The organism is Prauserella endophytica (assembly GCF_005146945.1).
GTDB classification, from domain to species: Bacteria; Actinomycetota; Actinomycetes; order Mycobacteriales; family Pseudonocardiaceae; genus Prauserella_A; species Prauserella_A endophytica.
Window position 1 is genome coordinate 111,620 of the sequence record NZ_SWMS01000001.1, and the last position, 55,356, is coordinate 166,975.

The 55,356-nt window shown below is 70.4% G+C and carries 56 protein-coding genes and 1 pseudogene (2 of these 57 only partly in view); 29 read left to right on the forward strand and 28 right to left on the reverse strand.

From position 1 onward, the window contains the following. Positions 1–168 carry the 3' end of a homogentisate 1,2-dioxygenase gene (locus FCN18_RS00585; protein ID WP_137092758.1) on the forward strand. It extends 1,050 nt beyond the left edge of the window, so 168 of the gene's 1,218 nt are visible here — the last part of the coding sequence; its start codon lies beyond the left edge, outside the window; its stop codon occupies positions 166–168. Positions 169–173: 5 nt separating this feature from the next. Next, positions 174–1,346: a serine aminopeptidase domain-containing protein gene (locus FCN18_RS00590; RefSeq protein ID WP_137092759.1), complete on the forward strand. Its 1,173-nt coding sequence runs from the start codon at positions 174–176 to the stop codon at positions 1,344–1,346. Between the two features lie 239 nt (positions 1,347–1,585). Here FCN18_RS00590 and FCN18_RS00595 read toward each other — a convergent pair. Next, positions 1,586–1,669: pseudogene (locus FCN18_RS00595) on the reverse strand ((2Fe-2S)-binding protein); the annotation flags it as partial. 98 nt (positions 1,670–1,767) lie between these two features. Then, positions 1,768–3,054: an adenylosuccinate synthase gene (locus FCN18_RS00600; protein WP_112265484.1), complete on the reverse strand. Its 1,287-nt coding sequence runs from the start codon at positions 3,052–3,054 to the stop codon at positions 1,768–1,770. A 78-nt stretch (positions 3,055–3,132) separates the two neighbouring features. Between FCN18_RS00600 and FCN18_RS00605 the strand changes: the two genes are divergently transcribed. Then, positions 3,133–3,783, forward strand: a complete 651-nt coding sequence (locus FCN18_RS00605; protein ID WP_407675762.1) for a hypothetical protein — start codon at positions 3,133–3,135, stop codon at positions 3,781–3,783. A 137-nt stretch (positions 3,784–3,920) separates the two neighbouring features. After that, the gene (locus FCN18_RS00610; protein WP_137093299.1) at positions 3,921–4,496 is read left to right on the forward strand and encodes an HNH endonuclease family protein; all 576 of its coding nucleotides are present in this window, start codon (positions 3,921–3,923) and stop codon (positions 4,494–4,496) included. Between the two features lie 87 nt (positions 4,497–4,583). On the opposite strand, the gene FCN18_RS00615 is transcribed toward FCN18_RS00610, so the two are convergent. Beyond that, positions 4,584–5,000 carry a DUF3151 domain-containing protein gene (locus FCN18_RS00615; protein WP_112265486.1) on the reverse strand — a complete coding sequence of 139 codons (417 nt, stop codon included), beginning with the start codon at positions 4,998–5,000 and terminating at the stop codon, positions 4,584–4,586. A 226-nt stretch (positions 5,001–5,226) separates the two neighbouring features. On the opposite strand from FCN18_RS00615, the gene FCN18_RS00620 reads away from it, so the two are divergent. Continuing rightward, the gene (locus FCN18_RS00620) at positions 5,227–6,393 is read left to right on the forward strand and encodes a hypothetical protein (RefSeq protein WP_228713540.1); all 1,167 of its coding nucleotides are present in this window, start codon (positions 5,227–5,229) and stop codon (positions 6,391–6,393) included. On the opposite strand, the gene fbaA is transcribed toward FCN18_RS00620, so the two are convergent. After that, positions 6,373–7,401 (reverse strand): class II fructose-bisphosphate aldolase, encoded by a 1,029-nt coding sequence (gene fbaA / locus FCN18_RS00625; RefSeq protein WP_112265488.1) that lies wholly within the window; start codon positions 7,399–7,401, stop codon positions 6,373–6,375. The two genes, FCN18_RS00620 and fbaA, sit on opposite strands and share 21 nt — an antisense overlap. Before the next feature lie 125 nt (positions 7,402–7,526). Next, the gene (locus FCN18_RS00630) at positions 7,527–8,357 is read right to left on the reverse strand and encodes an LLM class F420-dependent oxidoreductase (RefSeq protein ID WP_137092760.1); all 831 of its coding nucleotides are present in this window, start codon (positions 8,355–8,357) and stop codon (positions 7,527–7,529) included. Positions 8,358–8,472: 115 nt separating this feature from the next. Here FCN18_RS00630 and FCN18_RS00635 point away from each other — a divergent pair, with 115 nt between their 5' ends. The 4 genes from FCN18_RS00635 (at position 8,473) to FCN18_RS00650 (ending at position 12,739) form a co-directional block, all read left to right on the forward strand. Then, positions 8,473–9,363 (forward strand): SDR family oxidoreductase, encoded by an 891-nt coding sequence (locus FCN18_RS00635; protein ID WP_137092761.1) that lies wholly within the window; start codon positions 8,473–8,475, stop codon positions 9,361–9,363. 13 nt (positions 9,364–9,376) lie between these two features. Further along, complete coding sequence (locus FCN18_RS00640) at positions 9,377–9,841, forward strand: pyridoxamine 5'-phosphate oxidase family protein (RefSeq protein ID WP_137092762.1); 465 nt, start codon at positions 9,377–9,379, stop codon at positions 9,839–9,841. A 70-nt stretch (positions 9,842–9,911) separates the two neighbouring features. After that, complete coding sequence (locus tag FCN18_RS00645; RefSeq protein ID WP_137092763.1) at positions 9,912–11,540, forward strand: sigma-54-dependent Fis family transcriptional regulator; 1,629 nt, start codon at positions 9,912–9,914, stop codon at positions 11,538–11,540. An 86-nt stretch (positions 11,541–11,626) separates the two neighbouring features. Then, the gene (locus FCN18_RS00650; RefSeq protein WP_112265498.1) at positions 11,627–12,739 is read left to right on the forward strand and encodes an NDMA-dependent alcohol dehydrogenase; all 1,113 of its coding nucleotides are present in this window, start codon (positions 11,627–11,629) and stop codon (positions 12,737–12,739) included. 67 nt (positions 12,740–12,806) lie between these two features. Here FCN18_RS00650 and FCN18_RS00655 read toward each other — a convergent pair whose 3' ends face one another. Then, entirely contained in the window at positions 12,807–13,088 is a 282-nt protein-coding gene (locus FCN18_RS00655; RefSeq protein ID WP_112265500.1) for a YciI family protein, read from the reverse strand. 167 nt (positions 13,089–13,255) lie between these two features. Between FCN18_RS00655 and FCN18_RS00660 the strand changes: the two genes are divergently transcribed. The 5 genes from FCN18_RS00660 to FCN18_RS00680 all read left to right on the forward strand — a co-directional run bounded on the left by FCN18_RS00660 (position 13,256) and on the right by FCN18_RS00680 (position 16,901). After that, complete coding sequence (locus tag FCN18_RS00660) at positions 13,256–13,876, forward strand: RNA polymerase sigma factor (RefSeq protein ID WP_112265502.1); 621 nt, start codon at positions 13,256–13,258, stop codon at positions 13,874–13,876. A gap of 87 nt (positions 13,877–13,963) precedes the next feature. Continuing rightward, entirely contained in the window at positions 13,964–15,100 is a 1,137-nt protein-coding gene (gene nagA / locus FCN18_RS00665; RefSeq protein ID WP_137093303.1) for an N-acetylglucosamine-6-phosphate deacetylase, read from the forward strand. Between the two features lie 10 nt (positions 15,101–15,110). Further along, a complete protein-coding gene (locus FCN18_RS00670; RefSeq protein ID WP_137092764.1) occupies positions 15,111–15,866 on the forward strand; it encodes a MerR family transcriptional regulator in 756 nt (251 codons plus the stop codon). Further along, complete coding sequence (locus FCN18_RS00675; protein WP_112265506.1) at positions 15,863–16,186, forward strand: hypothetical protein; 324 nt, start codon at positions 15,863–15,865, stop codon at positions 16,184–16,186. Before FCN18_RS00670 ends, FCN18_RS00675 begins: the two co-directional genes overlap by 4 nt. 55 nt (positions 16,187–16,241) lie before the next feature. Beyond that, entirely contained in the window at positions 16,242–16,901 is a 660-nt protein-coding gene (locus FCN18_RS00680; RefSeq protein ID WP_137092765.1) for a DedA family protein, read from the forward strand. Positions 16,902–16,904: 3 nt separating this feature from the next. Here the strand turns inward: FCN18_RS00680 and FCN18_RS00685 are convergent, their stop codons facing one another. Then, positions 16,905–18,287 carry an FAD-binding oxidoreductase gene (locus FCN18_RS00685; RefSeq protein WP_137092766.1) on the reverse strand — a complete coding sequence of 461 codons (1,383 nt, stop codon included), beginning with the start codon at positions 18,285–18,287 and terminating at the stop codon, positions 16,905–16,907. Between the two features lie 10 nt (positions 18,288–18,297). Then, positions 18,298–18,723 (reverse strand): PPOX class F420-dependent oxidoreductase, encoded by a 426-nt coding sequence (locus tag FCN18_RS00690; RefSeq protein WP_112265512.1) that lies wholly within the window; start codon positions 18,721–18,723, stop codon positions 18,298–18,300. A gap of 178 nt (positions 18,724–18,901) precedes the next feature. Here FCN18_RS00690 and FCN18_RS00695 point away from each other — a divergent pair, with 178 nt between their 5' ends. The 4 genes from FCN18_RS00695 to FCN18_RS00710 all read left to right on the forward strand — a co-directional run bounded on the left by FCN18_RS00695 (position 18,902) and on the right by FCN18_RS00710 (position 23,591). Then, positions 18,902–19,417, forward strand: a complete 516-nt coding sequence (locus FCN18_RS00695) for a MarR family winged helix-turn-helix transcriptional regulator (protein WP_112265514.1) — start codon at positions 18,902–18,904, stop codon at positions 19,415–19,417. Beyond that, positions 19,414–22,014 carry an MFS transporter gene (locus FCN18_RS00700; protein WP_137092767.1) on the forward strand — a complete coding sequence of 867 codons (2,601 nt, stop codon included), beginning with the start codon at positions 19,414–19,416 and terminating at the stop codon, positions 22,012–22,014. Before FCN18_RS00695 ends, FCN18_RS00700 begins: the two co-directional genes overlap by 4 nt. Beyond that, the gene (locus tag FCN18_RS00705) at positions 22,014–22,835 is read left to right on the forward strand and encodes a YceI family protein (RefSeq protein ID WP_112265518.1); all 822 of its coding nucleotides are present in this window, start codon (positions 22,014–22,016) and stop codon (positions 22,833–22,835) included. The genes FCN18_RS00700 and FCN18_RS00705 overlap by 1 nt, the downstream gene beginning before the upstream one ends. Before the next feature lie 84 nt (positions 22,836–22,919). Next, positions 22,920–23,591, forward strand: a complete 672-nt coding sequence (locus tag FCN18_RS00710; RefSeq protein WP_206077778.1) for a DedA family protein — start codon at positions 22,920–22,922, stop codon at positions 23,589–23,591. 4 nt (positions 23,592–23,595) lie between these two features. Here the strand turns inward: FCN18_RS00710 and FCN18_RS00715 are convergent, their stop codons facing one another. The 3 genes from FCN18_RS00715 to FCN18_RS00725 form a co-directional block, all read right to left on the reverse strand. Beyond that, positions 23,596–24,006: a VOC family protein gene (locus FCN18_RS00715; protein ID WP_112265520.1), complete on the reverse strand. Its 411-nt coding sequence runs from the start codon at positions 24,004–24,006 to the stop codon at positions 23,596–23,598. Between the two features lie 343 nt (positions 24,007–24,349). Continuing rightward, positions 24,350–24,985: a nucleoside/nucleotide kinase family protein gene (locus tag FCN18_RS00720; RefSeq protein ID WP_112265522.1), complete on the reverse strand. Its 636-nt coding sequence runs from the start codon at positions 24,983–24,985 to the stop codon at positions 24,350–24,352. Next, the gene (locus tag FCN18_RS00725; protein ID WP_137092768.1) at positions 24,982–25,827 is read right to left on the reverse strand and encodes a PfkB family carbohydrate kinase; all 846 of its coding nucleotides are present in this window, start codon (positions 25,825–25,827) and stop codon (positions 24,982–24,984) included. Before FCN18_RS00725 ends, FCN18_RS00720 begins: the two co-directional genes overlap by 4 nt. A 117-nt stretch (positions 25,828–25,944) precedes the next feature. Here FCN18_RS00725 and FCN18_RS00730 point away from each other — a divergent pair, with 117 nt between their 5' ends. Next, positions 25,945–26,982, forward strand: a complete 1,038-nt coding sequence (locus FCN18_RS00730; RefSeq protein ID WP_112265526.1) for a LacI family DNA-binding transcriptional regulator — start codon at positions 25,945–25,947, stop codon at positions 26,980–26,982. Between the two features lie 89 nt (positions 26,983–27,071). Beyond that, complete coding sequence (locus tag FCN18_RS00735; protein WP_137092769.1) at positions 27,072–27,968, forward strand: LacI family DNA-binding transcriptional regulator; 897 nt, start codon at positions 27,072–27,074, stop codon at positions 27,966–27,968. Here FCN18_RS00735 and FCN18_RS00740 read toward each other — a convergent pair. Continuing rightward, positions 27,917–28,912: a glycoside hydrolase family 76 protein gene (locus tag FCN18_RS00740; RefSeq protein ID WP_137092772.1), complete on the reverse strand. Its 996-nt coding sequence runs from the start codon at positions 28,910–28,912 to the stop codon at positions 27,917–27,919. The genes FCN18_RS00735 and FCN18_RS00740 overlap by 52 nt on opposite strands. A gap of 56 nt (positions 28,913–28,968) precedes the next feature. Here FCN18_RS00740 and FCN18_RS00745 point away from each other — a divergent pair, with 56 nt between their 5' ends. The 4 genes from FCN18_RS00745 (at position 28,969) to FCN18_RS00760 (ending at position 34,582) form a co-directional block, all read left to right on the forward strand. Next, entirely contained in the window at positions 28,969–31,119 is a 2,151-nt protein-coding gene (locus tag FCN18_RS00745) for a molybdopterin-dependent oxidoreductase (protein ID WP_137092774.1), read from the forward strand. 42 nt (positions 31,120–31,161) lie between these two features. Continuing rightward, positions 31,162–32,106, forward strand: coding sequence for an AraC-like ligand-binding domain-containing protein (locus tag FCN18_RS00750; RefSeq protein WP_137092776.1), 945 nt, complete (start codon positions 31,162–31,164; stop codon positions 32,104–32,106). A gap of 84 nt (positions 32,107–32,190) precedes the next feature. After that, positions 32,191–33,204, forward strand: a complete 1,014-nt coding sequence (locus FCN18_RS00755; RefSeq protein ID WP_112265536.1) for a carbon-nitrogen hydrolase family protein — start codon at positions 32,191–32,193, stop codon at positions 33,202–33,204. A 136-nt stretch (positions 33,205–33,340) separates the two neighbouring features. Beyond that, the gene (locus tag FCN18_RS00760) at positions 33,341–34,582 is read left to right on the forward strand and encodes an MFS transporter (RefSeq protein ID WP_113644508.1); all 1,242 of its coding nucleotides are present in this window, start codon (positions 33,341–33,343) and stop codon (positions 34,580–34,582) included. On the opposite strand, the gene FCN18_RS00765 is transcribed toward FCN18_RS00760, so the two are convergent. From FCN18_RS00765 to FCN18_RS00790, 6 genes are all read right to left on the reverse strand, one after another. Continuing rightward, entirely contained in the window at positions 34,533–35,183 is a 651-nt protein-coding gene (locus FCN18_RS00765; RefSeq protein ID WP_112265540.1) for a TrmH family RNA methyltransferase, read from the reverse strand. The genes FCN18_RS00760 and FCN18_RS00765 overlap by 50 nt on opposite strands. 19 nt (positions 35,184–35,202) lie before the next feature. Further along, positions 35,203–35,598, reverse strand: a complete 396-nt coding sequence (locus tag FCN18_RS00770; RefSeq protein WP_112265541.1) for a DUF2784 domain-containing protein — start codon at positions 35,596–35,598, stop codon at positions 35,203–35,205. A gap of 142 nt (positions 35,599–35,740) precedes the next feature. Continuing rightward, the gene (locus FCN18_RS00775; RefSeq protein ID WP_137092778.1) at positions 35,741–36,403 is read right to left on the reverse strand and encodes a Rid family hydrolase; all 663 of its coding nucleotides are present in this window, start codon (positions 36,401–36,403) and stop codon (positions 35,741–35,743) included. Between the two features lie 4 nt (positions 36,404–36,407). After that, a complete protein-coding gene (locus FCN18_RS00780; RefSeq protein ID WP_112265545.1) occupies positions 36,408–38,009 on the reverse strand; it encodes a flavin monoamine oxidase family protein in 1,602 nt (533 codons plus the stop codon). Between the two features lie 127 nt (positions 38,010–38,136). Beyond that, entirely contained in the window at positions 38,137–38,700 is a 564-nt protein-coding gene (gene pyrE / locus FCN18_RS00785) for an orotate phosphoribosyltransferase (protein ID WP_206077779.1), read from the reverse strand. A gap of 28 nt (positions 38,701–38,728) precedes the next feature. Then, positions 38,729–39,496, reverse strand: a complete 768-nt coding sequence (locus FCN18_RS00790; protein ID WP_112265549.1) for an SDR family NAD(P)-dependent oxidoreductase — start codon at positions 39,494–39,496, stop codon at positions 38,729–38,731. Between the two features lie 156 nt (positions 39,497–39,652). Here FCN18_RS00790 and FCN18_RS00795 point away from each other — a divergent pair, with 156 nt between their 5' ends. Further along, positions 39,653–39,946 carry a hypothetical protein gene (locus FCN18_RS00795; protein WP_137092781.1) on the forward strand — a complete coding sequence of 98 codons (294 nt, stop codon included), beginning with the start codon at positions 39,653–39,655 and terminating at the stop codon, positions 39,944–39,946. On the opposite strand, the gene FCN18_RS00800 is transcribed toward FCN18_RS00795, so the two are convergent. Next, on the reverse strand, positions 39,943–40,677 hold the full coding sequence (locus tag FCN18_RS00800; protein ID WP_228713542.1) for a type III secretion system chaperone family protein: 735 nt from the start codon (positions 40,675–40,677) through the stop codon (positions 39,943–39,945). The two genes, FCN18_RS00795 and FCN18_RS00800, sit on opposite strands and share 4 nt — an antisense overlap. A gap of 68 nt (positions 40,678–40,745) precedes the next feature. Next, a complete protein-coding gene (gene clpB, locus FCN18_RS00805; RefSeq protein WP_112265553.1) occupies positions 40,746–43,364 on the reverse strand; it encodes an ATP-dependent chaperone ClpB in 2,619 nt (872 codons plus the stop codon). A 169-nt stretch (positions 43,365–43,533) separates the two neighbouring features. Between clpB and FCN18_RS00810 the strand changes: the two genes are divergently transcribed. Next, on the forward strand, positions 43,534–45,120 hold the full coding sequence (locus tag FCN18_RS00810; RefSeq protein ID WP_112266693.1) for an alanine/glycine:cation symporter family protein: 1,587 nt from the start codon (positions 43,534–43,536) through the stop codon (positions 45,118–45,120). A 29-nt stretch (positions 45,121–45,149) separates the two neighbouring features. On the opposite strand, the gene FCN18_RS00815 is transcribed toward FCN18_RS00810, so the two are convergent. After that, positions 45,150–45,644, reverse strand: a complete 495-nt coding sequence (locus FCN18_RS00815) for a MarR family winged helix-turn-helix transcriptional regulator (protein WP_137092783.1) — start codon at positions 45,642–45,644, stop codon at positions 45,150–45,152. Between the two features lie 364 nt (positions 45,645–46,008). Here FCN18_RS00815 and FCN18_RS00820 point away from each other — a divergent pair, with 364 nt between their 5' ends. Then, positions 46,009–47,184, forward strand: coding sequence for a globin domain-containing protein (locus FCN18_RS00820; protein ID WP_199543375.1), 1,176 nt, complete (start codon positions 46,009–46,011; stop codon positions 47,182–47,184). Next, complete coding sequence (locus FCN18_RS00825; RefSeq protein WP_112265559.1) at positions 47,184–47,906, forward strand: dienelactone hydrolase family protein; 723 nt, start codon at positions 47,184–47,186, stop codon at positions 47,904–47,906. Before FCN18_RS00820 ends, FCN18_RS00825 begins: the two co-directional genes overlap by 1 nt. On the opposite strand, the gene FCN18_RS00830 is transcribed toward FCN18_RS00825, so the two are convergent. The 7 genes from FCN18_RS00830 to FCN18_RS00860 form a co-directional block, all read right to left on the reverse strand. Further along, complete coding sequence (locus FCN18_RS00830) at positions 47,890–49,029, reverse strand: RNA polymerase sigma factor (RefSeq protein WP_112265561.1); 1,140 nt, start codon at positions 49,027–49,029, stop codon at positions 47,890–47,892. The genes FCN18_RS00825 and FCN18_RS00830 overlap by 17 nt on opposite strands. Before the next feature lie 8 nt (positions 49,030–49,037). Continuing rightward, entirely contained in the window at positions 49,038–49,445 is a 408-nt protein-coding gene (locus FCN18_RS00835) for a YciI family protein (RefSeq protein WP_112265563.1), read from the reverse strand. A 162-nt stretch (positions 49,446–49,607) separates the two neighbouring features. Continuing rightward, on the reverse strand, positions 49,608–50,051 hold the full coding sequence (locus FCN18_RS00840; protein WP_112265565.1) for a heat shock protein transcriptional repressor HspR: 444 nt from the start codon (positions 50,049–50,051) through the stop codon (positions 49,608–49,610). Then, positions 50,051–51,229: a molecular chaperone DnaJ gene (gene dnaJ, locus FCN18_RS00845; protein ID WP_137092785.1), complete on the reverse strand. Its 1,179-nt coding sequence runs from the start codon at positions 51,227–51,229 to the stop codon at positions 50,051–50,053. Before dnaJ ends, FCN18_RS00840 begins: the two co-directional genes overlap by 1 nt. A gap of 30 nt (positions 51,230–51,259) precedes the next feature. Then, a complete protein-coding gene (grpE, locus tag FCN18_RS00850) occupies positions 51,260–51,961 on the reverse strand; it encodes a nucleotide exchange factor GrpE (RefSeq protein WP_137092787.1) in 702 nt (233 codons plus the stop codon). Then, the gene (dnaK, locus tag FCN18_RS00855) at positions 51,958–53,826 is read right to left on the reverse strand and encodes a molecular chaperone DnaK (RefSeq protein WP_137092789.1); all 1,869 of its coding nucleotides are present in this window, start codon (positions 53,824–53,826) and stop codon (positions 51,958–51,960) included. Before dnaK ends, grpE begins: the two co-directional genes overlap by 4 nt. A gap of 188 nt (positions 53,827–54,014) precedes the next feature. Beyond that, positions 54,015–54,680, reverse strand: a complete 666-nt coding sequence (locus FCN18_RS00860) for a DUF4097 family beta strand repeat-containing protein (RefSeq protein WP_137092791.1) — start codon at positions 54,678–54,680, stop codon at positions 54,015–54,017. Positions 54,681–54,864: 184 nt separating this feature from the next. On the opposite strand from FCN18_RS00860, the gene FCN18_RS00865 reads away from it, so the two are divergent. Next, positions 54,865–55,356, forward strand: partial view of a YbhB/YbcL family Raf kinase inhibitor-like protein gene (locus FCN18_RS00865; RefSeq protein ID WP_112265574.1) — the 5' portion only. The gene runs 48 nt beyond the window's last position; the window shows 492 of its 540 coding nt (coding positions 1–492); the start codon lies at positions 54,865–54,867; its stop codon lies off the right edge, out of view.

Here is a 55,356-nt window from a genome sequence, read left to right on the forward strand (position 1 = left end):
GAGTATCCGGCGGAGCTGTTGCTCGATTCGGTGGCGGTGGCCATCGACTGCCGGGCGCGTTTCGTGCTCGACGAGGCGTTCGTCCGGGCGTTCGAGGAGCTGACTTCCGGGGACTTGGCGTCGGGGGACAACCCGGTCGCGACGCTGCTGAACGGGGAATCGAGGTGACGGCGATGTCCTATCAGCGGCGGGCCGTGCTCATCCACTATTCCGAGGACGCCGGCCACAGCCATGACAGTTATGTGCAACAGGCGGCGGGCGAGTCCGACACCCGGCAGCGGATCATGCTCGCCGCCGTGCACTACCGGCCGTCGGCGCCGTCGGACACGGTGATCGTGTTCATGCATCCGATGCACGGTCTGGCGCACCATCCGCTGGTCGAACACCTCGCCGCCGCCGGCCACCATGTGCTGTGCTGCCCGAGCCGGTACAGCAGCGACAGTTCGTTGATCATGGAGAAGGTCGTCAGCGACCTCGGCGGGTGCGTCCGCCACCTCAAGGATGAGCTGGGCTATCGCAGGGTGGTGCTGGCCGGCTGGTCCGGCGGTGGCGCGCTGATGGCGTTCTACCAGTCACAGGCGGAAAATCCGACTGTTGTGGACACTCCCGCCGGCGATCCCTACAACCTGGTCAGAGCGGGGTTGATTCCGGCGGACGGGATCATGTTCATCGCCGCGCACGCGAGCCGGCACCAGCTGCTGACCGAATCGCTGGACCCCGCCGTCGTCGACGAGCGCGATCCGTCCGTCCGCGATCCGCGTTGGGATCTCTATGCGACGGACGCGCTGACCCGGCCCCCGTACTCGGCCAGTTTTATCGCCAGCTACCGCGCGGCCCAGATCGACCGCAATCGCCGGATCACGACCTGGGTGCGCGCCACCTTGCGGCACCTGCGCGAGAGCGGGCGGCAGGATGAGGAGTACGCGTTCACCGTGCACGGCACCATGGCCGATCCGAGGTGGCTGGATCCGTCGGTGGACCCAAACGAGCGGCGCGCCAATTGGTGCTACCAGGGCGATCCGCGTGTGGTGAACAACGGCCCGACCGGCCTGGCCCGGTTCAGCACCTTGCGCAGCTGGCTGTCCCAGTGGAGTTACGACGAGTCGATGGCCGACGGCCCGGCGCGCGCCGCCGAGATCAGCGTCCCGGTGCTCGTCATCGCGATGGGCGCCGACGACGCCTGCCCACCCAGCCACCCGCGAGCACTCTTCGACGCGATACCCCACGACGACAAGGAATTCCACGTCATCCCAGGCGTCAACCACTACATCCAGGGCACCCCCGACGGCCTACCGAGGACCCGCGCCCTCTGCCAGAACTGGCTGAAGGCCCACGATTTCGGGTGACCCACCGACACCGCCGTCCTCGGCCCGCCGTGAGCGTCGCCGGGCCGTCCGGCCTCGTATGACGCGCGCTCGCGCACCTTCAGGTAGTACGAGCGGTGATCAACCCCCCAGCCGGCCGTTCGTTGCGCCGCACCGGTTCCTTCCCCGCGCAGGCGGACGAACTCGGTTGGGGGCACCAGCACCCGCCGTTCCTGCGTGCGTCTCCTCCGCCCCGCTCACCCGCGTGTAGTCGAACGTCCTCATCGGACCGCCGCCTTCGACACCGCGGCCACGATCCGCGGGTACGCCGCACAGCGGCAGAGCTTGCCGCTCATCCAATTCCGGGTCTCGGCACAGCCCTTCTTCGTCCCCCGTCAGCGCGAGGCGGTCGCGCAGCGCGTCGACCAGCTCGCTCCAGGTCAACAAGGCCTTCCGGACGAACCTAGACGAACTCGTGGCGCACGATCGTCTGCTCCCGCCCTGGACCGACGCCGATCGCGGAGATGCGGGCGCCGACGAGCTCCTCGATGCGCTCGACGTACGCGCGCGCGTTCGGGGGCAGCTCCTCGAACGAGCGGCACTGGCTGATGTCCTCCCACCAGCCCGGCAGCTCCTCGTAGATCGGCACCGCGTGGTGCACGTCGGTCTGGGTCATCGGCATGTCCTCGGTGCGGAAGCCGTCGACCTCGTAGGCCACGCACACCGGCACCCTCTCCAGGCCGGAGAGCACGTCGAGCTTGGTGAGGAAGTAGTCGGTGATGCCGTTGACGCGCACGGCGTAGCGGCCGATCACGGCGTCGAACCAGCCGGTGCGCCGCGAGCGGCCCGTGGTGACACCGAACTCGCCGCCCGCCTTTCGCAGGTTCTCGCCGGCCTCGTCGTGCAGCTCGGTGGGGAACGGGCCGGAGCCCACACGCGTGGTGTATGCCTTCAGGATGCCGAGCACGGTGGTGATGCGACCGGGCCCGATGCCGGAGCCCGCGCTCGCGCCACCCGAGGTCGGGTTGGACGACGTCACGAACGGGTACGTGCCGTGGTCGACGTCGAGCAGCGTGCCCTGCGAGCCCTCAAGCAGCACCGTCTCGCCGCGCTCGAGCGCCTTGTTGAGCTGGAGGCGGGCGTCGGCGATGCGGTGGGCGAACTTCTCGCCCTGGGACAGCACCAGGTCGGTGACCTCGCCCGCGTCGAGCGCCTTGCGGTTGTAGACCTTGACCAGCACCTGGTTCTTGAACTCCAGCGCGGCCTCGACCTTCTGCCGCAGGATCTTCTCGTCGAGCAGGTCCTGCACGCGCACGCCGACGCGCGCGACCTTGTCCTGGTAGCAGGGCCCGATGCCGCGGCCGGTGGTGCCGATCTTCTTGGCGCCGAGGTAGCGCTCGGTGACCTTATCGATCGCCACGTGGTACGGCATGATCAAGTGCGCGTCGGCGGAGATCAGCAGGCGCTCGGTGTCGACGCCGCGCTCCTCAAGACCGGCGAGCTCGTCGAGCAGCACGCCGGGGTCCACGACCACGCCGTTGCCGATCACGTTGGTGACGCCCGGCGTGAGGATGCCGGACGGGATCAGGTGGAGCGCGAAGTCCTGCCCGTCGGGCAGCACGACGGTGTGGCCCGCGTTGTTGCCGCCCTGGTAGCGGACCACCCACTGAACCCGGTCACCGAGTAGGTCGGTGGCCTTGCCCTTGCCTTCGTCGCCCCATTGGGCACCGATGAGCACGATGGCCGGCATGTGACACTCCTGGTATTCGAGGGCAGGACAAGATGGCGCTGGAAATGCCGGTGCATGAGCCTAACCGAGGAGTTTCACGTGCGGGGACTGGTGCTGGTTTGCGGGCGAGCCGGGGAGTGGTTCACCGCGCCGGAGGGGGTCAGGACCGAGGCGCTTCCGGCGCGGCCCGGCAAGGCGGAGGTGGACCCGCTGCTGACGTCCGAGCTGGTGGTCGTCGGCTCGGACGCCGACCTCGCGGCGGTGGTCCTTCGCTTGCTGCGCAAGGAAAAGCTCGACACCACCACGGTCGGCTACGTGCCCGCCGACGCCGACTCCGCGGTGGCCGCGCAGTGGGGGCTGCCCACCGATCGAAGGCGTGCGCTCGACGTAGCGCTGACCGGATTCGACCGGCCGGTGCCGCTGATCCGCGACGACGCGGGCGGCGTGTTGCTCGGCAAAGGTGTCGTACGTAACCCTCGCGGGGTCGCGTACTGCGACGACACGGTCGCCCTTCGCGGCGAGGCCGGCTCGATCGTCGTGCGCCCGGACCTCGATGGGCCCGGTCTGGTGGCCACCGTCACGCGCGGCAGGCTGATCAAGCGCCGGCAGCGGTTCCCCGCGCGCGCGTTCCAGCTCGGCGGCGCGCCCTCGGTGCCGGTGTCGGACGGCGTGCCCTACCCGAGGCCGATGGAGCGGTGGACCTGGTACCGGCATACCCACGACTTACGTCTGGTCATTGTCGCGCGTTAACGCCAAAGTGTTGATCCCGTCACCTCACTGGGTCACAGTCGGAAAGTCTCCAACTACTCAGTGAGGTGGCGAAGGTGTCCGTTCCCCGCACTTTCCGTCGTGGCCTGATCGCAGTGGGTTCCGCCCTCGCGCTGACGATGCCCCTGAGCGGTGCCGCAGTCGCCGAGCCGCCCGGCATCCCCGACGAGGCGACCGCCCGAGCACAGCTCGGCGAGCTGACCGTCGCGGCCGACGGCCCGATGGACGGCTACGACCGCGACCTGTTCCCGCACTGGAGCGACCAGGGCGACTCCTGCAACACGCGTGAGGCCGTGCTCGAGCGCGACGGCACCGGCGTCGAAAGCGGCTCCGACTGCTACCCGACGTCAGGCACCTGGGAAAGCCCCTACGACGGGGCGACCTGGAGCGAGCCGTCGGACGTCGACATCGACCACGTGGTGCCCCTCGCCGCGGCGTGGCGCAGCGGCGCCGCCGACTGGACGACGGACCAGCGCGAGCAGTTCGCCAACGACCTCTCGGCGCCGCAGCTGATCGCAGTCACCGACAACGTCAACCAGGAGAAGGGTGACCAGTCCCCGGACGAGTGGAAGCCGCCGTCGCAGGACTACTGGTGCACCTACGCGAGCATGTGGATCACCGTGAAGCACAAGTGGGAGCTGACGGTGGACGATGCGGAGAAGGCGGCCCTCACGGAAATGCTCGACGCCTGCTGACCCTTGCCCCGTCTGCAGTGAAGGCCACCATGCCTGCGTTCAACGCAGTGAAGGTGGCCTTCACTGCAGGTGGGTGCACCAGAGGGGTCACTCCGCGAGGCCGGTGGCTTTCGCGGCGGCCGGGTCGGAATCGGCGAGGAACTTCTTGCAGCGGTCGTGCTCGTCGGTCTCGCCGATGCGGCCCGCGGCCTTGGCGAGCACCGCCAGCGCGCGCAGGAAGCCCTGGTTCGGGCGATGGTCCCACGGCACCGGGCCGAAGCCCTTCCAGCCGGCGCGGCGGAGCTGGTCGAGACCACGATGGTAGCCCGTGCGCGCGTAGGCGTACGCGGCGACGATCTCGCCTTCGGCCAGCGCATTCTCGCCCAGCGCGGCCCACGCCTCGCTGAAGTCGGGGTGCTCCGCGGCGACCTCCGCCGGGTCCGTTCCCGCGTCCAGCGCCGCCTGCGCGTCGGGACGCTCCGGGAGCTTCGTGGCGGGCGGTTCGAGGAGGTTGCCGTGTGTCATGGGGCCATTCTGCATCACCCTGCCGTCACAGGAAGACGCTCACCACCAGGCCACTGCCGGCCAGCACGAGCGCCGCGATCAGCACCGCGGCCACGAGTCGTTTCGGCATCATGGCCTCTACTCTGCCGCATGCCGCCGCCACCGGATCGTGTTGCCCCCTAAGGGTGACACCTGGTTTTCGGGCGTTGCACTATCAGCGGTGAAGGCCACCCGGCATGATGCACGGGTGACAAACGCGGCGGCTCTGCCCGACCAGCGCGAATCCGGCATCCCACGGAGCCCGATCGCCAAGACCGTGCTGTTCTTCCGGCGGCACTGGCAGCGGGGCGCTCCCGGGACGCCGACCCCCGAATGGGTCGTCCGGTTCTCGTACGGCATGTGGCTAACGGCGTTCGCGTTCAAGGTCATCGGCGCCTCGTGGGACATGTCGTGGCACTTCAAGTGGCTGCGCGACGACCTGGCTCCGCCGCATCTGATCAACACGGTCGGCACGGTGATCATCTGCGTGCTCGTGGTGCTCCACACCTACACCGGGCTGGCCTGCGACCGGCGTTCGCTGAGGCTCATGCAGGCCGGTCTGGTGATGTTCCTGATCGCCGCGCCGCTCGACGTGATCAACCACCGCGTCAGCGGGCTCGACCTCACCGCGTGGAGCGCCACGCACGGCCTGTTATACCTGGGCACCGGCGTGATGCTCGCCGGCGTGATCGCGGGCTGGCTCCGGGTGTCGCCCCCCGGCAGGACCAGGGCCGTGGTGCTCACCGCGCTGTGGGCGTTCTTCCTGGAGAACACGTTCTTCCCCAACGGCCAGCAGGAGTACGGCATCCTCGAGCTGCGCTCCTGGGAGCGCGGCGAGCCGTACGCGGAGCCGACGCTGCTGGAGTTCGCCGCCGACGACATCGGCCGCTCCGTCGACCGCGAGGCCGTGATCCACTTCGCGCTGCCGATCGACGATTGGGTGTACCCGCTGTGGGGCATCGGCGTGATGGCGCTGATCCTCGCCGCCGCCAGGCACACGGTTGGCAGGGCGTGGACGGCGACGACCGTCGCCGGTGCCTACGTCACGTACCGCGCGATCAGCTGGCCCCTGCTGCTGGCAGGCGACTTCCCCACCTCGACGGTGCCGTTCTACCTGCTGTTCGTCGGACTGGCCGTGGACCTGGCGTTCCGGGCCGCGAGCGCACGCTTCGCCGTGGGCGCCGTGCTCGTGACGGCGTTCGGCTACGGGGCGCTGTGGCTGCAGTCGCAGCTGCGGCCGTGGCTGCTGGGCGACGCGCTCACGGAATCGGCGCCGCCCAGTGCCTACTGGACGGCGCCGATCGTGCTGGTGGGTGTGGCCGCGATCTGGTTCGCGACGGCCCGGTCGCGAAGGTCAGAGCTTCTTGCCGGCTGACTTGAGGTTCTCGGCGGCCTCGACCACGCGCTTGGCCATCGAGCCCTCGGCGGCCTTGAGGTAGCTGCGGGGGTCGTACGTCTTCTTGTTGCCGACCTCGCCGTCCACCTTCAGCACGCCGTCGTAGTTCTTGAAGAAGTGGTCGGCGATGGGGCGGGAGAAGGCGTACTGGGTGTCGGTGTCGACGTTCATCTTCACGACGCCGTACGACACCGCCTCGTGGATCTCCTCCAGCAGCGAGCCCGAACCACCGTGGAAGACGAGCTCGAACGGCTTGGAGCCCTCGGGCAGGCCGAGCTTCTCCGCCGCGACCTGCTGACCGCGCTTGAGCACGTCGGGACGCAGCCGCACGGCACCGGGCTTGTAGGCGCCGTGCACGTTGCCGAACGTGGCGGCGAGAAGATAGCGGCCCTTCTCGCCGGACCCCAGCGCGTCGACGGTCTTCACGAAGTCGCCCTCGGCGGTGTAGAGCTTCTCGTTGATCTCGTTGGAGACGCCGTCCTCCTCGCCGCCGACGACCCCGATCTCGACCTCGAGGATGATCTTCGCGGCGGCGGCCTTCTCCAGCAGCTCAGCGGCGATGGTGAGGTTCTCGTCGAGATCGATGGCCGAGCCATCCCACATGTGGGACTGGAAGAGCGGGTTCTCGCCCCGGTTCACGCGCTCCTGCGAGATCTCGATGAGCGGGCGGACGAAGCCGTCCAGCTTGTCCTTGGGGCAGTGGTCGGTGTGCAGCGCGACATTGATCGGGTACTTCGCGGCGACGACGTGGGCGAACTCGGCGAGCGCGGTGGCTCCGGTGACCATGTCCTTGACGGCCTGGCCGGACGCGAACTCGGCACCACCGGTGGAGAACTGGATGATCCCGTCGCTCTCCGCCTCCGCGAAGCCGCGGATGGCCGCGTTCAACGTCTCCGACGAGGTCACGTTGATGGCCGGGTACGCGAACTCGTTCGCCTTGGCCCGGTCCAGCATCTCGGCATAGACCTCGGGTGTGGCGATGGGCATCGTTGTCCTCCTCGACGGTGTCCTTTTGCCCCGCATCCTACGAGCCCACCCCCACCCGCGCGGCAGACTGCAGTGAAGGCCACCTTCACTGCGTTCAACGCAGTGAAGGTGGCCTTCACTGCAGATCAGAAGAGGGCTTCGGCGAGGGCTCGGTAGGTCGGGAGCGGGTCGGCGTCGTCGGGAAGGTTGTGGAGGCAGACGTGGTCGGCGCCGGCCTCCAGATGCGCGTTCAGCCCACGCGCGATCGTCCGCGCGTCGCCGTGCAGGCCGAGCGCGTCGATCAGCCGGTCACTGCCGCCGTCGGCGATCTCGGACTCGTCCCAGCCGAGCCTGCGCAGGTTGTTCACGTAGTTGCGCAGGTTGAGGTACGGCATGTTGATCGGCGGGCGGGCGATCTCGCGGGCCAGTGCCGCGTCGGTCTCGAGCACCACCTTGTGTTCGGGCGCCAGCAGCACGTCGGGGCCGAGGAGCTCGCGCGCCTGCCGCGTGTGGTCCGGCGTGGTGAGGTACGGGTGCGCCCCGGCCGTGCGCTCGGCGGAAAGCTCGAGCACCTTCGGGCCGAGCGCGGCCAGTGCGCGGCCCTCCACCGGGACACCGGCCTCGTCCAGCTCGTCGAGGTAGGAAACGATCTTGTCGTAGGGCTTCTGGTACTCGGCGGTCGCCTCAGGGTGACCGACGCCGACGCCGAGCAGGAAGCGGTCGGGGTGCTTCGCCGTGATCCGGTGGTAGGAGGCGCCCACGGTCTTGGCGTCGGCGGTCCACATGTTGACGATGCCGGTGGCGACGGCGATCGTGCTGGTCGCGTCGAGCAGGCTCTCGGCGAGCGTGAGGTCGGCGGGCGGCGACCCACCGATCCAGATCGCGCCGTAGCCGAGTTTCTCCACCTCGGCCGCCAGCTCGGGAGTGAGCCCCGCGGCGCCGCGCCAGATTCCGTACTTTCCCAGTTTCACAGCCATGCACCCGTTCAACATCGACTCGGGGCGGTTGTGTTCCCCGCACTCTCTACCGACGAGTAGCCTACTCTGAGTAAGTTGAGGTACGGTGCCTTCAGACCCACCCGAGGAGGCACCAATGGCGTTCCTGTCCGGCAGCGTAAAAGGCAGAGTCGTGCTCATCACCGGGGCCGCGCGCGGAATCGGCGCCGGGCTCGCCGAGCGACTCGCCGCCGACGGCGCGAAGGTCGCGCTCGTCGGGCTCGAGGCCGCCGAGCAGCAGAAGGTAGCCGACCGCATCGGACCCGCCGCCAGGTCGTGGGAAGCCGACGTCACGAGCTGGGACGACCTGGAGCAGGCCGCCAAGGGGGTCGTGGACCACTTCGGGGGCATCGACATCGTCATCGCCAACGCGGGCATCGCCAGCACGGGCTTCGTCCGCTCGGTGGACCCGACCGCGTTCGAGAAGGTGATCGAGGTCGACCTGCTCGGTGTGTGGCGCACCTTCCGCGTCACGATGCCGCACGTGCTCGAGCGCAAGGGTTACCTGCTGGCGATCTCGTCGCTCGCCGCCATCACGCACGCGCCCGGCATGGCCAACTACGCGGCCGCGAAGGCCGGGGTCGAGGCGTTCTGCAACAGTCTGCGCGCGGAAGTCGCGCACCTCGGTGTCAAGGTCGGGGTGGCGCACCCGACGTGGATCAAGACCGACCTCGTGGAGAGCGCCGACTCCCACCCCGTGTTCGGCAAGCTGCGGGCGGGCATGCCCGGGCTGATCGGCAAGACCTACCCGCTCGACGTCGCGCTCGACTGCATCGAGGCCGGCGTGAAGCGACGCGCCAGGACCATCCACGTGCCGAGGTGGGTCGGCGGGCTGAAGTTGATCCGCGCGTTCCTGCCGCCGATCATCGAGCTCGGCTCCCGGAGCAGGGTGCCCGCCGCCGACCGGGCGGCGCTGGAGGACATCGCCGCCCGCGGAGCCCGCGAGGCCGCCGTCACCGGACACGGGGGCAGGGCGGCGACGAAGTAGGAGGCGAGAGCTGATGTCCCGGCGCGAGCAGATCAGGATGACCACGGACGAGGTGGTCGCGTACCTCGCCGCGCAGAAGGTCATCAACGTCGCGACGATGGGCCCGAACGGCAGACCACACCTCGCCCCGCTCTGGTACGTGCCGAGGGGCGAGGCCGTGGCGACCTGGACCTACCGCAAGTCGCAGAAGGTCGCCAACCTGCAGCGGCTGCCGCAGGCGACGGTGCTCGTCGAGTCCGGTGACTCCTACGAGAAGCTGCGCGGCGTCTCCATGGAATGCGACGTGGAGCTGATCGAGGACACCCACGCGGTGGCTGCGATCGGCACGGAGCTGCTGCTGCGCTACAGCGGCGAGCCCACGGCCACCGAGGAGCTGAAGGCCGGCGTCGCGAAGCAGGCACCCAAGCGGATCGGCCTGCTGCTGACGCCGACCAAGGTCGTCAGCTGGGACCACACGAAGCTCGGCGGGGTGTACTGACTCCTTCGGCCCTGGCTCCCGCGCGCTCCGGCTGCGATGATGGCGTGGATCACTCGATGAGGAGTGCGCTGTGGAGCTACGACTGGAAATCGCTCAGTCGTGGCGGCGGGCCGAGCTCTCCGGGTTGAAGCCGAGCAGTCCCGCCGACCGGCTGGAAGTCCGCGACATCGACACCAGCAGCAGACTGCTGCGGGCGGCCACTCCTGTGCTCGACGAGATCGCCCGGCACCTCGACGACACGCGGTTGTGCGTGGTGCTGGCCGACCGCGACTCCCGCATCGTGGCGAGACGATTCGGCAACCGCTCCGTGGAGCGGGTCCTCGACAGCGTCAGCGCCGTGCCCGGCTGCCAGTTCACGGAGGAGACCAGCGGCACCAACTCGATCGCGACCCCGTACGAGGTGCGCAGGGGCGTCGCGGTGCACGGCGACGAGCACTACCTGGAGGCATTCAAGCAGTTCACCTGCTACGGCCACCCGATCGTCCACCCCGCCACCAAGCGCCTCGAGGGCGTGCTCGACATCACCGGCCTCGTCGAGGACACCAACCCGCTGCTCGGCCCTTTCCTCGCACACGCCGCCGCCGACATCGAGCAGCGCCTGCTCGACGGCTCCAACCAGGCCCAGCAGCGGCTGCTCGCCGCGTTCCAGGCCGCCCAGCACCGCTCGTCGGCCGTGCTCGCGCTCGGCGAGGACGTGGTGCTCGCCAACAGCACGGCCGTGGACCTCGTCGACGCGTGCGACCACGCGCTGCTGCGCGAGGTGAGCCGCACGCGGCGCGGTGTGCGCAGGCTGCGGCTGTCCTCGGGCACCGAGGTCGAGGTGCGGATGGAGGCCGTGTCGGTCAACGCCGGGATGCTGTTCGAACTGGCTCCCTTGCGGCCCGCGTACCCCACTCACGTGCGCAGGCGCGCGCTCGGCGGCGTGCTGCCCGCCGACGCGGAGGAACGGCTCCGGCGCAGCTCGCTCGCGCGTCGCCGGGTGCTCGTGGCGGGCGAGCCGGGCACTGGGCGCACCGCGGCGACCGCCGTGCTGGCGGGCGCGGAGCCACTGGTGCGGCTCGACGCCGCCGACGTGCCCGTGCTGGGCGAGGCAGCGTGGTGCGAACGGCTGGAGGAGCTCGCGGCCGGGCATCCCGGTCTGGTCGCGGTGCGGGACGTGCACCTGCTGCCCGCCGTGCTCGCGGCGCGGCTCGCGCGGCTGCTGGACACCTCGCCCGCGTGGTTCGTGCTCACCAGCGGACCGCTCACGGATCTGCGGGACGAGCACGCCGCTCTGGCCGCGCGGGTGCACCGGCGCGTCGAGCTGCCCCCACTTCGCGAACGGCGAGCCGACATCCCCGCGCTCGCCCGCACACTGCTGGGCGGGGTCCCCGGCGGCACGTCGCTGCGCCTCACGGCGGGAGCCCTCGAACTGCTCGCCGCGCAGCCGTGGCCGGGTAACCTCCGCGAGCTGGAAACCGTGCTGGAGGAGGCCGCCCAGCTCCGTTCCGCCGGCGACATCACCGCGAGGGACCTCGCGCCCAGCTGCCAGGTGAGCGCCGCATCACCCCAGCTCACGGGCTGGGAGCAGGCCGAGCACGACGCGATCACCAAGGCGCTCGCCGCCGTCGGCGGCAACAAGGTGCACGCGGCGAAACAGCTCGGCATCAGCCGCTCCACCCTCTACAACCGGATGCGGGCGCTGCGCATCAGCGGTTAGGTGTGCAGGATTTGCACACTCGCGGGTCTCCGAGCCGTTCGACAATCACGGCACGACGTAGCAACGGCGCACGTGAGGAGACAGCTGTGAAGACGAAGGCAGCGGTACTGTTCGACGCTGGCAAGCCCTTCGAGATCCTCGAACTCGACCTGGACGGCCCCGGCCCCGGCGAGGTGCTGATCAAGTACACGGCCGCCGGTCTGTGCCACTCCGACCTGCACCTGATCGACGGCGACCTCGCGCCCCGGTTTCCGATCATCGGCGGCCACGAGGGCGCGGGCATCATCGAGGAGGTCGGCCCCGGCGTCACCAAGGTCCAGCCCGGCGACCACGTGGTTTGCAGCTTCATCCCGAACTGCGGCACGTGCCGCTACTGCGCGACGGGCCGCTCGAACCTCTGCGACATGGGCGCGACGATCCTCGACGGGCACATGCCGGACGGGACGTTCCGGTTCCACTCCGGCGGCCAGGACTTCGGCGCGATGTGCATGCTCGGCACGTTCTCCGAGCGGGCGACGATCTCGCAGCACTCGGTGGTGAAGGTCGACGAGTGGCTGCCGCTGGAGACGGCGGTGCTGGTGGGCTGCGGTGTGCCGACCGGATGGGCGACCGCGAACTACTCGGGCGGTGTGCGCGCTGGCGACACCACGGTGATCTACGGCATCGGCGGCATCGGCATCAACGCCGTGCAGGGCGCGGCGCACGCGGGCGCCAAGAACGTCGTGGTGGTGGACCCGGTGGAGTTCAAGCGGGAGAGCGCGCTGAAGCTCGGCGCGACCCACGCGTTCGCGACGGCGGGCGAGGCAGCGGAGAAGATCGCCGAGCTGACCTGGGGCCAGATGGCCGACCAGGCGCTGATCACGGTGGGAACCGTGGACGAGCAGGTGGTGACCGACGCGTTCAACGCCGTCGGCAAGGGCGGCACCGTGGTGATCACCGGGCTGGCGAACCCGGAGAAGCTGACCGTGCACGTCTCGGGCGGCGTGCTGACGCTGTTCGAGAAGACGATCAAGGGCACGCTGTTCGGCTCGGCCAACCCGCAGTACGACATCGTCAAGCTGCTGCGCCTCTACGACGCGGGCAAGCTCAAGCTCGACGAGCTCGTGACGACCAAGTACACGCTGGAGCAGGTCAACGAGGGCTACCAGGACCTGCGTGACGGCAAGAACGTCCGCGGCGTCATCGTCCACGCTCAGTAACCACCCCAACGCTCCCCAAGGCCACCTTTGTTGCGCTCAACGCACCAAAGGTGGCCTTGGGGGAAGTTCACTGGGCCGGGAGCCAGGCGCCGATCACCGGTTTGAACTCGCGGACCTTACGCTGCGCGATCGCGCCTTCCAGGTGGTACGGGTCCTGGTCGATCAGCTTCTGCAGCTCCTCGCGGTTCTCGGCCTGGTACATGGCCACGCCGCCCTTGTCGTCGTCCACCGGGCCGGCGATCGCGACGACCCCCTGCTCGGCGAGCGACACCAGGAAGTCACGGTGCCGCGGCCGGACCTCGGCGAACTTCTCCGGCACGTACTCGATTTCGACCAAGAACCAGGCCACTGCTTCCTCCGGATGATCTAGCGTTGTGCGTAGTTCGCGCACCGTATCGGTACCTGACGGTCATCTGAGAACGCTGGGTAATGCCAGTTCGACCCGATACGCTGAGTGCGCGTCAGTTTCGCGCTCCACGGAGCTGGAGAACGCCGTCGAGGGATGGGCAGGTTTCGATGCAGGGCAGCGCCGAGCCCATGCGCCAGCGCAACGCCGCAGCAGCAGGGAGAAACGTCGAGAGCAGTGTCGAGCAGACGCTCGGGCACCTGCGCACGTTGGACGCTCCCGTGCCCAAAGCCCAACCCTCGGGCCCGCTGACGCTCGAGGACCTCTACCGCCAGCACCGCATGCGGCTGGTGCGGCTCGCCATCCTGCTCGTCGACGAGCCCGCGACCGCCGAGGACGTGGTGCAGGAGGCCTTCACCGGTCTGCACCGCAACTGGGGCAAGCTCCGCGATGCCGCGGCCGCCGTCGGCTACCTGCGCACGGCCGTGGTGAACGGTTCGCGCAGCGTGCTGCGCCGTCGCAAGACCGCTCGCGAGTACGTGCCCCCGCACGCCGTGAACGCGCGTTCTGCCGAGAGCCTCGCGATGCTGTCGACCGAGCACCAGGCCGTGGTCAGCGCACTCTCGAAGCTCCCGCCCCGCCAGCGGGAGGTGCTGGTGCTGCGCTACTACGGCGGGCTGTCTGAAGCGGAGATCTCCGAGGCGGCGGGCATCTCCAAGGGCACCGTCAAGTCCACGGCGAGCCGGGCACTGGAGGCTCTCCAGCGGGCCATGCACGACGGTAGAAACTGAATAACAAGGTAGCCTCGATATTTCGTGAGTTGCCGACATTCTGGTCTGGACCAATATGATGTGGTCGTGAACGGCTCCGACGATTTCGTGCTCACCGGCGGGCGGCTGGCCTGCCCCGACGGCGTACTCGACGACGGCTGGCTCTCCGTCTCCGGAGGGCGCATCGCCGAGCTGGGCACGGGCGCGCCGCCCGAGGGCAGGCACGTCGACGTCCGCGGAGCCCTCGTCGTCCCCGGCTTCGTCGACACCCACTGCCACGGCGGGGGCGGCGCGTCGTTCTCCACCACCGACCCCGCCGAGGCGGCCAGGGCCATCGCGGCCCACCGCAGGCACGGCACCACGACCATGCTGGCAAGTCTGGTCTCCGACCCGATCGGCGTGCTCACCGACCAGCTCGCGGCGCTCTCGGAGCTGGTCGAGGACGGCGAGCTGGCCGGGGTGCACCTGGAAGGTCCGTTCATCGCGCAGGCCCGCTGCGGCGCACACGATCCGGCCGCGCTCCGGGAACCCGACACGAGCGCGGTGGACTCGCTGCTCGACGCGAGCAGGGGCCACGTCCGCATGGTCACGCTCGCGCCCGAGCTGACCGGCGGCATCAAGGCCGTGCGCCAGCTCACCGAGTCGGGCGTCATCGCGGCGATCGGGCATACCGACGGCACGGAGGAGCAGGTACGACCTGCCGTCGACGCCGGTGCGACGGTGGCCACCCACCTCTTCAACGGCATGCGGCCGCTGCACCACCGGGAGCCGGGTCCGGTCGGCGTGCTCCTCGACGACGAGCGGGTGACCGTGGAGCTGATCTGCGACCTCGTCCACGTGCACCCCACCGTGCTCCGGCTGGCCGCGCGGCACGCGGGCAAGGACCGGACGGTGCTGGTCACCGACGCGATGTCGGCGACGGACGCAGCAGACGGCACCTACACGCTCGGCAGGCTCGCCGTCGACGTGCGCGACGGCGTCGCGACGCTCGCGGGCAACGGTGCGCTCGCCGGCAGCACACTCACGATGGACGCCGCCTTCCGCAACCTCGTCCACGGCGCGGGGCTGAGCGTCACCGACGCGGTGCGTGCTACCGCGAGTAGACCGGCCGAGCTGCTCGGCATCGCGGATCGCACCGGCCGGCTGTGCCGCGGCCTGCAGGCCGACCTGGTACTTCTCGGTGATGATCTTTGCCCAATGGGGGTATTGCGCCGCGGCGAGTGGGTAACTCGCAGCGACCACTAGACTCTCCTGGGTGGTGGAGTACCGCGTCGACGAACTCGCCCGCGTTGCGGGCACGACGGTCGGAAACGTACGGGTCTACCAGGACCGCGAGCTGCTTCCTCCACCCGAGCGACGAGGCCGCGTCGCGCTCTACTCGGACGCGCACCTGGCCCGGCTGCGGGTGATCCTCGGGCTGCTCAAGCGCGGTTACACGTTCGCGCAGATCCGCGAGATGCTCACCACCTGGCAGTCGGGCCGCGACCTGGAGGACCTGCTGGGCCTCGAACAGGTGCTGGCCTCGCCGTGGAGCGACGAGCCGACGGAGCGCGTGGCGCTGGCCGACCTGCTCGCCGAGTTCCGGGACCACGCCGTCGACGACGAGGCGATCGCGAGGCTGGTGCGACTCGGCGTGTTCACCCACGACGGGCCCGCGCACGTGCTCGTGCGCAGTCCCCGGCTCCTGCACGCGGGCAGGGAACTGCTCGCGGCGGGCGTGCCCCTGCCCACGCTGCTGGAGATCGCCGAGCAGGTGCGGTGGCAGACCGACCAGCTCGCGGCGATGTTCCTGCGGATGGTGGACGAACACGTGGTGCCGGGCCGCGACACGGGCTGGACCCCGAGCGCCGACGACCTGCCCGCGCTCACCGAGCAGGCGAAGACCCTGCGACCGCTGGCCCAGTCCACGGTCACAGCGTTCCTCGCCAAGTCGATGAGCCGTGCGCTGAGCGACTGGTTCGCCGAACGCTTCGGACCCCTGTCCCAGCAGCACTACCCTGAACAGCGATGACCGACGACCCCGAGCGCCTGCTGGCCGAGGCACTGCGCGCGCAGGCGCGCAACGCGCCGCCCGCCGGGCCGAGCTCGCCCCGGCGGGAGCCGCCTCCCGTCGTCGAGACCCCCGGTGGGTACGGCCTGCTGTCCGGAGCCGGTGAGGGGTCGCTCGAACGCGAACGGGCCGCACTGGACGCGCTCGCGCAGCCCGACCCCGTCCCCGCCCAGCCGAAAGCACGGCAGCCGGAACCGCTGTCGCTGTACTGGATCTTGCTGCTGACGCTGCTGCTCGGTCTGGCCTCGGGGTGCGTGATCGGCCTGCTGACGCTCTTGTGAAAGCAGGCACTAAGGCTCAGGTGAGCCCACAGGGCGACCCTGTACCTTGTCCAGCGTGAATCTCGCGCAGACGCCGGCCCAGATGTCGATCATGCCCGACTGGCTCAACCCAGAGCACCTGCTCTCGGGCATCGGGCCCGTCGTGGTCGCCGTGCTGTGTCTGATCCTCTTCGCGGAGAGCAGCGTCTTCCCGGTGCTGCCGGGTGACTCACTGCTGTTCACGGCCGGTCTCTTCGTCGCGAACGGCAGCCTCGACGTGCCGCTGTGGCTGGTCTGCGTGCTCGCCACGGTCGCCGCGATCATCGGCAACGTCGTGGGCTACGGCATCGGCTGGAAGGTCGGGCCGAAGCTGTTCAACCGGCCGGACTCGCGGTTCTTCAAGCAGGAGCACGTCGACAAGACGCACGCTTTCCTGGAGAAGCACGGCCCCAAGGCGATCGTGCTCGCCCGGTTCGTGCCGTTCGTGCGCACGTTCATCACGTGGCTGGCGGGTATCGGCCGCATGGGCCCGAAGAAGTACTTCACCTACACGGTCCTCGGCGGCATCGTGTGGGCCGCCGGGCTCATCGTGCTCGGCGCGATGCTCGGCAACATCGCCTTCATCCGCGACAACGTCGACGCGATCTTCGTGCTGATCGTGCTGGTGTCAGTGCTGCCGATCGTCTTCGAGTACCTGAAGGCGCGCCGCGAGAAGCGGACGCCGACCGAGAACTGACGCTCACTCCAGCGAGAACATCGACCCTGGGTTGAACAGGCCGTCCGGGTCGAGCGCGCGCTTGAGCCGCTGGTGCACCCGCAGGCCGACGGGACCGATCTCGCGTTCGAGCCAGTCCTGCTTGAACTTGCCGACGCCGTGCTCGCCGGTCACCGTGCCGCCGAGCGCGAGGCCGAGGTCGAGGATCGCGTCGAACGCCTTGCGGGCCCGGTCGAACTCGCCGTCGGCCCCCGCGTCGTAGACCACGGTGGGGTGCATGTTCCCGTCGCCGGCGTGCCCGCAGACGGCGATGCGAAGGCCGACGTCGTCGCTGATCCGCTCGCAGCCCTCGATGAGGTCCGCGATGCGCGTGCGGGGAACGCACACGTCGTCGGTCATGTTCGCCCCCAGCGCGGCCAGCGCGTAGTGCACCGAGCGGCGGGCCTGCATCAGCAGGTTGCCCTCGGCGAGGTCCTCGGTGGCGTGGGTCATCTCCGCGCCTGCGTCGGCGCACACCTGCCGCAGCGCCGCCAGTTCCCTGCGGGCCACCTCGCCGCCCGCGTCGGACTGGCACAGCAGCAGGGCACCGGAGCCGGAGCCCGCGCCGAGGTCGGTGCTGAGGTGGTCCTCGACGGCGGCGATCGTGGCGGCGTCCATGATCTCCATGAGCGAGGGCACGAGGCCCTCACGCACGATGCGGCTCACCGCGGCGCCCGCGTCCCTCGTGGAGGAGAACGCGGCGACGAGCGTGCCCGGCGCCTGCGGCAGCGGCCGCAGGGCCAGGGTGGCCTGAGTGATGACGCCGAGGGTGCCCTCGCTGCCGACGAAAAGCTTGGTGAGGTCGTAGCCCGCGACGCCCTTCACCGTGCGGCGCCCGGTGCGCAGCAGCGAGCCGTCGGCGAGCACGACCTCCAGCCCGAGCACGGAGTCGGTGGTGACGCCGTACTTCACGCAGCACAGCCCGCCCGCGTTGGTGGCAAGGTTGCCGCCGATCGTGCACCAGTCGTAGCTGGAGGGGTCGGGAGGGTAGAACAGGCCGTGCTTGGCGACGGCGTCGCGAAGGTGCAGGTTCACCACGCCGGGCTGGACCACGGCGAGCCGGTTGTCGGCGTCGATCTCCAGGATCTCGTCGAGCTTCGTGGTCACGAGCACCACGCAACCCTCGATCGCGTTGGCGCCGCCGCAGATCCCGCTGCCGGCGCCGCGCGGCACGATCGGGACGCCCGCCTCAGCGCAGGCCCGCACTGTCGCCTGCACCCCGGCCACATCGGAGGGCAGCACCACCGCGAGTGGCACCCCTGCGGGCGCCAGCGGCATCTCGTCCCGGGAGTAGGCGGCGGTCACGTCCGGATCGGTGAGCACGGCTTCGGCACCGAGCTCCTCGCGCAACGTCGACAGCAGTGTCATGCCGTCAAAGCTATCGCGCCATCCCGTACACGCGGTCCACGCGCAACCGCAGAACGAGACGCTCATCGGCCACCATCGCGGCGCGGTACTCGGCCCAGTCGGGGTGCTCTCCCCTGATCGCACGGTAGAGGTCGATCAGCTCCGCCACGGCGTCGTCGTGCTCGTCCTTCGCCACCGGTGACAGCTCGGCGACGCCCTCCGCGACGGCGTAGGACCAGCCGTCGGCGCTCGACACGTGGTAGCTCGCCCTCGGGTCGCGGCGGAGGTTCCTCGTCTTGGCCCTGCCGTCGGTGATGGAGACCCGCAGGAGGCCGCGCTCCGGGTCGTAGTGGTGGTTGACGTTGGACAGCTGGGGCCTGCCGTCGCGCTTGAGCGTGGCGAGCACGCCGAACGGCCGCTCGGCGAGCAGCGCGCGCAGGGAGTCGTCTCGGGTCATGTCCGCGCAACGCGACCGGGTCGCCGGACATTCCGCTCACACACACGGGTGACGAGCCCGGTGGTCTGGCCCACAGGGCCGGCAATGGAGTTGCACGGAACCCCGGAACGGGGACATTCTTGCTTTAGGCAACTAGTTGCACGACACAAACAAGACATCCGTGACGAAAGACCTGCTCATGGCCCCTGCATCCCAGGACACCGCCCGGCCGACCGAGGCCGAGCTGACCGTCGCCGACGAGCTGGGCGCGCAGCTGGTCAGGTTCATGCGGGCGATGACGCGGGCGAAGTCGCAGGTCGCGAAGCGGGGACCGGACGGCATCGAGCGCGCGGCCTACGCGATCCTGTTCACGCTCGTCCACGACGGACCGCAGCGCACGAGCCGGCTCGCCGAGTCGTTGCACTCCGACATCTCCACGATCAGCAGGCAGAGCAGCTCGCTGGTCCAGCACGGCCTCGTCGAGCGCACCGCCGACCCCGAGGACGGCCGCGCCTGCCTGCTGGCGCCCACCGACGAGGGGCTGCGGGTGTTCGAGGAGAACCGCAGGCTCCGCGGCCACTGGCTCGCCAAGCTGCTCGCCGACTGGCCCGAAGAGGACCGGCACACGCTCACGCGGCTCATCGACCGGCTCAACGCAGCCATCGAGAACTTCGATCCACAGCAGTTCAGCACCACCGAGGGGGACAACGCATGACATCCGCCGCCCAGAAGCCAGCGGCGCCCGAACCGGATCCGGACAGCGGACCCAACCTGAGCCACCGCCAGATCGTCGTCATCCTGATCGGGCTGATGACCGGAATGTTCCTGGCCGCACTGGACCAGACCATCGTCGGCACGTCCATCCGCACGATCGCCGACGATCTGAACGGGCTCAGCCTGCAGGCGTGGATCACCACGGCGTACCTGATCACCGCGACGATCGCGACACCGATCTACGGCAAACTTTCCGACATCTACGGGCGCAAACCGTTCTACCTCGCGGCGATCTCGATCTTCGTGCTCGGTTCGGTGGCGGCGACGTTCGCGCAGTCGATGTACCAGCTCGCGGCGTTCCGCGCCGTCCAGGGGCTCGGCGCCGGTGGTCTGATGTCGCTGGCGCTGACGATCCTCGGCGACATCGTGCCGCCCCGGCAGCGCGCCCGCTACCAGGGCTTCTTCCTCGCCGTGTTCGGCACGTCGACGGTGCTCGGCCCGGTACTGGGCGGGTTCCTCGCGGGGCTCGACTCAATCGCGGGGATCACCGGCTGGCGCTGGGTGTTCCTCGTCAACGTGCCGCTGGGCATCATCGCGCTGTTCGTGGTGGCGAAGGTGCTGAACGTGCCGCACCAGCGGCAGCAGCACCGCATCGACTGGTGGGGCGGCCTCGCGCTGGTGATTTGCCTCGTCCCGCTGCTGCTGATCGCCGAGCAGGGCCGCGAGTGGGGCTGGGGCTCCACCCGCGCCGTGATCTGCTACGGCGTCGGCGCCGTCGGACTCGTGCTCTTCCTCTTCGTCGAGCACGTAATGAAGGACGAGGCCCTGATCCCGCTGCGCCTGTTCCGCAACTCGACGTTCACCGTCGCGATCGCGGGCGGCGTGATCGTCGGTGTCGCGATGTTCGGCTCGATCATGCTGATCCCGCAGTACCTGCAGATCGTGCAGGGCTACTCGCCGACGGAGGCGGGTCTGCTGTCGCTGCCGCTGATGCTCGGCGTCATGACGGCCTCGGTCACGTCGGGCCAGCTGACCTCGCGCACGGGCCGGTACAAGATCTTCCCGGTCGTCGGCACCGCCCTGATGACAGTGGGCATGCTGCTGTTCGCCCAGGTCGAGTGGGACAGCCCGATCTGGCAGCCCATGGTCTACATGGCCGTGATCGGGCTCGGACTCGGTGGCTGCATGCAGACCCTGATCATCGCCGTGCAGAACGCGGGCCCTCGCCGCGACATGGGCGTGTCCACGGCCTCGGCGACGTTCTTCCGCCAGATCGGCGGCACGCTGGGTGTCGCGGTGTTCCTGTCGGTGCTGTTCAGCACCCTGAACGACAACATCGCCGACGCCTTCCGCTCGGCGGGCGTCGCACCCTCGGCCATGAACGCGGCGGGCAACGACATCATGACCGACTCGTCGTTCCTGCAGCAGATCCCGATCGAGCAGGCGCGGCCGTTCTTCATCGGCTTCACCGACTCGATCAGCCTGGTGTTCTACATCGGCGCGGGCGTGGCCGCGCTCGCGTTCCTCGTGCTGCTGTTCATGAAGGAGATCCCGCTGGCCGACAGCGCGCCGAAGGCCGCGGTGATGGAGGGCGGCGAGGCGCTGATCGACACCGACAATGCTGCCGCCCCGGAAGCCCAGCGCGAGGCGGCGCTCGCCGACGCGGACGAGGCGCTCGACCGCGAACCCGAGCTGGTCGCGGCGGGCAGGCACTCGCGGGCCGACGAGAACGGGCACGCCGAACTGCGCGGCGCCACGGCGCCGATCACGGCCTCGACGGGCTTCCGCGATGCGGTGGAGACACCGGGGCTGCCCGTCACCGGGCACATCCGCAGGCAGGACGGCTCCTCCGTCGCGGGTGCGGCCCTCACCCTGATCGACCAGCGGGGCAGGCAGGTCGCACGGGGCATCGGCCAGTCCGACGGCGGTTACACGATCGGCGCCCCGGACACGGGTACCTACGTGCTGATCGTGTCGGCGGGCGGCCACCAGCCGCAGGCTTCGAGCGTCGTCGTGGGCGGCACCGGCGCCCCGACGCGCGTGGACATCACGCTGACCGGCTCCGGCGAGGTCACCGGCGTGGTGCGGGCCGCGGGCAGCGGGACGCCGCTGGCGAACGCGACCGTGACGCTCGCCGACTCGCGCGGCGAGGTCACCGCCGCGTGCGGCACGCAGGCCGACGGGACCTACGTGTTCACGGGCGTCACCTCGGGCGCCTACACGCTCGTCGCGAGCGGGGACCGGCTGCGGCCCGCCGCCGTGACGCTGACCGTGCCCGACAGCGGCGTGCTGCACCACGACATCGAGCTCGCCGGCTCGGTGCTGCTGAGCGGCACGGCGCTCGCCGAGGACGACCGGCCGGTGCGCGACGCGCGGATCACCGTGCTCGACGCCGACGGCAATGTGGCCGCGGTGGCCAGGACCGACGAGTCCGGTCGCTACGTGGTGAGCGACCTGCCCGAGGGCGACTACACCGTGGTCGCGAGCGGGTACCCGCCCGCGACGAGCCAGGTGACCGTCGCGGGTGGGGAAGCCGAGCACGACGTGCGCCTCGGCTACGACCAGGTGATCGACGACCTGGCGGGGAACGACCGCTGATGGCGGGGCTCTCGGGACTCGTCCGCACCGCCGAGGGCTGGGCGGTGGAACACGCCGTGCTGACCGTGACCGACCTCGGCGGGCGGCAGGCCGCGAGGGCCACGGCGGACGCGCAGGGTGCGGTGGTCACCGAACCGCTCGCCCCCGGCGTCTACACCGCCGTGGTGACGGCGCCGGGATACCTGCCCGTCGCCCGCACCGCCCAGGTCGCGAGTGACGGCTCCGGCTCGATCGGCGACGTCACCCTCGCCCCGGAGGAGGGCGCGATCGAGCTGCCACCGCCGGGGCCCTGGGTGATCGACCCCGTGCACTCCTCGGTGGTGGTGACGGCCCGGCACCTCGGGATCGCGAGCATCAAGGCACGCTTTCCCGACCTCTCGGGCCGGATCGTGGTGGAGCGGCCCGTCGAGCGCTCGTCGGTGCGCGCCCGCATCGAAGCGGCGTCGATCGACACCGGCATCAAGATGCGCGACGACCACCTGCGCTCGGCCGACTTCCTCGACGTGGCCACGTACCCGGCCATCGAATTCGCGGGCACCGGCCTGGCGCAGAAGGGCGCCGACACCTGGCTGTTGCGCGGTGAGCTGGTGCTGCACGGGCAGCGCCGCGAGATCGAACTGGACCTGCGCTACGGCGGGTACGGGCCCGATCCGTGGGGTGGCGTACGCGCTGCGTTCCACGCCGAGACGCAGCTGCGCCGCGACGACTTCGCGATCAACTACAACGCGATGGTGCGGGCCGGCGTGGCCGCGATCGGCACCACCGTCAAGGTGGAGCTCGACATCCAGGCGCTCCAGGGAGAGCGGCTTCCGGAGTTCTGAGCCACGCCGCTCGTGACCGGGTGGAAACCGGAACGACACCGTTCGGGTTAGGTCCACACCGGGAAGCCACGTACGCTGCCGGGCGTGGGTATCGTGCACGCCGAAGCCGCCGGCGTCGGGCTGGACTGGCTCGCGACGGCCGGTCCGCTCCTCGTCTGGGTCATCGTGCTCAGCTTCGTGTTCATCGAATGCGCGCTGATCGTCGGGCTGTTCCTGCCCGGCGACTCGCTGCTCTTCGGGGCCGGGGTGGTGCTGGCGCAGCACAGCGCGGAAGGCCACGCGTGGGCGCTGTCCGGGGTGGCCCTGGTCGTCGCCGTGGTCGGCAACCAGGTCGGCTACTACATCGGCAGGCAGACGGGCACGAAGTTCATCGCGCGGCGCGGCGGCAAGGTGCTCAACCAGGCCAACCTCGAACGAGCGCGTGCCTTTCTCAACCGCAGGGGCTTCCTGGCGATCGTGGCGGCCCGCTGGATCCCGTGGGTGCGCACGCTCGCCCCGCTGATCGCGGGTGCGGCGCGCATGGATCCCCGGCGCTTCATGCTGGCGACCACCGCCGGCGCGGTGCTGTGGGTACCGACGCTGGTGCTGATCGGCTACTACGGCGCCGGGCTGCTCGACGTGGTGCCGTGGCTCAAGACGGCGCTGGTGTGGGGCAGCGTGGCGTTCTTCGTGATCGGCACGGCCTACGGCGTGTACCGCTACCGCCAGGAGATGCGCCGCCCGGTGGAGACCGAGACGGAGGCGGCGAGCGCCTGAGCCGTCACTCCGGCTCCGCCCACACCTCGAGCTGGATGCCGTCGGGGTCGCGGAACACCACGACCAGGGAGCCGGGCACGGTGCGCGAGGGCGTCGCCGGAGTGTGGGTGACGCCGTACTCGGCGAGCCGCTCCTCCCACCGCTGCAGCTCGGCGAACGAGCCGACCTTGAACGCGACGTGGTCGAGCCCGGTATGCCGCTCGTCGAAGGGCGGCCGCTCGACGTGGGCGTGCTGGACGAGCATCACGGAGAAGCCGTCACCGGGCGCGCGCAGCAGCACCTTCCGCAACCCCTTCTCGGGGTCGTCGCGGCGCGAGATCTCCTCGAACTCCAGCACCCGCTCGTACCACGGCACGCTGCGGTCGACGTCGGTGACCGTGAGAGCCAGATGGTGCACACTCGCGAGCTTGGTCATTTCTCACAGTCGTCCTTCCACCCCCGCACGAGGATTCTCGCCGGGCGGCCGCGCTCCCCGCTCGCCGGGTGGCTGGAATGGGATGTCGCCGTGACCCCTCCGTACCCGGCGTGGCCGGGATTCCTCAACAGCCCTGTGGATAACCCGTGGTTGTCCACAGCCAACCTGTGGACAGATTGGCTCGGCCGTCCGCAGTGAAGGCCACCATGCCTGCGCCCACCCGTCTCCCTCCACCACCCAAACGGAGACGCTGACGCGCCGCTGTGTTCGTTCAACGCAGTGAAGGTGGCCTTCACTGCGTCAGGGTCAGGGTCGGGGTCAGGGCCGGGGTCGGGGCGCGGGGTCAGACCGCGAAGTGGGGTAGCTCCATGTCGCGCACCACGAGGTCGGCACGCACCGCACTCGGGGCGATCAGGTCCGCGTTGCGCTGGTCGGAGCCGAGCGCGCGCTGGCGAGCCTCCACAAGGGACCGTCCGTACTTGCGGTGCCGCGTCACCAGCCGCTCGATGCGCTCGTCCTCGTCCGGCTGCAGGTACCAGACGTCGTCGATCAGCGACCGCAGATCCGCCCACGGCTCCGTGTCGAGCAGCAGGTAGTTGCCCTCCGTGATCACCAGCCGCACGGACGGCGGCACCGGCACCGCGCACGCGATCGGCTCCTCGATCTCGCGGCGGAATTCCGGCGCGTAGACCAGCTCCTCGCCCCGCGCGAGCCTGCGGATCAGATGCACGTAGCCGTACGCGTCGAACGTGTCCGGGGCGCCCTTGCGGTCGGTGCGGCCGAGCCGGTTGAGCTCCACCTGCGCGAGGTGGAAGCCGTCCAGGCCCACCACGGTCGCGCGGTCGCCGAGCGCGTTGGCCAGCCGCCACGCGAGGGTCGTCTTGCCGGAGGCGGGGGCTCCCGCTATGCCCAGCACCGTGCGCCCGTCCCTCGCGGCGAGCGTCTGCGCCCTGTCCAGCAACTCCTCGAACGACGTCATCTCTCTCCCATCCTCGCCCTCACCGGGCCAAGCCAGCTTCTCGGTCCACTGTGGCGCACCCGCTCGGCCGCCACCTCGTTGGCGAACCCGATCAGTTCCGGGATCGGCAGCTCCCCGGCCCTTGCCACGAGCGCACCGTGCCATACGTCGCCCGCGCCGAGCGTGTCCTTCGCCTCGACCGACGGCACCGCCACCTCGCCCGACTCGCCGCCGCTTCGCCAGCGCACCGGGTCGGGACCCGCCGTGGTGATCACCGTCGGCACGTCGGCCAGCGCGCCATCCGGCGCGCGGAAGTCCGCCGAGCAGGCGACCACGTCGGCCAGCGGGAAGACGTCCGCGAACACGGGTTTCCAGCTGCCTGCGTCCACCACCACGGGCACCCCCTCCTCCCTGGCCCACCGAGCGGCGGCCAGGGCGAGCGCGGGGTGGTGGCCGTCCACCAGCACGGCGTCGGTCGAGGAGGTCGTGGGCAGTGGAACAGCGGCCAGCTTCTCGGGCAGCGCCGCCGCGTTGTGCGAGACCACGGTGCGCTCGCCGTCACGCTCCCGCACGGCCACCGCGCTCACGGCGGGCGGGTCCGGGTGCGTGGGCAGCGCGTCGAGCACGTCGACCCCGCACGCGGCGAGGTCGGTTCGGGCGAGTTCCGCGAGCGGATGGGCGCCGAGGACGGTCAGCAGCGTGGGCCGTCCGCCGAGTGCCGCGACCGTGACGGCGGCGTTGGTGGCGGGCCCGCCCGCCGCGGTCTCCACCGAGCGCGACTGGACCTTGTGACCCGGCTCCGGCAGCTCGTCGACGCGCTGGACGACGTCGACCGTGCACAGGCCCGCGAGGAGCACCCTCACGCTCGCCACCCTCCTCCGCTCCGAGGCACACCGCCGGACGCCTGCAACGTAGACAGACGTTATGCTCGCTCGCAACCGTTTGCGCAAACGCTTGCCGCGAGCCGCGAAGGACGAACCATGCCCCCGCAGCGATCGACCCGGCCCACTCAGCGCGACATCGCGGAGCTGGCCGGGGTCTCGATCACCACCGTCTCGCACGTCGTCAACGGCACCAGGGCCGTGGCCCCGGAGACCAGAGCAGCGGTGCTCGAGGCCATCGAGCAGACCGGCTACACGGGTGATGTCATCGCCCGCTCACTGGTCACCGGCGGCACGCGGTCGATCGGCGTCGCGATCTCGCTGCTCGCCAACCCCTACTTCGCGGTGCTCATGCAGACCATCGAGCGGGAAGCCGCCGCAGCAGGCTACACGGTGCTGCTCTCCGACACGCATGACACGGTCGACACCGAGCAGGCCGTCGTGCGTGCGCTGCGGTCGAGGCGCGTCGAGGGCCTGCTGCTCACCTCCGTGCCCGGCGACGGCTCCGTGATCAGCGAGCTCGTCTCGCTCGGCATCCCCACCGTGCTCGTCGACCGCCTCGCCACGAGAGGTGACGTGGACCAGGTCGGCGCGGAGAACATCCAGTCCACGTCCGCGCTCACCGAGCACCTCGCCTCGCTGGGCCACCGCCGGATCGGCTTCGTCGCGGGCACCCCCGGCCTCGCCACGAGCGAGGAACGGACGCTCGGCTACCGACTCGGCCTCGGCCGGGGCGGGCTCGCGTGGAACCCCGACCTCGTGGTGCCGGGGCACTCCGAACGCGCGGGCGGCGCGGACGCGTTCGCCGCACTGCTCGACCGGCCGGAGCCGCCGAGCGCGGTGGTGGTCGGCAACGACGCGATGATGGCCGGCGTGCTGCACGAAGCGCGGCGGCGGCAGCTGCACGTCGGCAAGGACGTCGCCGTGGTCGGCTTCGACGACACGGAATGGGCCGACCTCGTGGACCCGCCACTGACCACCATGGCGCAGCCCATCGCCGACATCGGCCGCGAGGCCGTCCGGCTGCTGCTGTCGCGGATCAAGGACCCGGACCGCAGGCCGGAGACGTTGCGCCTCCCACCGGTCCTGCGGCACCGGGAGTCATGCGGTTGCCCCGCGATTCACCCGGACAGTTGATTCTGCGGCGACGCGCTGCGTAACCGGTTGCGCGTTAGCCCACTCGGGCTAGCGTCACCCGATCAGCTCCCTCCTCCTGGAGTAGCGCCATGAGCTCACCGTCGAGCGCACCGCCCCGCAGGCGCGCGCCCCTGTGCTACCGGTTCGGGGTCGCCCTCGCGCCGGACACCGGAGGCCGCGCCGAACTGGCCGCCGCGGTCGAGTCGGCGGTCCTGGCCGAGGGTTGCGCGGTGACCTTCGCCGAGACCACCGGCAGCGTCACCTCCGAGGCCGCCGCGGCCCGCACCCTGCGCGCCCAGGGAGTCGACGGTGTGTTGCTGGCCCCGGCGAGCGGGGACGACACCGTGGTGACCGAGCTGGTGCGGATCGGCTTGCCGACCGTGCTCGTCGACCGCCTCGCCCCGCGGGACGATGTCGACCAGGTCGGCACGGAGAACATCGAGTCCACGTCCGAGCTCACCGAGCACCTGGCCGCGCGGGGGTACCGCCGGATCGGGCTCCTCGCAGGACCGCCCGGTGACGGCGACGCCGACGAGCGGTCGCTCGGTTACCGGCTCGGCCTCGGCCGCGCCGGCCTGCGCTGGGACGCCGCGCTCGTCGTGCGCGGGGGCTCGCCATCGGCGGCCGGGGTGCTGCTGGCCGAAAGGCCGTCAGCGGTCGTCGTCGCCGGGGAAGGCATGCTCGGGGCTGTGCAGGCCGAGGCGCGCGACCGCGGGCTGCGCATCGGCGCGGAGCTGGGCCTGGTCTGCCACGGTGACACGGGCCGCGCCCGCGAAGCCGACCCGCCCGTTTCCGCGCTGGCCCCACCGTTCGGCGACATCGCGCACACGGCTGTGCGGCTGCTGCTGTCGCGTATCGCCGACCCTGCGCGGCGGCCGAGGACCGTGCGGCTCACGCCGTCCTTCGCGCACCGGTCCTCCTGTGGCTGCCCTGCTCAGGGATCCAGCACGGCGGCGGCCTCCAGCAGCAGCCAAGCGCCGAGCTGAACCGAGAGATCGCGCGCGGCCCCCCGCGGCGGCAGCTCCACAGGATCCGTCCACTCCGGACCGAACAGCGGGCCGTGCTCGGCCGGGGCCGCGCCACGCCAGCACGCTGACGCCGAGTCGAGCACCAGCTCGGCGGCCACGTCGGCGGCCGGCCCCTTCGGCAGCCTTTTCGCCGCGGAAGCCAGATAGCGAGCCAGGATCCCCGCGAACAACCCGCCGTCGCCACCGCCCTGGCCGCGGAGCACGCCGCCCGGCGCCAGATGGGCGGCCACCGCGCGCACCGTCCGTTCGGCCGCGTCCACTTCGGACAACTCGAGGCAGGCACCGAGGAAGACGCCCTGGCAGTAGGTGAAGATCTCCTCCACGCACTCGCCGGTGTCGGCGCGTACGCCGTCGTTGACCAGCCCGGTGTCCGGATCGACGAGCCGGTTCTCCAGCCACGAGAACAGTTTCCGCGCCTTGTCCGTCTCTCCCGCCCTCGCGAAGGCGATCGCGGCAGGTCCGTTCGTCGGCGCGTTCTTGAAGGAATCTCCGCTGCGCCAACGGATGCCACCACCGGCGTCGACGGACCAGCCCGCCCACACCGCGTCGAGCAGGATCCGCACGGGCTCGTGCTCACCGATCCGCTGCAAGGCCAGCGCGAGCCAGGCCATGTCGTCGTAGTAGTCCTTGGTCCACCTGCCGCGGTTGCGCAGCCGGATGGAGCGCACCAGCCGCGCGATCGTCACCTCCCGCTCCGGGTCGGGTGCGCGCAGTCGCGCGTCGGCGAGGCAGTCGAGCAGGTGCGCGTTCCACCAGTAGTGCCAGGGCCGGTGCAGGCGGTGCCGGGTGGTCGGCGGCCAGGCGGGCAGGCCGAGCGCGGTACCGGGCAGCCCCCACACGCGCGCGAGATGCCGGGCGCACACGGCGCTTTCGGCCTCGGCGGCGCACTCGCTCCACGGCATGTGCCCATCCTTGCGCCGTCCTCGACATACCGCAGCGCGTGTAGAACCATGAGCAAATGGCAACGGCGCATGTCACTTGTCCGCTCTGCGAGGCGACCTGCGGCCTGGAGGTGACCTTCGACGGCGCGGACGTGACCTCGGTGCGCGGCGACGCCGAGGACGTCTTCTCCCGCGGCTACATCTGCCCGAAGGGCGCCTCGCTGGGCGCCCTGCACAGTGACCCCGACCGGCTGCGGGCGCCGCTGGTGAAGCGGAACGGCTCGTTCACCGAGGTCTCGTGGGCGGAGGCGTTCGCCGAGATCGACGCGCGCCTTCCCGCGGTGGCGGCGGAGCACGGCCGCGACTCCGTGGCCGTCTACGTGGGCAACCCCGCGGCGCACAACCTCGCCGTCGCACTCTACGGCCGCGCGTTCTTCAAGGCGCTCGGCACCAAGAACTTCTACACGGCCGGCAGCGTCGATCAGCTGCCCAAGCACTACTCCTCCGGCTACCTCTTCGGCGGCGGCTTCACCATCCCCGTTCCCGACCTCGACCGCACCGGGCACCTGCTGATGCTCGGCGCGAACCCGTTGGTGTCCAACGGAAGCCTGATGACCGCAGCGGACGTGCGGGGCAGGTTGCGCGCCGTCCGGGAGCGCGGCGGCAAGGTCGTGGTGGTGGATCCACGCCGCACCCGCACGGCCGAGGCCGCCGACGAGCACCACGCGATCCGGCCCGGCACCGACGCGCTGCTGCTCTTCGCACTGGTCCACACCCTGTTCGCCGAGGACCTGGTGCGCCTCGGCAGGCTCACCGACCACGTCAACGGTGTCGCCGAGGTGCGCACCCTCGCCGAACCGTTCACCCCCGAGGCCGTGGCCCCGGTGACGGGCGTTGCGGCAGCCGAGATCCGCCGGATGGCGAGGGAACTGGCCGCCGCCGAACGCGCCGTGGTCTACGGCCGGATCGGCACCACGACGCAGACGTTCGGCACGCTTACCAGCTGGCTCGTGGACGTGCTGAACGTGCTGACCGGCAACCTCGACGCCGAGGGCGGTGCGATGTTCCCGTTCGCGGCGGCGGGCCAACGGAGCGGCAGCGGCGCGCGGCGCCCGTTCGCGGCGGGCCGCTGGCGGACTCGTGTGCGCGGGCTGCCCGAGGTGTTCGGCGAGGTCCCCGTCGCCGCGCTGGCCGAGGAGATCGAGACTCCGGGAGAGGGTCAGGTCCGCGCTCTCGTGACCATCGCGGGCAACCCGTGCCTGAGCACGCCCAACGCGGGCAGGCTCGCGAACGCGTTGCCACAGCTGGAGTTCATGCTCTCGCTCGACATCTATCTCAACGAGACCACGCGGCACGCCGACGTGATCCTGCCCGGGCCGACACCGCTGGAGCGGGCGCACTACGACATCGCGCTGTACCAGCTCGCCGTGCGCAACGTCGCCAACTGGACCCCCGCCGCACTGCCCTCACCCATGCCGCAGGAGTGGGAGACGTTGCTGCGCCTCACGGGAATCGTGACGGGTCAGGGCCCGGACGCCGACGTCGCCGCGCTCGACGCGTTCGTCGCCGCCGAGGTGGCCCGCCGCTGCGGGCTCGACGTCGCCGTCGCGGGCGAGCGCACGGGACCCGAGCGGATCATGGACCTGATGCTGCGCGCCGGCCCGTACGACCTGACCCTCGCCGATCTCGAAGCGGCGCCGCACGGTGTGGACCTCGGCCCGCTGCGACCCCGGATCCCGGAGGTGCTCAGCACGCCGAGCGGCCGGATCGAGCTGGCTCCGGAGGCGATCACGGCCGACGTGCCGAGGCTCGCCAAGGAGCTGGGGCGGTCGCCGAACGGGCGGCTCGTGCTCATCGGCAGGCGGCAGCTGCGCTCCAACAACTCCTGGATGCACAACCTCGAACCGTTGGTGCGCGGCAAGAACCTGTGCACCGTGCAGGTGCATCCCGACGACGCGGGCAGGCTCGGCCTTCACGACGGCGGCCAGGCGAAGGTCACCGCCCGCACGGGCACGATCGAGGTGGAGGTGGAGGTCACCGACGAGATCCGGCCGGGCGTGGTGAGCATCCCCCACGGCTGGGGTCACGACGTCGACGGCGTGCGCACCACAGTGGCGAAGGCGCACCCGGGCGCGAACTCCAACGTGCTCGCCGACGAGCTGTCGGTCGACGCGCTCTCGGGAACCGCCGTGCTGAACGGCATCCCGGTCGAGGTCGCGCCCGCCTAGCGAGGGGTCGACAGGAGCGGCTGCCGGGGTGACAATCCCGGGATGGACCGGCAGGCCCGGGTGGAGCTGAGCACGGCGGCGGTGCCCGCCGAGGAGGCGTTCGCCTACTGGCGGGAGCTGATCTGCGAGACGTTCGTCCAGCTCAACGCCGCTCCCGTCACCCAGGGTGCGTTCGCGGGGCGCATCGAGCACGTGCCGGTCGGCCGCCTGGAACTGTCCACTGTGGTCGCCGCGGGGCAGGTGGTGCGGCGCACGCGGAGCCTGATCGCCCGCAGTGGTGACGAGTACCTGCTGGCGAGCATTCAGCTGCAGGGTCGCGGGCTGGTCGAGCAGGACGAGCGGCGAGCCGAGCTGCGGGCGGGTGACATGGCGTTCTACGACAGCACGCGGCCCTACACACTGCACTTCGACGAGCGGTTCCGCCAGCTCGTCGTCCAGGTGCCCAAACGGGACCTCGCGGTGCGGGACACCCACAGGCTGACCGCCCGCACCCTCGGCCGGGGCGGGCCTGGACAGGTCGTCCCAGCGTTCTTCACCTCGCTGGCCGACGCGGCGAAGGCGAACCCGCACACCACGGCCCCGTTGCTGCCGCACGCGCTCGGCTTGCTGTCGGCGGCGGCCTCCTTCGCGGCGCGGGACGAACCGGCACCCGACCCGGTGCAGGCATTGGTGCGGGAACAGGCGTTGGCGTTCATCCGGCGAAACCTCGGTGATCCGGGGCTCGATGTCGACCTCGTCGCCGGGGCCTGCCGGGTCTCCCGGCGCACCCTGTACCGCGTCTTCACCCCTGACGGTGGCATCGCCACCCAGATCCGGCGCATCCGGCTCGACCGGGCCAGGGCGATGCTGCTCGAGCACCCGGACCGGCCGGTCGCGGCCATCGCCGCGCTGTGCGGGTACGACAGCGAGTCCGGCTTCCACCGCGCGTTCCGCGCCGAGTTCGGGATGACGCCCCGCGAGTGCCGGGACGGCACGCGCGGTCAGTGACAGCGGCACGCGCGGTCAGTCCGGCGGAAGCGCGAACGCCGCATGATGCCCTCCAACTGATCCCACTCGGTTCGAGGAGACGTCATGGAAAGCGTGGTGCGGGTCGCGGCGGTGCAGGCCGAGCCGGTGTGGCTGGACCTGGCCGGAAGCGTCGAGAAGGCGGTCGCGCTCATCGGTGAGGCCGCGAGGGGCGGAGCGAAGCTGGTGTCGTTCGGCGAGACGTTCGTCCCCGGCTACCCATGGTGGATCTGGCTCGACTCCCCCGCGGCGGGCATGGCGTTCGTGCCGAGGTACGCCGCCAACTCGATGACCCGCGACGGCGCCGAGATGCGGCGGATCCGCCAGGCCGCGGCGGAACACGGCGTGCACGTGGTGCTCGGCTTCAGCGAGCGGGCAGGCGGCAGCCTGTACATGGCGCAGGCGTTCATCGCGGACACCGGGGAGCTGATCTCGGTGCGCCGCAAGCTCAAGCCGACCCACGTCGAGCGCTCGGTATTCGGCGAGGGTGACGGCAGCGACCTGCAGGTGCACGACACCGCGCTCGGAAAGCTCGGCGGGCTGAACTGCTGGGAGCACTTCCAGCCGCTGACCAAGTACGCGATGTACAGCCTTGGCGAGGAGATCCACGTGGCGTCGTGGCCGAGTTTCTCGGTGTACCGCGGCGCGGCGACCGCGCTGGGGCCGGAGGTCAACACGGCGGCCAGCCTGACGTACGCGGTCGAGGGACAGGCGTTCGTCCTCGCGGCGTGTTCGGTGGTCGGCGAGGCGGCGCACGAGGTGTTCTGCGACACCGAGGCCAAGCGGCAGTTGCTGCGGCTCGGTGGTGGCTTCGCCCGGATCTTCGGCCCCGAGGGCACCCCGCTGGCCGAGCCGCTCGCGGAGACCGAGGAGGGCATCCTGTACGCCGACCTCGACCCCGCGCTGATCGCGATCGCGAAGTCCGCGGCGGACCCGGTGGGCCACTACTCCCGCCCGGACGTGTTCCGCCTGCTGGTCAACCGCAACCCCGCGCCGCGCACCGTGGAGGCTCCCTCGGACCCGGCGGTGACGGTCCTGCCTCACCCTGCCGAGGAACTGGCCGACCTCGGCGTGGACTGACCGGCCCAGCTCGGCGTCCACGTTCCCGGCCTGCGCCGCGCTGTGCCGAGGTGGGAGCGCGGGGTGCGGGTTGCCGGGACCTCGGCGCCGGTGTGGTTGTTCGCTTTTCCGTCCGGCATCCGCTTGGCTGACGGGCGTGGCGGGCGGATCACTGGGCAGGCGGTTCGGCTTCCTGTGGGCCGCCTACGCGGTGAGCACGTTCGGCACGAGGTTCGCCTTCGACGCGTTCCCGATGATCGCCGTGCTCGTGCTGGGCGCGGGGCCGTTGGAGGTGTCGCTGCTCGCGGCGGCGGGCCTTGCCGCCGGTGCGGTGTTCGCGGTGCCGCTCGGGCCGGTCGTGGAGTTCCGTCGCAAAAGGTCGGTGCTGGTGGTGACGGACCTGATCCGGTTCGCCGCGCTGTCGAGCGTCGCGGGAGCGTTCGCGTTCGGTGTGCTGACGTTCGCGCAGCTGATGGTGGTCTCGGTGGTGGTCGCCTCGGCCGACATCGCGTTCCGGGCGGCGAGCGGCGCCTACCTGAAGACCCTCCTGCCATCGGAGCACCTGCTCGTCGCGAACGGGCGGTTCGAGGCGACGACGTGGACGGCGACCGCGCTCGGCCCTCCGCTCGGTGGCGCCTCACTCGGGCTGTTCGGCCCGATCACCACCGTGGTCGTCGACGCGGTCACCTACCTGCTCTCCGCAGCGGGGATCAGTGCGATCGGCGGGCGGGAGCCTCGCCCCGGGCGCCCGGTGTCGCGGCCGGGCGCGGGCGAGGTTCTCGAGGGGTGGCGGCACATCTTTCGCCACCCCGTGCTTCGCCCGCTGTTCTGCAACACGGTGCTCTTCAACGGCCTGCTGCTGGCGACCTCACCGCTGCTGGCGGTGCTCATGCTGGGAGAGCTGGGTTTCCCGCCGTGGCAGTACGCCCTCGCGCTCGCGGGGCCCTGCCTCGGCGGGCTCGTCGGCTCGTGGCTGGCCCCGCCCCTGGTCGCGCGGTTCGGGCGGCGCCCCGTCCTACTCGCCGCGGGGACGCTTCGCGTGTGCTGGCCCATCGGCCTCGCCTTCGCAGGCCCAGGGCTCGGAGGACTCGTGCTCGTGCTGACGCTCCAGCTCGTGATGATCACGTGCATCGGCGTGTTCAACCCGGTGTTCGCCACCTTCCGGCTCGACCACACCCCGGCGGATCGCGTGGCCCGCACGCTGTCCGCTTGGACGATCACGAGCAACGCCACCGTCGCCGCGCTGACCGCGCTCTGGGGTCTGCTGGCCGCGGCGACGAGCGTCCGCGCCGCCATCGCGATCGCCGGCGCCCTACTGCTGGCGACGCCGCTGCTGCTGCCGCGGCGCGCTACCACGCCTTCGACAGATCGGCGTGCTGCCGTATCCACGCGTGCATGACGATCCCGGCGGCGACGCCCGCGTTGATCGAGCGCGTGGTGCCGAACTGCGCGATGGACACCACGAGGTCGGCGGCCTCCTGCGCCTCCGGCGAGAGGCCCGGTCCCTCCTGGCCGAACAGCAGCACGCACTCGCGCGGCAGCTCGGCCGTCTCGACGGGCCGCGCCCCTGGGGTGTTGTCCACGGCCACGATCGCGAGCCCGTGCTCGGCGGCGAACGCGGCCAGCTCGCCGACGCCCACGTGGTGGTGCAGGTGCTGGTAGCGGTCGGTCACCATCGCGCCACGCCGGTTCCACCGCCGCTTGCCCACGATGTGCACGGCGGCGGCCGCGAACGCGTTGGCGGTGCGCACGACCGTGCCGATGTTGTGGTCGTGCTGGAAGTTCTCGATCGCGACATGGAAGGGGAACCGACGGGCGTCGACGTCGGCCACGATCGCCTCGCGCCGCCAGTACCGGTAGGGGTCGACGACGTTGCGCCGGTCACCGTGTTCGAGCAGGTCCGGGTCGTAGCGATCGTCGTCGGGCCACGGACCCTGCCACGGGCCGACGCCGACCTCGTGCCTTCCGACCCACTCGGTCGGCCCGGTCTCCTCGATCACGCCTCCATTGTCGCCCGGCTCAGCCCAGCCTCACCGGACGCCCCGGCACGCCGCTCGGCTGTTGCTGGCGGTGCCGCCACAGCACGTACGCGCCGACGTAGGACCCGATCACTAGCAGGAGCGCGAGGATGCCGACCACCGGCAGGATCTCGCGCGGCACGAGGGTGTCGTAGATGTAGTGCTCGTTGAAGCCGCCGGGCAGCGGGCCCAGCCCGCGCTGCTCACGCAGGTAGTCCTCGGCCACGGTCAGCGGGCAGGGCAGCGGCAGGGCGTTGACGGCCACACCCCACAGCGCGAAGAAGATGTGCACGAAGATCGACTTCGGCCAGATCCACGCGAGAAAACCGCCGAGTCCGATATAAACCAACGCCAGGAAATGGACTGCTGTCGTGAGACCGGTCAGCAACCCCAGCATCGCCCCACCTACCCCGGTTACAACCCCCTGATCACTGACAACGGTACTCCCAAATACCTCATCCGTCGTCTTCGAAATGATCTGTCGGAAATCGCGAACGGCCCGTTACGAAGCCGAGACTTCGTAACGGGCCGCCGCTCACTCAGCGCGCCGGGTAAGTGGCCTGGACCTCCACCTCGATCAGCCATCCCGGTACCGCGAGCCCGGCCACCTCCGTCGTCGCGCGGGCGGGCCGCGCCGGGTTGACGACGTACGGCCGCACAGGCGGGGTGGTGCCGATCGGCATCGGGATCGGCTTGCCGGTGTCGAGGTCAGCGTTGGCGAAGAAGTGCCGGTACGCCCGGTTCCAGCCCGCGTAGTCGGCGTCGCTCGCCCCCGGGAGGCGTTTGAGGTAGCACTTCATGGTGATCACGTCCTGCGGCCTCGCCTGCATCGCCGTGAGGTTGTCGACGATGCGCTTGAGGGTGTTCCACGCCTGCGCCTCGGTGATCGTGACCCCGGCGGGCAGTGTGCCGCCGGGGAACAGCGAGAGGTCGACGTACCGCTCCGGCGATCCCGCCTGCGCCGAAGGGTTCGCTGCGGCGGGGCCGAGGCCGCTGCTGGTGTAGACCGCGACCGCGCTGCCGACGGCGACACCGTTCGCGATCGACGGGTTGTTGCCGCTGGGCATGTTGAAGCGGACCTCGGTGGGCCTCGGGCCCTTGCCGAGGCGACCGCCTGCCGATGCCGTGCCCGCGCCCAGGCCGAACGCGACCGCCGTGCCGCCCGCGATGGCGCCGAGTGCGCGCCGGGAGAACCTGCTCATGTGGCTACCCTTCCGCCATGACGCGCTGGTGGATGTTGGTGACGGCGTGGCGGGCGGAGTCGAACGCGCCCGCCTGCCACGCGATGAAGTAGCTCAGCCAGTCGCCCGCGAAGTAGACGTGCCCGGCCGGTTCGTTGAGCAGCGCGTACTGCCCGCTCGTGCGAGAGGGCCAGCCGACCCAGGCGCCCTCGAGGAACGGCGTCCGCTGCCACGCGACGGAGAACGCCGACGCGAGTTCCGAGCGGTACTTCTCGCCGTGGATCTTCACGCCCTGCGCGAGGGCTCGCTCCGTTCGCGCCGAGGGGGCCAGGGCGCCGTAGGTGTTCGCGCTGCCGCCCGTGTTGTAGTAGCCGACCACGACCCCGCGTTTGCCGTGGAAACCCGCCGACGGGTACCAGATGTGCTGGAGGTCCATGTCGGTCTCGGTGATGCCGCCGTAGATCCGCTCGTCCGTCTCCCACCAGCGGCGCCGGTACTCCAGGCCGATCTTGCCCGCCGACGTGACGGTGGGGAAGCGCAGCGCAGCGGTGACGGCCGGGTCGAGGTTGGTGGGGATCTTCGCCATCAGGTGCGGTGGCAGCGTCGCGACGCAGTAGTCCGCGGTGACGAGCACCTCCTTGCCGCGCCGGTCGGTGTAGGTCACCTCGACGCCACGATCGGTGTCGGTGACCCCGGTGACGCGGGCGCCGAGCCGCACCTTGTCCCTGCCGACGGCGTCGTGGAGCGCCCTCGGAATCGCGTCCATGCCGCCCACCGGCTGCAACATGGTCATGGCCTGGTCGTAGCCGAACTCGAACGAGAAATACCTGCCCACCTGGCTGGCCAGTACGGCCGAGAGCGAGGGTGGCGGGCCGAGCACCGTGCCGGCCTGGTCGGCCGCGCCCGGCTCGACCGAGTAGCCGCGCCTGCTCGTACCGGTGTAGGCGTACCCGGTGGCCTTGTTGCCGATGGCGCCGAAGCCGGAGAGGAACGTCAGCAGGGCGTCCTTGTCGGAGGCGGTAAGGCTCGCGTCGAGCGAACCCTGGTCCACGGCCTTGGCCAGCAGCTCGGAGACGTAGCCGTACATGTCGGCCTTGGCGGTGCGGTACTGCTGCGGCGCGACACCGCTCCGCTCGTTGTAGATGAGCGCGTTGGCGTTGGCGTTGAGGAACACCTCCAGCGGGACGCCCAGTTCGCGGCAGTAGTCGAGGGTGATGTGCGACTGGGGCAGTCGCGCCGGTCCCGCGTTGAGGTAGACGTCCGGGTCCCGGCCGAACCGGGCCGTCTGGGTGTGCCCGTCGAGATCGGTCTCCGTGGTCCCCGCCCTGACAGTCCAATTGCGACCGCCGACACGGTCCTTGGCTTCGAGGATCGTGCACCGGTACCCGGCCTTGCCGAGCTCGTACGCGGCGGTGAGACCGGCGACGCCCGCGCCGAGCACCACCACCTTCTTGCCGCGTTTGCGGTCGTCGAGATCGCCGGTTCGGGGCGGGCGGAAGTCGGGGACGGCGAGCGCCTGGGGCGAGGCCATCAGGCCGAGCGCCCGCATCGACTCGAACATCACTCCGGCCCCGCCCGCGACGCCGATGGATCTGAGCAGGGTTCGACGTGTCACGTTGGATGCCATTCAAGCTCCCTTCGCCACGTGGCGAAGCAGAGCTTGATCGACGTGGTCACTCAGACGAGTGACGGCGTGATGTCGTTCTCGTTAGCAGACCTGAGCAGCGACTTTCGCCGGGGTAACCGGCCGTTGATCAGGCGAGGCCGAGGTCGTCGAGATCGAGCAGGTACCGGTACGGCAGGCCCTCCTTCTCGATGGCCTCCTTGGCACCGGTGCCGCGATCGACCACTGTGGCCACCCCGACCACCGTGGCACCCGCCTCGCCAAGCGCCTCCACCGCCGTGAGCACGCTGCCCCCGGTCGTGGAGGTGTCCTCGACCGCGAGCACGCGCTGGCCGGCCACCTCCAAGCCCTCGATGCGCCGCTGCATGCCGTGTTCCTTGACGGCCTTGCGCACCACGAACGCGTCGAGCACCATCCCGTCGGCCGCGGCCGAGTGCAGCATCGCGGTGGCGACGGGGTCGGCTCCGAGGGTGAGCCCGCCGACGGCCACGTAGTCCCAGTCGGCCGTGAGCCTGCGCAGCAGGCGGCCGATGAGCGGAGCGGCGGCGTGGTGCAGGGTCGCCCGGCGCAGGTCGACGTAGTAGTCGGCCTCCTTGCCGGAGGAAAGCGTCACCTTGCCGCGCACCACGCACAGTTCGGCGACCAGCCTGGCCAGTTCGATCTTCGCCGCTTCGTCAGTCGAGGGGTTCGCCACGACCCGCAGTTTTACACACGGGCTCCGCTCAGGTCCGGTCGCGACCCGCGAACCGGCCGCCGAGCCTGCGCACGAGACCGCGCGGCAGCATGCGTCCCACGGTGGCGATGACCTTGTACTGCGGGCTCGGGATCGAGATCACCTTGCCCTTGCGCAGATCGGTCAGCGCGTCGGAGACCACTCGGTCGGCACTCAGCCAGAACGCCTTCGGCCCGGTCTTCTCCAGGCCGGCGCGGTCGTGGAACTCGGTCTCGGTGAACCCCGGGCACAGGGCCAGCACGCGTACCCCGGAGCCGTGCAGCGCCGAGGCGAGCCCGTCGGAGAACGACGTCACCCAGCTCTTGCTCGCGGTGTAGGTGGAGCCCCTGCCGGAGAAGAACCCGGCGACGCTGGAGACGTTGATCACGTCACCGGCGCCGCGCTCCAGCATCGCGGGCAGCGCGGCCCTCGTCAGCCGCAGCACGGCGGTGACGTTGACGTCGAGCTGGTGCTGCAGCTCGTCGGCCGAGGCTGTCCAGAACTCGCCGGCCAGGCCGAGCCCCGCGTTGTTCACGAGCAGGTCGACGGGCTGCTCGCGCAGGCGCTGCTCCACAGCCTCGCGGCCCTCGGCGGTGGCGAGGTCGGCCGGCAGGACGTCCGCGGTGATGCCGTACGCGGAGGCGAGCTCCTTCGCCCTGGCGCGCAGCTTCGGTTCGTTGCGGGCGACGAGCACGAGGTCGTAGCGTTCGGCGGCGAGCCTGCGGGCGAACGCGGCGCCGATACCGACCGTAGCGCCAGTGATCAAAGCGGTAGGCATGGGAACAACCTAGCGTCGCGAAGCGACTCCGTTCAGGTGGCGGCGGAAGCGGGGCCGGCCTTGACGCACCGCCCCGCTTGGGTCACGGAGAGCACAGGAAGTATCTTCGGAACGCCATTAGGGGTACACACTCACCCAGACGAGGATGAGCTCCAGATGGAGGACGGCGCCATCGACTACCTGTCGTTCGTCCGAGGCTTCCTCGCGGCGACCGACCCCGAGACATCCGACGGCGACGAACCGACCGTGCCGCCGGCGAACGGTCACGCCTTCGACCCCGATTCGTTCGCGGAGGGTTACGCCGTCGCGCGGACCCGCGAGTTCCCGGTGACCTACCGCGAACTGTCGGTGCGGGACGACGGCCGGTTCACCGGCACGCTCGACCTCGGCGAGGCGTCAGGCTTCCCCGCCGACGAGCGCCCGCACCTCTCGGGGACGCTCGACCTCTAGAAGCCCTGCTGACGCGCCCGCTCCTCGGTGGTCGTGGTGGGCTGGGCCGCGGAGGGCGGAGGTGCCGCCTGCTCCTGCTGCGCCTGGGCGAGGTCGTCATCGAAGGGGTCGACGATGTCGGCGATCTCGCCGAGATCGCGGAGCAGCCGCTCCAGACGGGACGGGCCGACGTTGGGGGCCACGCTCGCGAGCACCCACTCGTTCTCCAGCCACGCGACGCCGACGTCGCCGCCCAGCGCGTCGGCGGCGTCCACCAGCTCCTGCGTGATCATCGCGCGGGCGGTGTTCACCTCGTCGGCGAACGCGTAGCGCTGGCCCACCGGCCCGAGCAGCTCCGGCATCTCCGCGCGCTGGAACGGCACGCTCGCGAGCCACAGCTCCAGCAGCACCGGGTGGATCCGGTTGCAGCGCACGGCGACGATCACGGCGGGGATCAGGCTGTCGGCTTCGATGTCGAAGACGAACACCGGGCGCCTGCCGTCGGAGGTGAACGTGGAGCCCGCGACGACGTTGACCGCCGCCTCGGCCCCGAAGTACCCGATGGCGCCGCCCGCCCACTGCTGCGGGAGGCGTTCGTCCTCCTCGACGTACTGCCAGCCGCGCAGCTCGGCCCAGCGCGCGCGCTCGCGATTGCGCGAGCTCTCCCTGGCCTTGTCGGCGGTGAGCAGTGCGAGCCCGGCCACCGCGGCGACGGCCGCGATGACGAACCAGATCCACGCTGGAATACCCACGGCGACCAGGGTATCCCTCACGGCCCGCCGACCAAGATCAGCGGGCCGTGTCGCGGGTACCCGTTTGGTTACTGGACCGGTTGCCCGGCTCGGGTGACAACCAGGGAGCCGTTGCCGGAGTCCAGCTCCGGCACGTCGACGTTCACGGTGTCGCCGTCCCGGATGTCGCCGGCCAGCAGCTTGCGGGCCAGCTCGTCGCCGATCGCCGACTGCACGAGCCGCCGCAGCGGCCGGGCGCCGTAAATCGGGTCGTAGCCGTTGAGCGCCAGCCACTCGCGGGCCGCCGGCGACACCTCGAGCGTGAGCCTGCGCTGCGAGAGCCGCTGCGCCAGCCGCCCCACCTGGATGTCCACAATGGAGGCCAGCTGCTCGGTGTCGAGCGCGTGGAACACCACGATGTCGTCGAGCCGGTTCAGGAACTCCGGCTTGAAGTGCCGCTGCACCACCGAGAGCACGGCGTCGGTGCGCTGCCGCTCGTCCAGCGCGGCGGCGTCACTGGCGATCTCGTGCGAGCCGAGGTTCGACGTGAGCACCAGGATCGTGTTGCGGAAGTCGACCGTGCGGCCCTGGCCGTCGGTCAGCCTGCCGTCGTCGAGCACCTGCAGCAGCACGTCGAACACGTCGGGGTGGGCCTTCTCCACCTCGTCGAGCAGCACCACCGAGTACGGCCGCCTGCGCACCGACTCGGTGAGCTGGCCGCCCTGGTCGTAGCCCACATAGCCGGGCGGGGCGCCGACCAGCCGCGCGACGCTGTGCTTCTCGCTGTACTCGCTCATGTCGATGCGCAGCATCGCCCGCTCGTCGTCGAAGAGGAACTCGGCGAGCGCCTTCGCCAGCTCCGTCTTGCCGACCCCGGTGGGGCCGAGGAACAGGAACGAGCCCGTCGGCCGGTCGGGATCGGCGACGCCGGCCCTTGCCCTGCGCACCGCGTCGGAGACCACCTTCACGGCCTCCGACTGGCCGACGACGCGGCTGGTCAGCTCCTGCTCCATACGCAGCAGCTTGCCGGTCTCACCCTCGAGCAGGCGGCCCGCCGGGATTCCGGTCCACGCGCTCACCACGTCGGCCACGTCGTCGGCGCCGACCTCCTCCTTGAGCATCACGTCGGCCTTCGCCTCGGTGACCTCGGTGGCCTCGTCGAGCTCCTTCTCCAGCGCGGGGATGCGGCCGTAGCGCAGTTCGGCGGCGCGCCCGAGGTCGGCGTCGCGCTCGGCGCGGTCGGCCTCGCCACGCAACTGCTCCAGCTGCTCCTTGAGCTCGCGGACCTTCTCGATCGAGCCCTTCTCGTTCTGCCAGCGGGCGGTCAGCGCGGACAGCTCCTCGCGCTTCTCGGCCAGCTCGGCGCGCAGTGCGGTCAGGCGCTCGCGGGAGGCGGCGTCGTCCTCCTTCTCCAGCGCCATCTCCTCGATCTCCATGCGGCGCACGGCGCGCTCCACCTCGTCGATCTCGACGGGCCGGGAGTCGATCTCCATGCGCAGCCGCGACGCGGCCTCGTCGACGAGGTCGATGGCCTTGTCGGGCAGGAATCGCGCGGTGATGTAGCGGTCGGACAGCGTCGCGGCCGCAACCAGCGCCGCGTCGGTGATGCGCACACCGTGATGCACCTCGTAGCGCTCCTTGAGGCCACGCAGGATGCCGACGGCGTCCTCAACCGACGGCTCGCCGACGAGTACCTGCTGGAAGCGGCGCTCCAGCGCGGCGTCCTTCTCGATGTGCTTGCGGTACTCGTCGAGCGTGGTGGCGCCGACCATCCGCAGCTCGCCGCGCGCGAGCATCGGCTTGATCATGTTGCCCGCGTCCATGGCTCCACCTTCGCCGGTGCCGCCCGCGCCGACGATGGTGTGCAGCTCGTCGATGAACGTGACGACCTGGCCGTTGGACTCCTTGATCTCCTTGAGCACGGCCTTGAGCCGCTCCTCGAACTCGCCGCGGTACTTCGACCCGGCGACCATCGAGCCGAGGTCGAGCGACACGACGCGCTTGCCGCGCAACGACTCCGGCACGTCACCCGCGACGATGCGCTGGGCGAGGCCCTCGACGATGGCGGTCTTGCCGACGCCGGGCTCACCGATCAGCACCGGGTTGTTCTTGGTGCGGCGCGAGAGCACCTGCACAACGCGGCGGATCTCGGTGTCGCGGCCGATCACCGGGTCCAGTTCGCCCGCGCGCGCCGCGGCGGTGAGGTCGAGGCCGTACTTCTCGAGCGCCTGGTACGTGCCCTCTGGGTCCGGGTTGGTCACGCGGGCGGAGCCGCGGACCTTGGTGAACGCCTCGCGCAGCGCGTCCGGCGTCGCGCCGTGCCGCTTGAGCAGCCCGGCGACGGGACCTCCCTCGGCCGCGAGGCCGACGAGGACGTGCTCGGTGGAGACGTACTCGTCCCCGAGCTCGGTGGCGAGCTTCTGCGCGTGTGTCAGAGACTTGACGGCGTGGCCGTCGAACTGCGGCGTCGACACCGTCGCGCCGGTCGCGGACGGCAGGCCGGCGATGATCGGCTCCAGCTCCTTGTGCACCACGTCCGCGTCGGCCCCGACCGCGGTGAGCAGCGGCCCGGACAAGCCGTCACCCTGGGACAGCAGGGCACCGAGCAGGTGCGCGGGCGAGATCTCCGGGTTGCCCGCCATCGTGGCTGCCTGCGCCGCGGACGAGATCGCCTGCTGAGTCTTCGTGGTCGGGTTGAAAGAGTCCATCCCTCACCTCTGGTCGAAAGCTCCCTGGACCCAGCCTCTCGCAGAGGCCGTCGATATGCACAACGTCAGGAAAGTTGAGCGTGTTCCACTCAACCCATGGAATTTCGCAAAGTAACGACTACTGCGGACAGCTTGCGATCGCCCACCTGATGGGATGAACTACCGGACCATGTCAGTCATCACACCCGGGCCACTGGCCACGAGCTCACCGCCCGACATCGATGTCCTCGCCGCCGAGGGAGGCACCCTCGCCTCGATCGAGGAGTGGATCAACGACATATTCACGCCCATCTCGGATGGCCTGTCCAGTTTCGTGTTCGCCGAGCTCACGATCGGCAGCATCTCGTTCCCGTGGATCGTGGCCTGGCTCGTCCTGGCCGCCACGGTCTTCACGATCTACTTCGGCTTCGTGCAGTTCCGCAAGTTCAAGCTCGCGACAGAGATCGTCAGGGGCAAGTACACGCGGAAGGACGAGCCCGGCGAGATCAACCACTTCCAGGCGCTGAGCTCCGCCGTGTCGGGCACGGTCGGCCTCGGCAACATCGCCGGTGTCGGCGTGGCCGTCACCATCGGTGGCGCGGGCGCCACCTTCTGGATGATCCTCGCCGGACTGCTCGGCATGTGCACCAAGTTCGTCGAGTGCACGCTTGGTGTGAAGTACCGCGAGACGCACGAGGACGGCACCGTCTCCGGCGGCCCCATGCACTACCTGCGCAAGGGGCTGGCGGACCGGTTCCGTAACGGCTTCGGCAGGACGCTGGGCAAGGTGCTGGCCGTGCTCGCGGCGATCATGCTGCTGTTCTTCGCGCTGGCCGGCGGCAACATGTTCCAGGCGAACCAGACCTTCGCTCAGCTCCGCGACGTCACGGGCGGCGACGACGGCTTCCTCGGCAGTGACGGCGCCGCGTTCGTCTTCGGTGTCGTCCTCGCCGTGGTGGTCGGTGCGGTGATCATCGGTGGCATCAAGTCGATCGGCGCCGTGACCAGCCGCCTCGTCCCTTCCATGGCGATCATCTACATCGCCGCGTGCCTCATCGTGATCCTGGTGAACATCACCGACGTGCCGGGCGCGATCGGCGAGATCGTCACGGGTGCGTTCGCCCCGGAGAGCGTGGCCGGTGGAGCGATCGGCGCGCTGATCGTCGGCTTCCAGCGGGCCGCCTTCTCGAACGAGGCGGGTCTGGGCTCCGCGCCCATCGCGCACTCGGCGGTGAAGACGAAGAACCCCATCACCGAGGGATACGTCGCGCTGCTGGAGCCGTTCATCGACACGGTGATCGTCTGCACCATGACGGCGCTGACCATCGTGATCGCCAAGACTCAGTTCTGGGAGGACGCCAAGGCCACCGTGTTCGCGGGCGGGGAAACCCCGGACGGCGTCACCGTCACCTCGGAGTCGTTCGCGACGGTGCTGCCCTGGTTCCCCTACGTCCTGACCGTCGCCGTGGCACTCTTCGCCCTGTCGACGATGATCACCTGGGGCTACTACGGGCAGAAGGCCTGGACGTTCCTGTTCGGCAAGACCCAGGTCAGCGAGCGCGTCTACCAGGTGATCTTCTGCCTGTTCATCGTGGCGGGCTGCGTGCTGACGCTGGGCAGTGTGCTCAGCTTCGCCGACGCCGTGCTGTTCCTGCTCGCCCTGTTCAACATCATCGGCCTGTACCTGCTGGTGCCGGTGGTCAAGCGAGAGGTGAAGGACTTCACGGACAAGCTTCGCTCCGGCGAGGTGAAGAAGATCGAGAAGGTGCGCAGCTGATTCGCTGAGCACCACCGGCCGACGGCCCGCTACCCGGTCTCGTTCCGGGTGGCGGGCCGTTCCTGGTTCCGCGCTTGCGCGGAGACCATGGCGCGCAGGTCGTCGTTCACGGCCCGCAGCCTGTGGGCGAGGTCCTCGAGCTCCGACTCGTCCCACCCGGCGAGCGCGTTGCGGACGAAGTCGACATGCAGCCGCCGCCAGCGCTCCAGGTGGCGCTGTCCCTTCTCCGAGACCTTGACCAGCGTGACCCTGCCGTCCTCCGGCGATGGCCTGCGCTCGACGAGGTCGAACGACGCGAGCTGGCCGATCTGCCTGCTGACCACCGAGATGTCGACCATCCGGAGCTTCGCCAGCTCGGAGAGGCGCAGTTCGCCCTGCCGGTCGATCTCCGAGAGGAGCATGACGGCCGCTGGGTGCGGGCCGTCGCCGGTCTGCCAGAGCTGCATGACCCACGCCTGGTGCAACTGAGACGACGTGCGGATCTGCCGCATGAGATCGACGCAGACCTCGTCCGAGGGGTTCATGGGCCTCACCCGATCACAGTAAGTTACTTGCTCTATGCAAATTCTACTCGACCGGCAGCGACTCGAAACGGGATATCAGGTGAAATGGGGCACTAAGCGGACTGTAGTGCCACCCATCCGGAGCAACCGCAGGGGGACAACTCGCACAGTGACTACCGCCCAACTGCACGGGAACCTAATGTTGGGTGGTCGCATCCTCAGAAAGGTGGATTATTCATGGAGTCTCGGCACTGGACGTGGGTCACTGACCTGCTGGAGCAGCCGCAGCATCCACCATCACCCGTTCGTGAATAATCGCGACCACCTTTTTCATTACTGTGCGTATCAATCACCCCGCTCGACGCGGACCAACTGGGGCAGACGAATGACAGCCGACGCGATCAGTCCAATACCGCGGGTGGCACCGGCCAGAGTTCCGCCACCCGCGGTGACCGCCATGGTCGAACTGATCCGGGACACCTGGCGCCAGGCCGAGCCCTACACCCCCGAGATCTCGCAGTTCTTCTACGGCATGCTCTTCACGCTCGCCCCCGCGACGCGTGACTTCTTCCCGATCAACATGGAGGCGCAGCGCGGCAGGCTCGTGCGCGCGCTGGTGCACATCGTGCAGATGGTCGACCGCCCCGACGACCTCGCGCCGTTCCTGCGCCAGCTCGGCCGCGACCACCGCAAGTTCGGCGTCATCCCCACTCACTACGAGGCCGTGGGCACCGCGCTGCTCGCCTCGCTCAAGCGCCACCTCGGTGAGGCGTGGACGCCGCAGGTCGAGCGCGCGTGGGCGGAGGCCTACACGATCATCGCCCGGTCCATGCAGGACGCGGCGGCGGCCAGCGACCACCCGCCGTCCTGGATCGGCACGGTCGCGGAGCACCGCAGACTCAGCTGGGACCTCGCGCTGATCCGGGTCGAGCCCGAGCAGCACGTGCCGTACCAGGCCGGCCAGTACCTGAGCATCGAGGTGCCACAGCGGCCCCGGCTCTGGCGCTACCTCTCACCGGCCAACGCGCCGCGCCCCGACGGCTCGCTGGAGTTCCACGTCCGCGCGGTCGAGGGCGGATGGGTGTCCCGCGCGATCGTCAGCCACACGCAGAGCGGCGACACCTGGCGCATCGGGCCGCCGATGGGCAGACTCGGCGTCAACCGCGAGTCCGGCCGGGACGTGCTGATGATCGCGGGCGGCACCGGCCTCGCCCCGCTGCGAGCCGTGCTGGACGACCTCGCCCAGTGGGGCACCAACCCGAAGGTCACGGTGTTCTACGGCGGCGCCACCCACGAGGACCTCTACGACCTCGAACAGCTGCGGGCGATGGCGTCCACCAACCCGTGGCTGACCGTGTGCCCCGTGGTGGAGCGTGCGGAGGGCCTGCCCGGTTTCGAGCACGGCACCCTCGCCGACGCCGTGACCAGGCACGGGGCCTGGCCGAACCACGACGTGCTCGTGTCCGGCTCGCCCGCGATGATCAGGGCCACCGTGTCGCGGATGCTCGTCGCGGGCACGGCACTCGACCAGATCCGCTACGACCCGTTCACCATCGACTGATGGAGACGTCGATCCCGGTCGCCGACGGCACCGTCAAGGGCTACCTCGCCCTGCCGCAACGCGAGATCTCCGGGCCGCCGCCGTGGCCGGGTGTCGTCGTGGTGCACGACGCGCTGGGACTCGGCCGCGACACATGCCGCATCGCCGACCGCTTCGCCACCGCGGGCTTCGTCGCGCTCGCGCCCGACCTGTACTCGCGCGGCGGCCTCCGCTGCGTCAAGTCGGTGTTCTCAGCGCTCATGGCCGCCAAGGGGCAGGCGTTCGACGACCTCGACGCGGCCAGGCGCACGCTGGCCGGCCGCGAGGACTGCACGGGCGATGTCGGCATCGTCGGCTTCTGCATGGGCGGCGGCTTCGCGCTCGCCGCCGCGAGCAGCGGCTTCGGCGCCGCGGCGCCGTACTACGGCCAGCTGCCGAAGGACCTCTCGGTGCTCGACGGCGCGTGCCCGATCGTGGCGAGCTTCGGCAGGAAGGACCCGTCGCTCAGGGGCAAGGCGGCGGTGCTCGAGGCCGAGCTGACCGCACGCGACATCCCGCACGACGTCAAGGAGTACCCGGCCGCCGGGCACAGCTTCGCCAACCAGCTCCCGCTCGGCCCGCTCAACCTGCTCGCCAAGGTCACCGGCTTCGGCTACCACCACGAGTCGAGCGAGGACGCCTGGCGGCGCGTCCTGGCCTTCTTCGCCGAGCACCTGAGGCGACCGGTCACCGGCGGGCGTTGAGCCGGGCGGCCTGTCGCGTCAGGTAGTCGCGTTCGGCCAGGTTGGGCGCCTTCTGTGCCGCCTCGGCGTAGAGCCGTGCCGCCGTCACCGGATCGCCGTCGCGCTCGTGGAGGTACGCCGCCACCGCCGCATGCCGGGGCAGCGAGTCGTCCAGTTCCGCGAGCGCCGCCAGCCCCGCCCGCGGCCCGTCGGCCTCGCCGACGGCCACCGCCCGGTTGAGCCGGACGACCGGGCTGTCGGTGAGACGCACGAGCTCGTCGTACCACTCGACGATCTGCACCCAGTCGGTCTCCTCGGCGGTCTGCGCGTCCGCGTGGAGCGCAGCGATAGCGGCCTGCGCCTGGAACTCGCCCAGCCGGTCACGTGCCAGCGCCGCCTGCAGGATCTCGACGCCCTCGGCGATCAACTTCGTGTCCCACCGGCTTCGGTCCTGCTCGGCGAGCGGCACCAGGCTGCCGTCGGGCGCAGTACGGGTGCCGCGTCGGGCGTGGTGGAGCAGCATGAGGGCGAGCAGCCCCGCCACTTCGGGATGGTCGATCCCGGCAGCGAGCTGCCGGGTGAGCCGGATGGCCTCGGCGGCCAGGTCGACGTCGCCGGAGTAGCCCTCGTTGAAGACCAGGTAGAGGACGCGAAGCACGGTCGCGACATCGCCGGGCTGGTCGAACCGCACACCGTTGACGGTGCGCTTGGCCCGGCTGATGCGCTGCGCCATGGTCGCCTCGGGCACGAGGTACGCCTGGGCGATCTGGCGGGTGGTGAGCCCGCCGACGGCCCGCAGCGTCAACGCGACCGCGGACGACGGCGTCAGCGAAGGGTGGGCGCACAGGAAGTAGAGCTGGAGCGTGTCGTCCACCGAGCGCGCCGGCCCCGGAGCCGGTTCCTCGTCGACGAGGTCCTCGCGCCTGCGGCGGGCCGTGTCCGACCTGGTCGCGTCGAGGAACTTGCGCCAGGCCACGGTGACCAGCCAGCCCTTGGGGTCACGGGGATGGTCGGCAGGCCAGACTCGGAGCGCCTCCACCAACGCGTCCTGCACGGCGTCCTCGGCCGCCGCGAAGTCGGCTCCGCGGCGGACGAGGATCCCGAGCACATTCGGTGTGAGGCTCCTGAGCAGGGCCTCGTCCATCTCTGACGTCACTCCGTGACGGTCGGCGGCTCGGTCAGGAACGGGCGCAGCTCGAGCCACTCGTGGATCGGCTTGCCGCCCGCGCCGGGTGCGGCCGACAGCTCCCCGGCCAGCTCGACGGCGCGCTCGTAGCTGTCGACGTCGATCACCATCCAGCCTGCGATGAGGTCCTTGGTCTCGGCGAACGGGCCGTCGGTGACCGGCGGGCGCCCCTCGCCGTCGTACCGGACCCACGCCCCCTCGGGCGCGAGAGCCTGGCCATCCACGAACTCACCGGTCTCCTCGAGCCGGGCCGCGAAGTCGCTCATGTACTGCATGTGCGCCGAGATCTCCTCCGGCGTCCACTTGTCCATGGGCACGTCGTTGACGGCGGCCGGAGCGCCGCGGTAGTGCTTCAGCAGCAGGTACTTCGCCATGATGTCTCTCCTCGGTGCTGGTGACCCATTCTGGTCACGTTCACCCCGAGGACGGAGCCGTTTGCGGCTTCTCGACACGAACCCGCGAACTTTTTCGAACCAACCGCAGTGAAGGCCACCTTCACTGCAGATCGATGGGTGGGTGGCGAATGGGTGCGTGGGTCAGCCTCGGCGGCGGGGTTTCCACACCACCAGCGCGTTCTGCCTGCGAACCGGCACGAGGTCCTTGCGGTAGGAGGCGTGGACGGCGGCCGCCGCCTGCTCGGCGGCGGCGTAGGCGGCCGCCAGCTCCTCGGTCAGTTCCCGTACCCGGTGCTGCAACGCCTCGACCTGGTTCTCCAGCTCGATGATGCGCTTGATCCCGGCGAGGTTGACGCCCTCCTCCTGGGACAGCCGCTGCACCTCGCGCAGCAGCGCGATGTCCCGCATGGAGTAGCGCCTGCCACCGCCGGACGTCCGGCCGGGGCTCACGAGCCCCAACCGGTCGTACGAGCGCAACGTCTGCGCGTGCAGCCCGGACAGCTGCGCGGCGACCGAGATGACGAAGACCGGCGTGTCCTCGTCGGCGCCGTGCGGCAGCCCGCCCGGGAAACCGGAACCGAACATCATGCCCCCCTGTCTCGCAACAGCGCGGTGATCTCCGGTCGCGGATCGTGCTTCGCGACCGCCTCGGCGTAGGACTCCAGCGCGGCCTTGGCCTTGCCGTCGAGCTTGGCCGGGATCACGACCTGGAGGGTGACCAGCAGGTCGCCCTGGGTGCCGTCCCGCTTGGCGATGCCCTTGCCGCGCACCCGGAGCACCCGGCCGCTCGCGGTGCCCGAGGGCACCTTGACGGAGACCTTCGACTCCAGCGTGGGCACCGTGAGCGTGGTGCCGAGCACGAGCTCCGAGAACTCCACCGGCACCGTGATCGTCAGGTCGTTGCCCGAGCGGCCGAACACCGGGTGCGGGTTGACGTGCACGCGCACGTACAGGTCACCAGCGGCGGCGCCGCCCCGGCCGGGCTCTCCCTGGCCGGCGAGGCGGATCCGCTGGTTGTCGTCCACCCCGGCGGGGATCCGCACGGTCAGCGTCCTGGTCCTGGTGCTGATGCCCTCACCGACGCACTCCGGGCACGGGTCGTCGATGAGCGTGCCGCGGCCGCGACAGTCTCGGCACGGCTCCGAGAAGGCGAACGCGCCCTGGCTCCTGCTCACCAGACCCGAACCCGCACACGTCGGGCACGTCCTCGGCCTCGTGCCCGGCCGGGCACCGTTGCCGCCACACGTGCCGCACGTCGCGGGACTCGACAGCCGCAGCGGCAGGGTCGCGCCCTTGACCGCCTCGGCGAAGTCGATGCGGACATCGGTCTCCACGTCGGCGCCACGCTGGCCGCGCGCCGCCGTGGTGCCACCGCCGCCGCGGCGGCCGAACAGGTTGCCCAGCATGTCGCCGAGCCCCCCGAACCCGCCGCTGGCCGTGGACTGGCCGAAGAGGTCGTTGATGTCGAAGCCACCGGTGCCGGTGCCGCCTCCACCCGGGAAGCCGAAGCCGCCGGGGCCTCCGGAGCCGAACAGCCTCCTGGCCTCGTCGTACTCCTTACGCTTCGCCGTGTCGGACAGCACCCCGTAGGCCTCCGAGACCGCCTTGAACTTCGTCTCGGCCTCGGTGTTGCCGGGGTTGGCGTCGGGGTGGTTCTCCCTGGCCAGCTTCCGGTACGCCTTCTTGATTTCGTCCTGTGAGGCGTCGGAGGAGACGCCCAGCTCACGGTAGAAGTCCTTACCGATCCACTCCCGCGCGCTCATGCGGCGTCTCCTCCTTCCTCATGTTCGTGTTCAGCGTGCGTTCTCATCGACGTCGACGGGCAGCTCGCCGCCGACCGGCGGGTCGATCGGCTCCTCCGAAGGCGTGGCACCCGGCTCGTGGTCGGTGACACCCACGAGTGCCGCCCGTAGCACCCGGTCGGAGAACCGGTAGCCACGGCGCAGCACCATCGTCACGGTCGGCTCCGTCACGTCGGGCGAGGTGTCGTGCTGCACGGCCTCGTGCACGCTCGGGTCGAAGGGCTCGCCCTCCTTGCCGAACGACTCGAGCCCGGCCCGTTCCAGCGCGCCGACGAGCTTGTCGGCCACCGCCTTGAACGCACCCGTGAGGTCGCCGTGCTGCTCGGCCCGCTCCAGGTCGTCGAGCAGCGGCAGCAGGTCGTTGACGAGCGACGCCTTGCCGCTGGCGGCCACGACCTCGCGGTCGCGGTCCACCCGCCTGCGGTAGTTGGCGTACTCGGCCTGCACCCGCTGGAGGTCCGCCGTGCGCTCCTCGAGCTGCTTCTCGAGGTCCGACACGGGCGCGACGGCCTCGTCGACGGTCGCCTCGCCCGCAGCGGGGCCGGAGGCGCCCGGCTCGGCGGGCGCCTCCTGCGGCTGTTCGGTCACCGGCTGCCGCAGCTCGCCGGTCTCCGGGTCGATCTTCCGGCGATCCCGCACGACCACTGGCTCCTGGTACTCCTGTCGGTCGGATTCGTCGTAGCGTTCGGTCACTTCTTGTCGTCCTCATCGACGATCTCGGCGTCAACGACGTCGTCGGCCTTGGCCGACGAACCGGTGGAACCGGTGCCCGCGTCGCCTGCGCCCTCGGCGCCAGTGGCGCCCTGGGCCTGTGCGCCGGTGTTGGCGTACAGCGCGGTGGCCAGCTCCTGCGAGGCCGAGTTCAGCTTCTCGATCGACTCGCGGATCTTGGCCGTGTCGGTGCCCCTGAGCGACTCGTTGGCCTCGTCGATCGCGGTCTTCACCTTGCCCTTGAGCTCCTCGGGCAGCTTGTCGTCGTTGTCCTTGACGAACTTCTCGGTCTGGTAGACCAGCGTCTCCGCCTGGTTGCGGGTCTCGGCCTCCTCGCGGCGCTTCTTGTCCTCCTCGGCGTGCGCCTCGGCGTCCTTGACCATCCGGTCGATGTCCTCCTTCGGCAGCGCCGAGCCACCGGTGATGGTCATCGACTGCTCCTTGTTCGTGCCGAGGTCCTTCGCGGTCACGTGCACGATGCCGTTGGCGTCGATGTCGAACGTGACCTCGATCTGCGGCACGCCACGCGGAGCGGGCGGAAGGCCGGTCAGCTCGAACATGCCGAGCTTCTTGTTGTGCGCGGCGATCTCCCGCTCACCCTGGAACACCTGGATCTGCACCGAGGGCTGGTTGTCGTCCGCGGTGGAGAAGATCTCCGAGCGCTTGGTCGGGATCGTGGTGTTGCGCTCGATGAGCTTGGTGAACACGCCGCCCTTGGTCTCGATGCCGAGCGACAGCGGCGTGACGTCCAGCAGCAGGACGTCCTTGACCTCGCCACGGAGCACACCGGCCTGCAGGGCCGCGCCCACGGCGACGACCTCGTCCGGGTTCACGCCCTTGTTCGGCTCGCGGCCACCGGTCAGCTCCTTGACCAGGTCGGCGACGGCCGGCATCCGGGTCGAGCCGCCGACGAGCACCACGTGGTCGATCTGGCCGACCGAGATGCCCGCGTCGCGGATGACGTTGTTGAACGGCGCCTTGGTGCGGTCGAGCAGGTCGGAGGTGATCCGCTGGAACTCCGCGCGGGACAGAGTCTCGTCGAGGAACAGCGGGTTCTTGTCCGCGTCGACCGTGATGTAGGGCAGGTTGATGTTCGCGCTGCTGGAGCTGGAGAGCTCGATCTTGGCCTTCTCCGCGGCCTCCTTGATGCGCTGCATCGCCATGCGGTCCTTGGTCAGGTCGATGCCCTGCGAGGACTTGAACTTGTCGACCAGCCAGCTGACGATGCGCTCGTCCCAGTCGTCACCACCGAGGTGGTTGTCACCGCTGGTGGCGCGCACCTCGACGACGCCCTCGCCGATCTCGAGCAGCGAGACGTCGAACGTACCGCCACCGAGGTCGAAGACCAGGATGGTCTGCTCCTTCTCGCCCTTGTCGAGTCCGTAGGCCAGCGCGGCGGCGGTGGGCTCGTTGACGATGCGCAGCACGTTGAGGCCCGCGATCTGGCCCGCTTCCTTCGTGGCCTGCCGCTGGGCGTCCTCGAAGTAGGCGGGAACGGTGATCACCGCGTCGGTGATCTCCTCGCCGAGGTAGGACTCCGCGTCGCGCTTGAGCTTCATCAGCACGCGCGCGCTGATCTCCTGCGGCGTGTAGTTCTTGCCGTCGATCTCGGTCTTCCAGTCGGTGCCCATGTGCCGCTTCACGGACCTGATGGTCCGGTCGACGTTGGTCACGGCCTGGTTCTTCGCGGGCTGCCCGGTCAGCACCTCGCCGTTCTTGGCGAAGGCGACGACGGACGGGGTGGTCCGCGAACCCTCCGAGTTGGCGATGACCGTCGGCTCGCCGCCTTCCAGTACCGCGACGACCGAGTTGGTCGTGCCGAGGTCGATGCCGACCGCTCGCGCCATGGTGTTCCCTCCTGCGTACTTGCTTGGTGTGCCGGCCCTTGCCGGCGATGTCGCTTCTTCCACGTTGAGTGGGGTTCACTCAAGTTGTATCCGGAGCCCTTCGCGGCCGTCAACCAGGACTTGAGCCGGGCTCACTCAATCTTCCTGCCAGCACAACGACTGGCCTGCCGTTCTTGTTCCCGCGCGGGCTACGCGGCATGCACGGTGACGTCGCCGCTGTCGGTGTTCAGGTCGAGCACGGTCGACGCGTCCGGGTCCTGCGTCACGCCGATCTCGCGGTCGCCGGAGTCGGTGGTGCCGAGGACTCGGTACGAGCCGTCGGGCACGGTCACCTCCACGTCGCCGCTGTCGGCCGCGAGGCGCACGTCGCGCGGCTCGTCGAGGGTCACCCTGACGTCGCCGGAGTCGACGGACACGTCGACCGCGCCCCGCAGCCGCGTGCCGGTGAAGTCGCCGGAATCGGCCTCGACCTGGACATCGCTCACGCCGTCGAGGGTGAGATCGCCGGAGTCGACCGACCCGCTCACGGTCGTCCCCTCGGGCACGATCACCTCGTAGTCCACCGAGCACCACGAGCCGCAGCCGGACAACGTCAGCGTGCCGTCGCGCACCTCGTACGCCTCGTCCGGCTCGCCCCAGCGGTACCTGAACCGCTGCCGGACGGTCGTGGTCTCCGCACCCTCGTCGGCGCGGACGAGCACGTCGCCGGAGTCGCCCGCCAGCTCGACCCTGCTGATCCGCTGCTCCACGGTCGCCGTCGCCTCCGCCGTCGCCGGCCAGAACCAGCCGAGCCCGAACGCGATCCCCACCCCGATCAACGCCACACCGCCGATGGCCAGTCCAGCGCGCCCCATGCTGAGTCCTCCCGCCGCAACATCTCTGCGCAGGCAACGCTATGACCCGGCGGGGCGCCGGGGCATCCGGGTGAACCCCGGTTCCTCCCTGAGGCTGTCCCTACCCCCGGACGGGGCAGCGGATCACTAGCCTTCCGGGAAGAAGCCACATCGAAACCGACGAGCTGGAGGAGGACCAGAGCCCATGACCCGAGCTCAGAACCCCTACGAATCGCTGCCGCCCGTGCCGTCCTTCACGCTGCGCAGCAACGACGTCGCCGAGGGGGAGACGCTCGCGACGCCGCATCTGAGCGGCATCTTCGGCGCGGGCGGGGAGGACCGCTCGCCACACCTGGCGTGGGAGGGCTTCCCCGCCGAGACCAAGAGCTTCGCGGTGACCTGCTTCGACCCGGACGCCCCCACGGGCAGCGGCTTCTGGCACTGGGCGGTGTTCAACATCCCGGCGTCGGTCACCGAGCTGCCCTCCGGCGCGGGCGACGCGAGCGGCTCCGGCCTGCCCGAGGGCGCCAGGACGCTGGCGGGCGACGGCGGGGTGCGGCAGTTCCTCGGCGCCGCCCCGCCGCCGGGACACGGCCCGCACCGCTACATCTTCGCGGTGCACGCTCTCGACGTGGAGTCGCTCGACGTGGGCGAGGACGCGCGGCCGGCGTTCCTCGGCTTCAACATGTTCGGCCAC

Bases quoted from the DNA above. Each gene is read 5' to 3' on its own strand.
- FCN18_RS00590 (WP_137092759.1), top strand. From the start codon at position 174: ATGTCCTATCAGCGGCGGGCCGTGCTCATCCACTATTCCGAGGACGCC.
- FCN18_RS00600 (WP_112265484.1), bottom strand. From the start codon at position 3,054: ATGCCGGCCATCGTGCTCATCGGTGCCCAATGGGGCGACGAAGGCAAG.
- FCN18_RS00610 (WP_137093299.1), top strand. From the start codon at position 3,921: ATGCCCCTGAGCGGTGCCGCAGTCGCCGAGCCGCCCGGCATCCCCGAC.
- FCN18_RS00615 (WP_112265486.1), bottom strand. From the start codon at position 5,000: ATGACACACGGCAACCTCCTCGAACCGCCCGCCACGAAGCTCCCGGAG.
- fbaA (WP_112265488.1), bottom strand. From the start codon at position 7,401: ATGCCCATCGCCACACCCGAGGTCTATGCCGAGATGCTGGACCGGGCC.
- FCN18_RS00630 (WP_137092760.1), bottom strand. From the start codon at position 8,357: ATGGCTGTGAAACTGGGAAAGTACGGAATCTGGCGCGGCGCCGCGGGG.
- FCN18_RS00635 (WP_137092761.1), top strand. From the start codon at position 8,473: ATGGCGTTCCTGTCCGGCAGCGTAAAAGGCAGAGTCGTGCTCATCACC.
- FCN18_RS00640 (WP_137092762.1), top strand. From the start codon at position 9,377: ATGTCCCGGCGCGAGCAGATCAGGATGACCACGGACGAGGTGGTCGCG.
- FCN18_RS00660 (WP_112265502.1), top strand. From the start codon at position 13,256: ATGCAGGGCAGCGCCGAGCCCATGCGCCAGCGCAACGCCGCAGCAGCA.
- FCN18_RS00675 (WP_112265506.1), top strand. From the start codon at position 15,863: ATGACCGACGACCCCGAGCGCCTGCTGGCCGAGGCACTGCGCGCGCAG.
- FCN18_RS00685 (WP_137092766.1), bottom strand. From the start codon at position 18,287: ATGACACTGCTGTCGACGTTGCGCGAGGAGCTCGGTGCCGAAGCCGTG.
- FCN18_RS00690 (WP_112265512.1), bottom strand. From the start codon at position 18,723: ATGACCCGAGACGACTCCCTGCGCGCGCTGCTCGCCGAGCGGCCGTTC.
- FCN18_RS00695 (WP_112265514.1), top strand. From the start codon at position 18,902: ATGGCCCCTGCATCCCAGGACACCGCCCGGCCGACCGAGGCCGAGCTG.
- FCN18_RS00700 (WP_137092767.1), top strand. From the start codon at position 19,414: ATGACATCCGCCGCCCAGAAGCCAGCGGCGCCCGAACCGGATCCGGAC.
- FCN18_RS00705 (WP_112265518.1), top strand. From the start codon at position 22,014: ATGGCGGGGCTCTCGGGACTCGTCCGCACCGCCGAGGGCTGGGCGGTG.
- FCN18_RS00715 (WP_112265520.1), bottom strand. From the start codon at position 24,006: ATGACCAAGCTCGCGAGTGTGCACCATCTGGCTCTCACGGTCACCGAC.
- FCN18_RS00720 (WP_112265522.1), bottom strand. From the start codon at position 24,985: ATGACGTCGTTCGAGGAGTTGCTGGACAGGGCGCAGACGCTCGCCGCG.
- FCN18_RS00730 (WP_112265526.1), top strand. From the start codon at position 25,945: ATGCCCCCGCAGCGATCGACCCGGCCCACTCAGCGCGACATCGCGGAG.
- FCN18_RS00735 (WP_137092769.1), top strand. From the start codon at position 27,072: ATGAGCTCACCGTCGAGCGCACCGCCCCGCAGGCGCGCGCCCCTGTGC.
- FCN18_RS00740 (WP_137092772.1), bottom strand. From the start codon at position 28,912: ATGCCGTGGAGCGAGTGCGCCGCCGAGGCCGAAAGCGCCGTGTGCGCC.
- FCN18_RS00745 (WP_137092774.1), top strand. From the start codon at position 28,969: ATGGCAACGGCGCATGTCACTTGTCCGCTCTGCGAGGCGACCTGCGGC.
- FCN18_RS00750 (WP_137092776.1), top strand. From the start codon at position 31,162: ATGGACCGGCAGGCCCGGGTGGAGCTGAGCACGGCGGCGGTGCCCGCC.
- FCN18_RS00755 (WP_112265536.1), top strand. From the start codon at position 32,191: ATGGAAAGCGTGGTGCGGGTCGCGGCGGTGCAGGCCGAGCCGGTGTGG.
- FCN18_RS00770 (WP_112265541.1), bottom strand. From the start codon at position 35,598: ATGCTGGGGTTGCTGACCGGTCTCACGACAGCAGTCCATTTCCTGGCG.
- FCN18_RS00775 (WP_137092778.1), bottom strand. From the start codon at position 36,403: ATGAGCAGGTTCTCCCGGCGCGCACTCGGCGCCATCGCGGGCGGCACG.
- FCN18_RS00780 (WP_112265545.1), bottom strand. From the start codon at position 38,009: ATGGCATCCAACGTGACACGTCGAACCCTGCTCAGATCCATCGGCGTC.
- FCN18_RS00790 (WP_112265549.1), bottom strand. From the start codon at position 39,496: ATGCCTACCGCTTTGATCACTGGCGCTACGGTCGGTATCGGCGCCGCG.
- FCN18_RS00795 (WP_137092781.1), top strand. From the start codon at position 39,653: ATGGAGGACGGCGCCATCGACTACCTGTCGTTCGTCCGAGGCTTCCTC.
- clpB (WP_112265553.1), bottom strand. From the start codon at position 43,364: ATGGACTCTTTCAACCCGACCACGAAGACTCAGCAGGCGATCTCGTCC.
- FCN18_RS00810 (WP_112266693.1), top strand. From the start codon at position 43,534: ATGTCAGTCATCACACCCGGGCCACTGGCCACGAGCTCACCGCCCGAC.
- FCN18_RS00815 (WP_137092783.1), bottom strand. From the start codon at position 45,644: ATGAACCCCTCGGACGAGGTCTGCGTCGATCTCATGCGGCAGATCCGC.
- FCN18_RS00820 (WP_199543375.1), top strand. From the start codon at position 46,009: ATGACAGCCGACGCGATCAGTCCAATACCGCGGGTGGCACCGGCCAGA.
- FCN18_RS00825 (WP_112265559.1), top strand. From the start codon at position 47,184: ATGGAGACGTCGATCCCGGTCGCCGACGGCACCGTCAAGGGCTACCTC.
- FCN18_RS00830 (WP_112265561.1), bottom strand. From the start codon at position 49,029: ATGGACGAGGCCCTGCTCAGGAGCCTCACACCGAATGTGCTCGGGATC.
- FCN18_RS00835 (WP_112265563.1), bottom strand. From the start codon at position 49,445: ATGGCGAAGTACCTGCTGCTGAAGCACTACCGCGGCGCTCCGGCCGCC.
- FCN18_RS00840 (WP_112265565.1), bottom strand. From the start codon at position 50,051: ATGTTCGGTTCCGGTTTCCCGGGCGGGCTGCCGCACGGCGCCGACGAG.
- dnaJ (WP_137092785.1), bottom strand. From the start codon at position 51,229: ATGAGCGCGCGGGAGTGGATCGGTAAGGACTTCTACCGTGAGCTGGGC.
- dnaK (WP_137092789.1), bottom strand. From the start codon at position 53,826: ATGGCGCGAGCGGTCGGCATCGACCTCGGCACGACCAACTCGGTCGTC.
- FCN18_RS00860 (WP_137092791.1), bottom strand. From the start codon at position 54,680: ATGGGGCGCGCTGGACTGGCCATCGGCGGTGTGGCGTTGATCGGGGTG.